The sequence below is a fragment of the Spirosoma profusum genome, assembly GCF_014699005.1.
GTDB classification, from domain to species: Bacteria; Bacteroidota; Bacteroidia; order Cytophagales; family Spirosomataceae; genus Spirosoma; species Spirosoma profusum.
The window spans coordinates 576,715-634,385 of sequence record NZ_JACWZY010000001.1; the positions used below are offsets into that span (position 1 = coordinate 576,715).

Sequence of the window (57,671 nt, forward strand, 5' to 3'; positions counted from 1 at the left end):
TCCTGGCCGAAGCATTTCCCAATACCATCGTCATTATCCCCAACACCAATCCGGCTGGCAAACGCGAAGACGGCAACCGGAGTTTCTTCACATCAGCGTATATTACCCTATTTTTTGGGAGTAAGAAATAACGTAGCAAAGGGAATAGGGGTAAGAGCATAGAGTGAAAACTCTAGCTTTTGCCCCTTTCTTTTTCACCCTGTGCCCATACCCTATACCCTTTGCCACTACCGTGAACTTTACGGCTGAAAAACGGATTCTGAGAGAAAGTATTGAGGAGTTATGATTGAATTACCAGTAATACCTTCCGAACAACAACGTAGCAGAAAACGCCCCGACTGGCTGCGGGTTAAATTGCCCATCGGTCCAGAATATGCAAAAGTGCGCAAACTGGTCGACGAGCATAAATTACATACCATCTGCGAAAGCGGCAATTGTCCTAATATGGGCGAATGCTGGGGCGCAGGAACGGCAACGTTCATGATTTTGGGCAATGTTTGTACCCGAAGCTGTACGTTCTGTGCAGTAGCGACAGGCCGCCCGAACGAATACGATACTGACGAACCTCGTCGGGTTGCTGAGGCAATCGTTTTGATGAAAGTGAAACACGCCGTCATTACGTCGGTGAATCGCGACGAACTGAAAGACCGTGGCGCCGAAATCTGGTATCAGACCGTGCGCCTTATTAAAGAAGCGTCGCCATCTACAACCATCGAAACCCTGATTCCAGATACCAAAGGCAATTGGGATGCCCTCGAACGAATGATTTCGGCAGGTCAGGAAGTAGTGTCGCATAATATGGAAACCATTGAGCGGCTTTATCGCCGGGTACGTCCGCAGGCACGTTACGAACGCAGTCTGGAGCAAATTCGCCGGACGAAAGAATACGGGAAACGTACCAAATCAGGCATCATGCTCGGGTTGGGCGAAACCCACGATGAAGTATTTAAAGCTATGGATGATCTGGCGGTTAATGGCCTGGACGTATTGACGTTGGGGCAATATCTGCAACCCACTAAAATGCACCACGAAGTCATTGAGTGGATTCATCCTGATACGTTTGCCATGTACCGGGAAGAAGGTCTGAAACGCGGTCTGAAATACGTTGAATCAGGGCCATTGGTCCGTTCCAGCTACCATGCCGAGAAACACGTAAACGTTTAATACGTTTTATAGGCAGTTAGTTAATACGTAGTGAATACCAATTATTATAAACAATTGAGCAAATTCAAGGCTTAATAAGAAGAGTCTGGACTTCGGTTCAGACTTTTTCTTTGCTCCATGAAAAAATACGACTTCATCATCGCGGGGGGAGGAATGGCCGGACTTAGTCTGGCGTATTACCTAACGCAGTCTCCACTTCGCGACCGAAGTATTCTGATTATTGACCGGGAACAAAAAGACCGGAACGACCGAACCTGGTGTTTCTGGGAGCGTGATCCTGGTCCGTTTGAATCTATTTTATTTCGTACGTGGAAAACAGTTTGTTTTCACGGTACTACGTATACCGGTCCCGTCGATATGGGCGACTATACGTATAAGATGCTACGTGGTATCGATTTTTACGAGTTTGTGCAGAACGAACTAGCCAAACATCCGACTATAGAATTTAAGCAGGCAATCATCAATCGAATCAAGGAAACACCGCAGGGTGGCTTTCTGATTGCTGACGATGAGCCTTTCATCGCTGATTATATTTTCGACAGTACGTTCGCGCTAAAGCTAAATCAGCCTGAAAATCACAATCTCCTTCAGCACTTTAAAGGTTGGGTCATTACGGCTGAAAAGCCCTGTTTTAATCCCGAAAAACCACAAATTATGGATTTTCGGATTGAGCAGCATGGCGATTGCCGGTTCGTTTACGTGTTACCGTTCGATGAAAAAACGGCGCTTGTTGAGTTTACGTTATTTAATGAAAAATTGCTCGAAAAGAGTGAATACGACGATCAGCTACGTCAATACATCGACCGATTTCTTGACACAGGTACGTATCAAATTGCTGACACTGAATACGGCGTCATTCCCATGTCGGACGAACTGACTCAGGAATACCCTTCCGAACACATTGTACGAATTGGTACGTCGGGCGGGTACACAAAAGCATCGACGGGATATACATTCCAGCGAACACAACGCTACCTGAGTGCTATTGTTAAGAATCTGGTAGAGACTGGGAAGCCAATTCGCCCTGAATCGTGGTTTCGTCGACGCTTTAAAGTGTACGATAGTGTATTTCTAAACGTATTGGAAAATAATCGGCACCCTGCTGATGATATTTTTACCAGAGTCTACACGGGTAATCCTCGGCGTGTTTTTACGTTTCTGGACGAGGACACTCACGTTCTGGATGAACTTCGCCTGTTTGCAACCATGCCGTTCTGGCCATTTCTGACTGCCTTTTTCGCGGTGATCCGTCGAAAAATCGCAGGTTAGATTTTTACTTCATCCTTTAATTATTTGCCGCCTGTTGAGAAACTTGTAGATTTGTGGTTGGAACCAAGCCATATAGATAGCGTAATGCCGTATCTTTTCACATCTGAATCAGTTTCTGAGGGACATCCTGATAAAGTCGCTGACCAAATCTCTGACGCCTTGATAGATAATTTTCTGGCGTATGACCCATCGAGTAAAGTTGCCTGTGAAACCCTGGTAACCACCGGTCAGGTTGTGCTGGCGGGTGAAATAAAAACCGAAACGTATCTGGACGTTCAGAAAATTACGCGTGAGGTTATCCGTAAAATTGGTTATACCAAAAGCGAATATATGTTCGAAGCCAATTCGTGTGGTATATTCTCAGCTCTGCACGAACAGTCGGCTGACATCAACATGGGCGTTGATCGAGAGGTAGCCAACGAAGACTTCGAAACAAAAGCCAATGCACAGGGTGCTGGTGATCAGGGTATGATGTTTGGCTACGCGACCAACGAAACGGATAACTACATGCCGTTGCCGCTCGATTTAGCCCACGCCATCCTGCGCGAAATGTCGCACATTCGTAACAATGAAATCCAACTGATGCCGTATCTGCGCCCGGATGCGAAGTCGCAGGTTACGATTGAGTATTCAGATGACCACCAGCCGATACGTATCGACACGATCGTGGTTTCGACGCAGCACGATGATTTCGCCGATGATGAGATCATGTTGGCGAAAATCAAGGAAGATATCATCAAAATCGTGATTCCTCGTGTTAAGGCTGCTCAGAAAGCAGAACTGCACACGTTGTTCACCGACGATATTAAGTATCACATTAACCCAACCGGCAAATTCGTGATTGGTGGCCCACACGGCGATACGGGTCTGACGGGGCGTAAGATTATTGTTGATACGTATGGCGGTAAAGGTGCTCACGGCGGTGGCGCCTTCTCGGGTAAAGATCCCTCGAAAGTGGACCGTTCGGCGGCTTATGCTACGCGCCACATTGCTAAGAATCTGGTAGCTGCCGGCCTCTGCGATCAGGTATTGGTGCAGGTTTCCTACGCGATCGGTGTAGCTGAACCCTGTGGATTGTACGTAAACACCTACGGTACGTCGAAAGTGGATTTGCCCGATGGTGAAATTGCTAAGAAAGTAGGTCAGATTTTCGATATGCGCCCGTATGCCATCGAACAACGACTAAAACTACGTAATCCGATTTATTCGGAGACAGCCGCTTATGGCCACATGGGACGTAAAAATGAAATTGTAAAGAAAAAGTTTGGCTCGAACGGCCAGACGAAAGAAGTTGAAGTTGAGGTTGAGTTGTTTACATGGGAAAAACTTGATTCCATTGATAAAATCAAAGAATCGTTTTCGCTGTAATTCGGTCTTCGCTCAGCAATTATATAAAAGCCAAAAGCCACTCCGAACGGGTGGCTTTTGGCTTTCTTGGATTAGCAAATTGGTTATAACTCGTCGGTTTCAACGACCTCTTCTTCCTGCATGAATTTGGCCTGGGTTATGGCCGGACTGGAAATGTCATTTCGTTTTTGCTTGCACCGAACGAGTTTGTCTTTCAGGACATCCATCACGCGGTCGGTGGCGCTTTCGAAACTTTTGTCGTGTTCTTTCACGAACAACTCTTTACCCGGAATCAACAATCGAACTTCGACTATTTTTTCCTTAACCTTGTTGGAATCGGCTCCTTCGAGCCTTAAAAATACCTCTCCGCTAACAATCCGGTCGTAAAAGGTATCCAACTTGTCGAGTTTAGCCTGGATGAAATCTAACAGGCTCTGATCGGCTGTGAATCGCACAGCATGAATTTGTAGTCTCATTGTGTCGCCTTTAAGGTGAATAAACTAAGAACATCAATGGACTATCTAAGTTTGAGGATACATACCAGAATGTCAAGTGCTCCTAAGAAAGATGCAAATCTGTTTCACGAGTCTGACACTGGATAAAAGGTAAGGGGTTGATTGATTCACTTTTTACTTAATTCGTGGAACGGCTTAAAACAAAGATTCTTCGAAAAGTATAATTGCAGTATTACGTAAATTGTGCGTAAATAGGCCGATTTGGACGTAACGTTATCAATGGTTTAGGATTTATGACCTGACTGCTTACCTGACTAAACCTGAATTTCCGAACGAGCATTGCCAGCAGAATCTGCATTTCCATAAGCGCAAACTGATTGCCGATGCACAGGCGTGGTCCACCGCCAAACGGTACGTAAGCATAGGCATGAGCCTGGTCTTTTTCACCACCCGGCGCGAATCGATCCGGGTTGAATCGCTCAGGATCAGACCAGGACGCCGGGTTGCGATGGAGAATATACGGGCTGACAAGAGCCGTTGATCCCGCCGGAATAATATATGGACCAATATGGTCATTTTGATGAGCCAATCGACTCATGATCCAGGCAGGTGGATACAAACGTAGTGACTCCTGGATGACTTGTAACGTATAAGGCAGCGCCCGAAAAACATCTGACGGTGGCACACGAGAATCGCCCAGCACCGATTGAACTTCTGTTTGCAGACGTAACAGTATGTCGGGATGCTGTGTCAGTAGGTAAATTGTCCATGCCATCGACACGGCCGTGGTTTCGTGGCCTGCCGAAAACAACGTAACACATTCATCACGCAATTGCTTGTCTGACATGCGCTCGCCGGTTTCTTCGTCTTCAGCGCTGAGCAGCATACCGAGCAGATCGCTACGTTGCTCATTTTCGGTCAACGGATTTTTACGTCGAGCATTTATTACCTCGTAAATGAACATATCGACAAGTTGACCGGCCTGCCGAAAACGATTATTCGAAGGGGTCTTCCAGTGCATTGGCACCCGAATCGGCGACAAGAGACGTCGGTTAGCCATGTAATTCAGCGTATCGAGCGCCTGCGATAAACCAGTCAGTTTCCCGGCTGTATCAGAGCCAAACAGTGTTTTGCAAACAATACGCATCGTAACGTCCATAAACGCCTGAGACATGTTAATGGGTTTATGGGGAGGGAGTTGCTGGAGTTCGTCAATCCAGTCGGCGGTTTCCGAAATCATGGTTTCGGCCAGAGCCGCCAGTTTTTGCCGATGAAAAGCGGGTTGAGCCAATCGCCGTTGGCGACGCCAGAAATCGCCATCACTGGTTAGCAGGCCATTTCCCAGAAAAATTCGGAGCACTTCAAACGCGGGCGACCGGCCGTAGTTCCGATGATTTTCCTGCAAAATATGCTTGGCATCTTCGGGGTTGAACACCAGATATTGATTACGACCGCCAATCTGAAGATGCACGATACGTTCGTATTCCTGCCGAAGTGAACGTAACGCTTTTAACGGATTATATAGAAAAGCGAGCGTGTTACCCAAAATTGGTAAACCTGCCCGTCGGGGAACCGGAAGTGGAGACGTAGCAACAGTTTCCATATAAATTAGCCCAGTGTTTGCTAGAATGGCTGTAAAGTTAGGCTATTTCGATTTTGTAAGTGACTTCCCTAAGCGTAATCAATAGCCATTTGCGCCACTTCAGACAGTACGTCATCGACAGTTTCTTTTAACTCTGAGCCCATCCGCAAGTAATCAGTTGGATATTCATCTTTTAAGAAATGCAACGTAGCGTAATAAAGGGGCTTGAAGCGGTCTTTCAACTGCCATTCTTCCTGCTGGAAATAGTTGTATGCGGTGTGGTATTGTTTTTTAGCGAGGAGGAGCTCTAAAAACTCTTTTGTTAAGCGGTTAAGAGGATCATTGAAAATAGAGTTTTTATTATTTAAGTGTGAAAGGATACCATCTATATATTTATTTAATGTATAGCTAGTTAAGTAGTAATCATTCCATAGGTTAATTATATCATAGACGAAAAAAGCCCTTATATCCTTCACGGTATTTACCGCTTTTTGAATGAATTTTTCAACAATGGAAAAACTGATATTTTTCCTATTTGCTAATTTATTTGTGAAGTATTGAATTGCTATTTCCGCAGCAATTCTTGATTTATCAGTACTGAATAAGTTCTTCTTGACTTCACCATTAATTTCTATGTCAATTTTAACCCCATTTACTAAGCCAATTACAGCTGCTAAACTAACCGATTGATGGTCATTTATATCATTTATTAAATACTCTTTTTTATCTGTAAATGATTTAATTAAGTTCTCTTCAGCTAATAACGTTTCATCATTCATTAAATAGCAAGCTGATAAGTCTAATAAAATTGCTTCGTTTTTATTATTAAAACTCGATAAAAATTTAATTGCTTCTGCGTATTTGCCTGAATGGATTATCTCAGTTACTTGCTCTTGTTTGGAATAGGTTATATTGGCTGCCAGTGAGTTATATCCCTTTGTTATCAAATATATTCTCGTTGTTTTTTTTAATTTATCTTCTATTTCTTCATCTTTAATAATAGTGCTAAATGCTGTCGTTAAATACAGAGCTGCTTCGGGATCCAAAGTACCAACTTCCATTGCTTTTAAATGTCCATCAATACGTTCTTGCATCCATTCTTCATCACCTGCAAACATCGTTTCAAAAAAACGTATCAGCCATAAGACACGCTGGTCTGTTTTCCGGCCGAAACGCATTAAATACCAGATGTTGAAAAAGCGTTCATCGAGTCGATAAAGGTGGTTTTTGGTTTTTGTTTCTACTTTCTCTACTACGTTATTATCAATCAGCTGCTTCAATTGCGCCGATACTACTTTACTTTCCAGACGTACTACTTGGGCTAATTCTTTAGCGCTGGCAGCATCCCATGCCTGAGCGAGTGCGGCTACAATTTTCTGTTGTTGAGCAGGTAAGTCGTCCAGGCGGTGTTTGTAGAGAGGTGTTACACGGTCGAGTAGTATGTTCAGATCGCGGAAAACTGAGCCGGAACCATTTTCAACCAAGATTTCAAATAATAACACCATCGTTCGTATGACTCCACCTGTGAGTCGGCGGATGGCTTCGATACGTCCCGGTTGGCGTTCAATCAATTGCTGGACAGCTTCGGTGTGATACGTCTCACCCAGTTTCAGAAAGAGTTCAATAGCTTCCTGTTTGGCAAGTCCTTCTAAATGAATCATTTTGAAGAACTCATAGAACGGTTTGGTGTAATCATGTACCTGTTCAATGGCTACCGACGTAGCACCAATGAGTCGCAATTCGGACGTAGTAAGTAGTATCTCACGCAATCGTTTCTCTTCCTGCGTATCTAACTTTTTCAGTACGTCTCCTATGTTGTCAATCAGCAACAGCAATTTTTTATTCTGCTTCTGTAATGCGTCAATAATTGCCTGGAAAGCCCTCTGTTCGTAATCATCCTGCCCATACAGCTTTGTTACGTTGTCATACAAATCGGCGAATGCTATGTCGGCTTCTCCAAGATATTGAGCGGTACGTTCCCACACATCGGCCAGCGAGCCAATTCCATATTCTTCTTCGTTGAATACAATTGGAATTAGACGCTGGCGCAGTTCGGGCGTGTTTTCGATTTCGTAAGCGATACGAAGTAACAGCGTCGTTTTGCCCATGCCCCGAATCCCCTGAATTAGATAATGCTGCTCGGGTTTAGTCATTGTCGAGTCGCGTATATCCCGGAAAATTCGCTCGAATTTCTGTTTACGGGCAATGAACCCGGCAATCAGGGCTTCTTTGCTCTGGTTGTGCGGATTATAGATGGTCGCAATGAGCGGTTGTGAATTAGCAGACATATTTTTTCCACCAGTTTTTGAGAATAGACGAATTGAAACGATATGCTGTTCCATCGGCTGTTTGATGCAGATAACCCTCATATTCCAGTGATTCGACGGTAGCCTTATAATTGTCGGTGATGCCGTACTTAACTGCCAAGTCATGGACGACGGATTTTTCCAATGGTGATTCCTCAGTAGCCCGATTCAATACGTCATGCACAAATTGATATTCAGCTCCGGGTTCAAGTCGCTTTTTCAGCCGTTCGTAATACTGTTCGAAATAGATTTTGTTTCGCTGATGAAAAATCTGCTGGTATGCCTGTTCTGCTTTGGCTTGATCAATTGGATTACCACTACTTTCAAATACGTCGATAATCTCCTGTACTAATAATTGAACATGAAAAGGCATTAACCAGTCAATTTTCTGTAGAGTGAAACGAATCGTATCCTCATCAATTTGAATATCCTCCGGCCCAATAAGTTGACGGAAAAGTGAGCAGGCTTCGTCTTCAGTCAGCGAAGGAACGTCGATGTACTGTAACTGATTGACAAGGTCGCTAACTTCAAGTTTCTTGACTAATGGTTGCAGGCAAATAGAACCCGTCAGCAGAAACTGCACTTTACTAGTCAGTTTGCGATTGTGGGTTAATTCACGGAAAAGCTGTAGAAATCGCCGAGCTTCCTGTTTTCCATGTTTCAGCATAATATTATCAATGGTCTCAGTAAACTCATCGACCATAATAATTAGTTTGCCACCGTCGAGATCCAATTCTTCCAGCATTTTTTCAAAATCGGTCTGAAAGTTTATTGGCTCTCCTTTATCTAGTGAAAGATCCAAGAACGGTACAGAAACTTTCAGGTTTATGCGTTGAAGTAGCGCACTGGCGACCTTCTTTAACGTATCGGTTACTTTCAACATCGTGCGAAAAGCGGGGCTATCAATAACCTGCTTTGCCAGTTCTTTATAGAAGCCATCTACCGAATCAATTGACTGAGTAATAGCATAAACGTACTGTTGGTCAGCTTCAGGGTTTTCCTGAAGGTGGTTCATGATAGACGTTTTACCAACACGTCTTGGGGCAGATAGATATACCCAATTAAATGCTCGCAAAGCCCGACGAATCTTCCGTACGATCTGTGGCCGCTCAAAAAAGTCGTTTCCTGAAACCGCCTGTCCAATAATATTTCTCATTTAGCAATAATTTTATTGTCAAAAGTAATGGCAATAGAATTATTGTCAAATTTTTTAACAAAAAATATATTGTCAAACGGTTTTCTTATATTCACTTTCTAAACCCACTAGTCTACATGAATATCAACGGCGATGCAAAAGCCGCCCTTACCTACGATGCCATTGTAATTGGTTCGGGAATTAGCGGAGGTTGGGCAGCTAAAGAGTTGTGCGAAAAAGGGTTACGAACGCTCGTGCTGGAACGCGGGCGCGATGTTCGGCATATTACAGATTACCCAACGGCGCAGCTGAACCCCTGGGATTTCCCCCACCGAAATCGAATGCCCGACGAATTCGATAAAGCCAACCCGATTGCAACCAAATGTTATGCTTTAGATGAGAGCACACAGCAGTTTTTTGTGAAAGACGCCGAGCATCCTTATGTACAGGAAAAACCTTTTGATTGGATCCGTGGGTATCAGGTAGGCGGGAAGTCGTTGATTTGGGCGCGTCAGACACAGCGGTGGAGCAAATTCGATTTTGAAGCCAACGCTCGTGACGGTGCGGCTATCGACTGGCCGATACGTTATGAAGATTTAGCGCCCTGGTATAGCCACGTTGAAAAATTCGTAGGTATCAGTGGTAATAAAGATGGATTGGAAACGCTGCCTGATGGCGAATTTCTGAAGCCCTGGGAGTTGAACTGCGTCGAGAAACACATCCAGAAGCGCGTTGCCGAACGGTATAAAGATCGCTACGTTATTGTTGGTCGCTGCGCCCACCTGACTGAGCCTAAGCAAATTCACTTCGATCAGGGGCGGGGGCAGTGTCAGGCTCGACATTTGTGCTATAGAGGATGCCCGTATGGAGGCTATTTTAGTTCGAACTCTGCTACGTTGCCCTGGGCTGCCAAAACTGGGAAGTTAACGCTACGTCCTGATTCAGTAGTTCATTCCATTATTTACGATGACACAAAGGGGAAAGCGACGGGCGTTCGGGTGATTGATGCACACTCGAAGACAATGACGGAGTATTTTGCCCGAATTATTTTCGTGAATGCTGCCTGTCTGAACACTAATTTGCTGTTGCTCAATTCAACCTCTCGTCGTTTCCCAAAAGGATTAGGTAATGACAACGGTTTGCTGGGTCACTACGTAGCATTTCACAATTATCGAGGAAGCATTACGGCTGATTATGAGGGTTTCGAGGATGGGTATTATCACGGTCGGCGGCCAACTACGGCGTTTATGCCTAATTTTCGGAATGTTCGCAAGCAGGAAATGGATTTCCAGCGGGGGTATATGGTCGCTTTTAGCGCTTCCCGGACAAACTGGGGTAGGGGAAACGCTCAGGCCGGTTTTGGAGCTGAGTTCAAGGAAAAACTAACCCGACCGGGTGCCTGGAATGTATACATGATGATTCAGGCTGAGACGGTTCCTCGCTACGAAAACCACGTTCGACTGAGTTCTGACCAGAAAGATGCCTGGGGAATACCTCAACTCGTTACGTCCGTTGACTACACTGACAATGACCAGAAAATTTCCAAAGATTTTCTGGAACAGGGAGCCGATATGCTCGAACAATCAGGTTGCGTGCGGATTTCGCCTTATCTCGATAACCGCAATCCCGGCCTTGATATTCATGAAATGGGTGGAGTACGTATGGGTCGCGACCCGAAAACGTCGTTGCTGAATGCTCATAATCAACTTCATGCAGTAAAAAACGTATTCGTTACTGACGGTGCGGCCATGACATCAACCGGTTCTCAGAATCCATCCATTACGTTTATGGCGTTGACAGCGCGGGCTGCTACGTTTGCGGTAAACGAGTTAAAAAAGAAAAATCTATAACGTGACCGATACGTATCAAGAAACGAAAATTGCGCTTTTGGGCTTATGTGAAGCTTATGTCCAGCAACGTATCGATACCGCGCGAATTGCTATGGAAGCAGCTCAGGAAGCCGCTAATTCAGAATCCAAAAGTAGTGCTGGCGACAAATATGAGACGGGACGAGCGATGGCGCAACTCGAACGCGACCGCCACGCCCAACTGCTGGCCGAGGCCTTAAAACTACAGCAGGACGTAAACCGACTCATTGTAGAGAAACATTACGAAACGGTGCAGCCCGGAAGTTTAGTGATAACCAATCGCGGTACGTTTTTTATCAGCATCAGCGCTGGGAAAATGCTGCTGGCGGGAAAGGATTACTTCGCCGTTTCACCCGCATCGCCGATTGCTACGTCGTTATCAGGTAAAAAAATGGGTGATACCGTTACGTTTAACAAACTAACGTATCAGATTCAGGCCGTGAATTAAAACACCCGCTCACCACCAATCCAGGTCTGTTTTACACTGGTCTGACGTAACTGTTCGTTAGGAGCGGTCATAATGTCGCGGTCGAGAACTACAAAATCGGCTTGTTTGCCGGGTGCGATGCAGCCGCGCAGATGGTCTTCGAAACAGGCGTAAGCAGCCCAGCGAGTCATGGCTAGTAGGGCTGATTTACGGTCGATGGAGTTTTCAATCTGGTAGCCGCCAGCCGGATAATTTTTTGCATCCTGCCGGGCTACGGCTGCGTGAAAACCAAAAATAGGGTTAACAGCTTCGACCGGGAAATCGCTGCCGAACGCAATCAGGCCATTTTGTTTCATCAAATCATTAAAGGCGTAAGCTCCTTTCACGCGCTCAGGCCCCAGCCGGTCGCCCGCCCAGTACATATCCGACGTAGCGTGGGTAGGTTGAACTGAAGGAATGATCGAAAATTGACCAAATTTTCTAACGTCTTCAGGCGATACCACTTGCGCGTGTTCAATACGCCACCGACGATCGTTTTTCTCCTTAAGCAGTTTGCCGTATAAATCGAGCATCAGATGATTGGCCGAATCGCCGATGCAGTGCGTATTTGCCTGAAATTTAGATTTAATGAGAAGCGTAGTGATACGTTCCAATTCGGAAGGGCTTAGCAGCAGAAACCCACCCGTTTCGGTACGATCACTGTAGGGCTGGCGTAAGCAGGCTCCACGCGAACCAAGCGCTCCATCGGCATAAAGTTTGAACGAACGTACCGTGAGCCGGTCTGTCTGGAAGGGGCCGCGTTGAAGGAAGTAATTCAAATTTGGTTCGCCCAGGCTAATCATAGCGTAATCCCGAATTTTGAGCTTTCCGGTACGTTGCAGGCTATCAATCAGGTTGATTTCGTCCGGGTTTATTCCTGCGTCAGATACAGTTGTCAAACCCAAAGCAACGCAGGCTTTCTGCGCATTAAGAAACATTCGAGCTTTGTCGGCAACATCGGGGCGGGGAATCACTCGTCTTATGAATTGCATCGCATTATCAACCAAAACTCCCGTTGGCTGGTTGTTTTGTAATACAACTTCGCCACCTGGTGTCTTTGACCCTTCCGTTACGTTGGCCATCTTGAGGGCTTTTGAATTGACAAGCAATGCATGCCCATCAACACGTATCAACGCCACTGGAACATGCGGGAAAGCAGCATCCAGTTTTTCTTTTGTCGGAAAGGCTTTCTCGGGCCAGTCATTCTGGTCCCAACCTCGACCCATGAGCCAGGAAACATTGGGATGAGCCTGATAAAACGTTTTTAGTCGTTCGATGACTTCATCATACGACTCCGCACCCACCAGATCGGCCTGATCAAGCACTTGCCCAAGCCCCAGAAAATGAGAATGAGGGTCATAAAAACCGGGGTAAACAGGCAGGCCACCGAGATCGGCTTGGGTAACCGCTTCATATTCGTCGGCGAGCGCCTTGGCTGTGCCGACCGCCAGAAATTTTCCGTCTTTAACAACGAACGCGTCGGCCATCGAAAAACTCGAATCGGCCGTGTAGATACGGGCGTTCGTGACGAGTAAATCCGCCTTTTTTTTGAAGGAACAACTGGAAATAAGCAGCGAAAGAGTAGAAAGCAGCAGGAAAATACGTTTCATGGTGTTTGGGAACAAAGGCTGCAAGATAAACGAAAGGCCGATAAACTGACGGGCCAATCGCAGATTCCCTTACTTTTGTTGTATTGTTTTTGCTAACATTAATTCAATGAAACTCAGCCACTGGCTTTTTTTTGCTTGCCTCCCTCTTTCGGTCTCTGCTCAACAAACACCAAACGCCATCCAACGTGCTCAGCAACGGAGTTTTACCGTGGCTACGATTCCACAACCGGGCGAAGTACTTACTTTGCAACAGGCTGTACAACAGGCAATTGACAAAGATTATCAGATACGTATCAATCGCTCGCAGGAAGAAATTGCCCGAAACAATTACACAAAAGGCAATGCTGGCTATTTGCCTGTACTGACCGGCAACGCGAACTCGAACGGAAGTCTGCAAAGTTTTCGGCAAACTACGATTGGTAACCTTCAGCCCGAACGTATTGGCTCTGGCGTTTTCAACCGGGCCTCCAACGTGGGTATAAACCTGAATTATACTGTTTTTAATGGCTATGCCCGCCGAACTTTTTATACACAGCTCAAACAGTTGCTTCAGATAAGTACGGTTAATACCCGAGCCAATGTTGAGGCTACCGTTGCCAATATCGCCACCGGTTATTATAACGTAGTACGGCATCTCCAGCGGCTGATTGCCTTTACGCAGGCACTTGATATTTCGCGGGAACGGCTCGAACTGGCCCGGGCCAATTATGAAGTAGGAACACGCTCGAAAGTTGATTTCCTGAGCGCTCAGGTCGATTATAACACCGACAGTGCGGCCTTACTTTCGCAGGAGCAGGCGTTACGTAACGCCAAAATCATTCTGAACACACTGCTGATACGTGACCCGCAAACTGAATTCGCCATTCGTGACACCATTATTGCCCGGACAGATTTGCAGTTAGAGGCTTTGCAACAATCGCTGTCAACCAATAATCCACAATTGGCGGCTGCCATATTGAATCGAAGCGTTTCCGACCTGAACGTTGAAATCGCAAAGGCTCAGCAATTACCACTCGTTACGGCCCAGACGGGATATAACTATCAATTTATTGACAACCAGGGTGGCTTTGGTGTTGCTACCGGACGTACCAGTGCAGTAACCTACAACGTAGTAGCGTCTATACCGATTTTTAACGGGTATAACCTGAAGCGTCAGATTCAGAATGCCCGGGTTAACACCATTATTGCGCAAGATCAGATAGACACCCAGAAATTACAGTTGCAGTCGGCTGTAGCTCAAACATATCATAATTATCAGAATAGCCTGAAACTGCTTAATCTGGAAGTTCAGAATAATCAACTGGCCAACCAGAACGTCGATATTGCATATGACCGGTACCGAATTGGTAACTCTACGTTCGTGGAATTTCGAAACGTACAACGTACCGCTATCGATGGTCAAACGCGTCTGATTGAAGCAGAATACAATGCAAAAGCCGCTGAAATAGAACTACTTCGGCTCAGTAGTACGATCTCCCAGGAATTAGGTTTGTAAAACACTTGGTGGTTGTCTGAGTTATTGATGATACGTATCAATAACTCAACAGCTATGCCCTGGTCGAAAAAAGAATATCCAAACTCATTGAAGAATTTCATGGCTCCCGTTCGAAACAAAGCCATCGAAATCGCGAATGCGCTGCTCACGGAAGGCGCTCCCGAAGATCGGGCGATTGCCATTGCTACGTCAAAAGCCGAGGAATGGGCAGAAAACCGGAGCATGAAGATTCGGAAAGACAGTGCGCCAGAGCGGAAATAAACTGGCTTTTGTCACGCTTTACACTCAAACAAATCATCTCCTTTTGCCGCCAGAAACCTTGCAGCCGTGGAGTACTACGTAAAATCTATCCTGAATTAGTATCATGAAAGAACCGGTCAAACCTTTCGACTGGGAGCGAATGTTGCTCGACGATTTTCCCTGGTTATATCTGGGCGAGGTCGCTCTTCGGACGCTCTGCATGTTTCTGATTCTGTTGATCGCCCTTAAAGTTTCTGGGAAGCGTCAGATTAAGCAACTATCTGTATTTGAGCTTGTTTTGGTAATTGGTTTGGGGTCGGCTGCGGGTGACCCTATGTTTTATCATGACGTACCGATGGCATCTGCCATCGTGGTGTTTGTTGTGATGATGATTTGCTATAAACTAGTTACACTACTATCCGACAAAAATCGCCGAGTGCGGGAAACATTGGAAGGCAAGCCTGTCTACGTCATTGAAAATGGCTGTATTCTGATTAATAATTTCAAAGACGAAGACCTAACGCAGGACGAATTGTTTATCGAGCTGCGTCTGGCTGGAATTCGGCAACTGGGCGAAGTAGAATACGCTATTCGTGAACCTACCGGTGAGGTCAGCATATTTCAATTTGATGGTCCCGGCAAACGATCTGGACTACCCATTTTACCAAATGATCTGAAAAAGGCTGTTGAAACCATTAGTGAACCGGGTGTTTATGGATGTTGCTTGTGCGGTAACGTACAAACGTTCGGCCTCGACAGTCATCCCGTATGCGTTAACTGCGAGAATGACCGTTGGGTGAAAGCCACGCAGTAAAGCACTACGTTGCCTGAACCGGTTTTTTTACAACCTTTTTAACGTGATCTTTTAGAAACGTCAGCAGTAATTTCTCCACGCCGTCGAGACCGTGCGGGCTGGTTTTGCGGAACCGGCTGCTACGTTGGATATACGGATTCAAATCCTGACATTCGTAAGCTTCCAGAATCTGTGGGTGAACGTAGTGTTTTCGGCAAACGGTACGTGTATTTCCTAATTTGCTGGCTACTTCATCGAGCACGGTATTCACGTTTTTCTTCAGTTCTTTTTCACTTTCGCAGGGTTCCAACTCAACCAGGAGACGTAGCGCGTTGACTGTGCCGGCCCAGGTGCGAAAATCTTTAGCCGAAAAATCGTCGCCCATTGTTTCCCGCAAATAATCATTGACCATGCCCGAATCGATTGGATGACGGTTTCCAGCCTCGTCGATGTATTGAAACAATTCTTTACCGGGAATATCGCGGCAGGCTTTAACCAGTTTGGCCAGTCTGCGGTCTTGGAGCGCGATGTCGTGGTAAATTCCTTTCTTACCCTTAAAACTAAACCGAAGCTCTGTGCCGTTCAGGTGCACATGGCGGTTTTTCAGCGTTGTTAAACCATATGAACCATAATCTTTTTCGTAGGCCGCATTACCAATTCGAATCAGCGTCTGCTCCATCACACTTAGCGCAATGGCAATGACCTTCTCGCGTGATAAAGATTTCTGGTTTAGGTCTTTATGAATTCGCTCTCGAAGTTGTGGTAGCGCTTTTCCAAAAGCAGCCATCCGAAAGAATTTAGTTTCGCTTCGAATGGCGTTCCATTTGGGATGATAGCGATACTGCTTTCGGTGGCGGTCGTCAATCCCCGTTGCCTGTAAATGGCTATTATGCTTAGGACTTATCCATACATTTTGCCAGGCAGGAGGGAGGGCAAGGCTACGAATCCGGGCTAATATTTCGTCGTCGTGAACTTTGTTTCCCTTGGTGTCGAGGTATGAAAACGTATCGCCGTTACGTTGCCGACGAATACCAGGCATGGTATCATTGCTGTAGACCAGTCGGGCGGCCCGCGCCGTCTCAACCGGGTCGTGTGCTAATTCCAGTAAATTCACAGTCGTTGAGTCTCAAAAAATTAATGCAGGAGGATAACCACCTGAGCAGGGAATTGGTTAGGCGTTACGTGAAATTTCTAGTGAAGGTATTGCTACGTATTGGCAAGCTACCGAATTCCGGCCCGCCATTGGGCCGCTTTGCCAAAGAACCACAGCGTTAACGTAGTGGCATAATGATAAAAATCGGTGGGGTGGATTACACTTCTGAAAGCGTCAGCTTTAGTGGCCAGGCCCATTGCCATAGCCGCCATAACAACCCATAAACCTCGTTTGTTACGTTGCAGCAGCGCAAACACAGCCAGCAGCATCAGTACCAGAATTCCCATCGATGGCACAATTGGTGTAAAAACGCGTGCGTCGGGCAGCAAAAGACTGATAAATAGGAAAAGACCAAACAGGATCGTTGCAATAAACGTCAGCAATGATAGCGTGCGCTGATTGAGCAGCGCGTACACTGCCGTTACTACACAAACTACTCCCAACGTATCAGATAATACAATCATGGAGTGATGAAGTGTTTCAAGCGACTCATTCCCCGCAAAAAGTAGCACACTAATGATAGCGGCCAGAGAGGTTGTCAGCAAAAAAAAGCCCCACAGCAACCGGTTAAATAGGGAAATGCGACCGAAAAAGTGCCAAAACACGCCAAAGCCTGCTCCAGCCAAAATGGAGCCGGAAAGGATGTGTGAAAAAATCATCACGTAATTTACGAAGTTTCGGCTACTTTTGCCCAACTTTTTACAAGACGTAAATCGGTTCGGTAAACGAAAAGACAGTAGCTTTTCAGAAAGGCTAATTTTGTTTACCGTTTAGTTTTTTCTCATTAAAAAACCGTATCGCCAACGATTTCAAAAACCGTCATGAGTGTTTTAGTAAACAAAGACTCCAAAGTTATCGTCCAGGGCTTTACCGGCTCGGAAGGCAGTTTTCATGCCAATCAGATGATTGAATATGGCACCAACGTAGTTGGAGGTGTTACACCTGGCAAGGGAGGGCAAACGCACCTGGGTCGGCCCGTGTTTAACACGGTTCAGCAAGCTGTAGACCAGGCCGGTGCTAACGTATCGATCATTTTTGTGCCGCCCGCTTTTGCTGCCGATGCCATTATGGAAGCCGCTGAGGCCGGTATCAAGGTCATTATTTGCATCACTGAAGGAATTCCGACGGAAGATATGGTCAGTGTGAAAAAATACATTTCCGACAAAGATGTGCGCCTGATTGGACCTAACTGCCCCGGCGTTATGACGGCCGGTGAATGTAAAGTAGGTATCATGCCTGCTTTTATTTTCAAGCCAGGTAAGATTGGTATCGTTTCAAAATCAGGTACATTGACCTACGAAGCGGTTGACCAGTTGACCAAAGCTGGACTGGGTCAGTCGACGGCTATCGGTATTGGGGGCGATCCAATTATTGGGACGACCACCAAACAGGCCGTTGAGTTACTGATGAATGACCCCGATACTGAAGCCATCGTCATGATTGGGGAAATTGGTGGTGGCATGGAAGCCGAAGCAGCCCGTTGGATCAAGGCCGACGGAAATCGGAAGCCAGTAGTCGGCTTCATTGCTGGTCAAACCGCTCCTAAAGGTCGTCGGATGGGCCATGCTGGAGCTATTGTGGGTGGTGCCGACGATACGGCTGCCGCTAAAATGGCCATCATGCGCGAATGCGGTATCCACGTAGTAGAATCGCCAGCACTGATCGGCGATACGATGCTGAAAGCTTTAGGAAAATAAAAGAGCGAAAGAGTGCCGCAACGGATGTTGAAAGAGCGAAAGAGCGAAAGTGTGCAGATGGACGGTGGTATTACCGTTTCACACTTCCGCTCTTTCGCTCTTTCGCTCTTTCAACATCCGTTGCGGCACTCTTTGTCACCGCTCTTTCTCTCTTTCACACTTTCGCTCTTTCTTTTTTCTATCTCCACGGCCCAAACTCGAAACTCGGGTATTGGGCCGGAAGGACGCTATTATCCCGTTCATGACTTTCGAGATGATTTTCAGGTTTATGATGAAGGAGCCAAGGCTTACATTCCGTATATCGTTGAACAGCACGCCAATCAGATTGCATTGAGTGCTTACGTTGATCTCGAAAGCAATCGGCATTATAGTTTACTGATTTCGACAAAGGAGGACGGCTATCTGTTCATCAATGCGGCTCTTAAACGAAAACTCCGCGCTAACCAATGGCAGGTACTACGTATCGATAGTCTGTTTCGCGTGTATCGCCAGCCGGAGATTTTCCTGACTATTTATGGACCGCCGGGTATCGAAGGCAAGCAGGTATTCATCGGTTACCCAAAATCAGCCACGCAGAAACAGGTTGTGCTACGTGACGATAACCTGAGCGTTCGTCCCCGTCCGCAGAAGTATTACACTAACTTTTTAGGTCTGGGTTTATTATTTCTGCTGGCTACACACGCCTTCCTTTTTTCGTTCTACCACCGTGCGTTTCTACGGTTTTATAGTTTGCGCGATTTAGTATCGCTACGTGCTCAAGAGGAATCCTTCCTGATCAATCGCCCACTTAGTGGCACCAATACGTTGTTTGTGCTCAATTTAAGTTTTATCCTCGCCTACCTGATCATTTTCGTACAAAGCCATAACCTGGACGTATTTGCGTCGCGACGGTTATTGTTGGGCGAACAACATCTTGGATGGGTCGCGGGTGAGTTTTTCCTGCTAAGTGCCGCTGCTTTCTTAAGCCTGATAGGTAAATACGTAAGCCTGGAAATTATTGGCGGATTATATAAATTACAGGGGATCGTCAATGTTCACTTTTTTAAGGTAATCCAGTCATCATTACTTTTTTTCGCCTACTTCACGATTCTACTAACTATTATTGCTTACAACTTACCAACCGTTGAATGGTCGCCGAGTGTATTGATTCCAATACTCACTATTTTCTACACAGCACGTCTGGCGCTGCTCTACGTGGTCATACGTAGCCAGGAGGCTATCAAGAATCTCTATTTATTTTCGTACCTTTGTATTGTCGAATTGATCCCACTCATCATCGGTTTACGTTTTGCACTGTGATGAGAAGTTGATGGTTTGCAACAGACCTTGCACGGTAACAAACTAACTGTATTGTAAGTTTTGCTGTACAGGTCAACGCAAAAAACCACAAACTAACGAATGACCCGAGTAGAGATTCAATGAACGAGACCAGCATCCATCCTTCCGAAAATCGGCTCAGTAGTGTGAGCCGGTTGTTAGTGACCCAATCCAGACCCGCCGACGAAAAATCTCCGTACTTTGACTTAGCTAATAAGTATAAACTCCAGATCGATTTCCGGCCCTTTATCCAGATCCAAGGTGTATCGTTTAAAGACTTTCGTCGCCAGAAAATAAACATTCTGGGGCATACGGCTATTATTTTCACCAGTCGGAATGCTATCGACCACTTCTTCCGGATTTGCCAGGAAGGACGTGTCGAGGTGCCTGCCGACATGAAGTATTTCTGTATATCTGAACAGACGGCTAATTACCTCCAGAAATACATCGTTATTCGGAAGCGGAAAATCTTCAGCGGTACGAAAACGGCTACTGAACTTTTTGATCTGATCAAAAAACACAAGACCGAGAAGTTTCTCTTTCCCTGCTCAAACATCCGTCGCAATGATATTCCGGAGTTTATGGATACGAGCGGACTGCACTTCACAGAAGCAGTCATGTATGAAACTGTACCGACCGATTTGTCAGATCTGGATATTCACAGCTACGATATTATTGCTTTTTTTAGCCCATCGGGGGTTAGTTCATTACTGAGCAATTTTCCGGAATTTAATCAGAATGGTACACGTCTGGCCGCTTTCGGTCCGACAACCGCCAAGGCCATTATTGATGCCGGATTGACACTTGATATTGAGGCTCCTTTACCGAATGCTCCGTCAATGACGGGCGCGCTGGAGCTTTATATTAAAAAAGCGAATAACTGATACGTAGTGAATAATACGTATAGGCTGAATGCCAGCTATGAGTGTTCAAACTCATTTCTGGCATTCAGTCTTTATTTATACACCAATAATTTGGCCTTATCAGCGTTAACTTGTAAACTGTGACCCTAAAGTAAAAAGCGTTGTCTAATTGATAACCAGCGACTCCGAATCCTGTTTTAGTAGTATGATTCGCACACTCTACGTTTACGCTTTCCTGCTTATTGTAGTTGTTCCGACAGCTATAGCTCAGCAGGATCCACAATTTAGTTTATACATGTATAACCCACTCTATTATAATCCGGCCGCTGCCGGATCGGAGGGGGTTTCACGAATACAGCTTACCCACCGAACGCAGTATCTGGGTTATCAGGCTATTGGGAGCAATGATAATGGGGCACAAAGCACCCAGCTTATATCCTACAATATGCCGCTGGATAACATCAAGTCAGGTATAGGTATATATGCGCTTAATGATAAGCTGGGTGCGGTCAGGAATCAGGCTGTACAGCTTTCGTATGCCTATCGGATGACACTCAAAAACGGTACGTTGGCCATTGGTGTGCAGGCTGGTTTATTTAGTAAAGGATATAATTATGGCGAGTTGCGGCCCGGTGAAGTAGGTGATCCTTTAATTCCAACCGGTACGATCAGTCAGGCCCGTCCCGATTTTGGCGCTGGTATCTACTACAATACAACTGATTATTGGGTTGGCGTGAGTATGAATCACATCAACGAAGCCACATATAACGTCGGTACTGATCGATCAACTAATCCGTTGAATCGAAATATGTATCTGACAGCGGGATACCGACTTGGTCTGGGATACAATATTGATGTACAGCCGTCTATATTGGTTCAATATACGACCCCTAGTCAGGGTAACGTAACGTTTAATCTGACTGGTACGTATGATAATCGAATCTGGGCGGGCGTTGGCTATCGTTATCAGGACGCTATTATGGCCACAGTAGGCATAAACCTCATGCGGAACAATGCGTTACGTGTAGGGTATTGCCTGGATATTGTGACGGGCCGAGTCAAAAGCCCTACGTCACATGAACTCCTGGTGTCTTATGCCTTACCAACTATAGATGCTCGTAAGAAACCGCTTATACGTACCCCCCGTTTTCGGTATTAAAAGAATAAAAAATTGCATAGTTCTGCGAAGCAGTAGCTACCGTTAGATATTTTGGCAATATTGTTGTTAGAGTGTTTAATGCGCGACTGTTAATTTTGTCAGATGGCCTATTGCTAAGGCTGTTTATCAAGTCCGATCAGTTTAAAAAAGGACGTAAAAAGAATATCGGACAGAAAATAAATTGGTACGGGTAAATACATACAATAACCAAACAGATTTTCGTTTTTAGTCTGATCTCGCACAAGAAGTAGGTAAAAGTTCTCACAATGATGAAGTATAACTGGTTAATAGTCAACGCAACCCGGGTAGTGATGGTCGCTGCAGTGGTGCTGCTTATGCAAGGTTGCGGCTTTCTAAAGTCAAAGTTTGGCGGTAATGGAGGCAAAAATGGCGAAGTTGGCGTTACGAATGGTGAAATCACCGCCACCAAACGTAAAGGATACTCGCAAACAACGCCATACGGTATGGTGCTGATTCCGTCGGGTTCATTTATCATGGGGCAGGCTGATGAAGACGTAGCAGCTACCCAGATCAACATGAACCGACAGGTAACGATCAGCTCGTTCTATATGGACGATGCCGAAATCTCGAACCACGAATACCGCCAATACGTCAATGCTCTGTTGGCCGACTCTGTTTCGACGCTTGGTGAAGAAGAAATCATGTCGAAATACTACCCCGACACAACCGTCTGGAAAAACGACTTTACCTATCACAATGGCGACCCAATGCTGGAGTATTATTTCTCACACCCGGCGTTCGATACGTACCCGGTTGTGGGTGTGAGTTGGAAAGGGGCACAACACTTCAGCCAGTGGCGTACAAACCTTTATAACGATTATCGCTCCAAAGAAGGCCAGTTTAATTCGCCCCGCTTCCGATTACCTTCGGAAGCTGAGTGGGAATGGGCAGCTCGTGGTGGCAAAAACGGAGCTAAATACCCTTGGGGTAACCCATACGTAGCGAATGGCAAAGGTTGCTATCTGGCTAACTTTAAACCACAACGTGGCAATTTTGACGCCGATGGTTATCCATATACAGCTCCAGCAACAGCCTATAGCCCAAATGATTACGGCTTATATAATATGGCTGGTAACGCAGCTGAGTGGTGCCGCGACGCCTACGCCGATAACTCCAACGCCATTGTTTGGGATATGAATCCCGACAACCAGAATGCCGACGAGCCTCGTAAAGTAGTACGTGGTGGTTCCTGGAAAGATATTGCTTACTACCTCGAAACAGGTACGCGCTATTACGAATATGAAGATCAGAAGCGTTCGTACATTGGGTTCCGTTGTGTAATGGATAATCTTGATGGACGTACTGCCACAGCACGTGGCGGTAAGGTTGGTGGTAGCAGCAAGAGCAAAAGCAGCAAAAAATCAGCTAAGAAAGTATAATAAATAGGCACAGATAAATCGTTTCTTCTGGAAAGGGTCTGTGCCTATTTTCAAATATTAACCTATACAAAAGTTCCCTATTCCAACCAACAATCGCTTATCATGGCAGCAAAACAGTCAGAAAGTTTCTTTTGGGATCGTCTGGTTCCAACCATTTATAGTGCTGGTGCGGCCGTCGTTATCTTCGGCGCATGGGCAAAAATTACGCACAACGAACAATTTGGTTTTATGTTGACGGTAGGTCTGCTGACCGAGGTAGTTATTTTCGCCTTATATGCTGTTCAGAGTTTTACGAACCCAACAACAGCTGCTACAGATTACGCCTGGGAACGGGTTTATCCAGAATTAGCCGATGAGTTTAAAGGTGAAGCACGCAAACCAGCTCCTCAAGCCAACGGCCTGACCGCTAATATGGATCAGATGCTGGCACAGGCCAAAGTGACCCCTGATGTATTTGAAAAACTGGGATCTGGTTTCCGTAATTTGAATGATACTGTATCAAGACTCGGCGACCTAACCGACGCTACAGTAGCTACCAACGATTATGCTCGTAACGTAAAAGCCGCATCGAGTTCACTGACCGAAATGAACAAGTCGTACAACACGGCCATTACGGCGGTTAGTTCAATGGCTGATGCTACGGCCGATACGAAAGAACTTCGTGATCAGACGCAGAAAGTAACCAAAAATATGGGTGCTTTGAATGCCGTTTATGAGCTGGAGCTGCAGGACACGAATAAGCACCTCAAAGCAATGAACGCATTCTATGGTAGTCTGACGGCTGCTATGGAAAACATGAGCGACGCCAGTCGCGATACACAACAGTTCAAAAATGAGCTGGCTAAACTGACAGGTAATCTGGCTTCGCTTAACACCGTTTATGGCAGCATGCTTACTGCCATGCGTGGAAACTAAAATCAGTTAAAGAGTTACAAAGTTGTAAAGTTCCTAGTTGGGAACTCTAACTATATACACAACTTTATAACTCTTTAACCCTACAACTTCATAACTCCTTTTATTCATACTACCATAATTTATGGCAGGTTCAAAAGAGTCACCCCGTCAGAAGATGATCGGGATGATGTATCTGGTATTAACCGCAATGTTGGCTCTCCAAGTCACATCGGCCATTCTGGAAAAGTTTGTACTTATTAACAATAGCTTAGAGCAGTCAACTGGGGCGGTTAGTAAAGTCAATCAGGCAACGGTTGATAATATCCGCGCTACGGTAGAGAAATCGGGTAACCGAGCTACTGACTTAGCTATTGTTAAACAGGCAGACGAAGTGCGGAAAATAACGTCCGATATTGTTGCTGAGGTCGATAAACTAAAAGAACAGGTTGTTGAGGCTGGTGGTGGCCGTGATGAGTCTGGTAATATCAAAAACTTGAGTGAAGAAGAAAAAGTAGCTCAATTAATGATAGGAACCTCTCGTAATGGGGCTGCTTTTAAGTTGAAGGACCAGTTGAACGGATATATTGATAATGTATCTAAATACTCAAGTAATAAATACGCACCACTGGCGCTAGACGGCAAGGATGATCCTATCGCAAACCGGTCCCCGGATCAACGTCGGAAAGATTTTGCTGAATTGAATTTTGCTCAGACACCAGTACCCGCTGCCTTGGCAGTATTGAGCCAAAAACAAGCGGATATTCGTCGGATTGAAGGTGAAGTTCTTGACCTGTTAGCTAGCAAAGTTGGCGCACAGGATGTTAAGTTCGACAAAATTATTGCCATGCTTAGCATGGATTCGAAAGTCGTTGTAGCGGGCACGAAGTTTAAAGGTCAGATGTTCCTTGCTGCTTCTTCATCGGGTATTCAGCCACGTATGAGTCTGAATGGTGGTTCTGTACGTATGCAGGATGGACAAGGTATTGTTGAATTTACGGCTCAGGGTGGTACCTACGATAAAAGTGGGCTGTCTCGCCGGGTTCTCACGGGTTCAATCGCCTATCAGACACCAGCTGGTTTGAAAACAGTACCTCTTTCAGCTGAGTATTTTGTAGCGAAACCATCTTATCAGATTGAAACCGGAACCATGCCACCTTTATATTTGGGTTGTGCTAATAAGTTAAGCATTCAGAGTCCTCAATTAGGTGCACTCTGGAATCCAAACTTTTCAGCTGATGGTGCGTCTGTTGTTTCATCTGGCGAAAAGGGGAAAATTACTGTAGTGCCAAGCGCCGCTAGCGTAGCATTAAATATTAGTAATGCGGGTAGTCTGTTAGGAACAGAACGTTTTAAAGTTAATAAAGTACCTCGCCCAACCTTGCAAATTTCGGTAGGTGGAACGCCAGCGAACGATCCTCGTGGTGTACCCGTGTCATCGGCACGTAGCGTGAAAATTCAGGCTGTAGCTGATCCTAGTTTTGCCGCTTATTCACCAGACGATGCGAACTTCCGTACAACAGGTGCCACTGTTTCGCTGGTACGTGGCGTAAAGCGTGTTACGTTCGTAACTGTACCGGCTGGTGGTGGTTCTATAGCCGCTATTGCTCAGGAAGCTCAACCAGGAGACCGTATTGTCATTCAAGTTGAGGGTGTACAACGCCGGAATTTCCGTGGTGAAATTAGCGACGTACCGATGGGGGCTCCACTTGCACAAGTTTCGCTCTATTAACGTACTAAAGCGGTTTATTTACCGTTAACAACTAAGAATTGACAACAAATAGCAGCCATGAAACAAAAGAGAATGGTGGGATACGCTGGTGGTTTGGCTGTTGCCATCCTGGCACTGGCAGGTAGTGACGTACTGGCTCAGGAAAAAGCTACCAACGGTACTAATCCGAATTCAGTTCGCGGCATCAACGAGAACGACATCATGATGAAGAAAACTCTTTGGCGTCGGGTCGACCTCAAGGAGAAACAGAATCAGTCGATGTTCTCTAAAAATAATGAGATTTCAAAATATCTCATGGAGGCCGTGAAAGCAGGCTTGATCGAAGCGTATACATCTGATTCGTGCACGACGAAACTTACCCCTGATAAATTTCATGAAAACCTGTTAGTTCCTAACACAGGTGGTGGTCTGTCTAAAGAAGAGATTGCTGCTGGTTTTACTGAAGATAATAAGAACGGTGCAGCCGATGATGGTTGGGGCGCCAAAAAAGACGATAAAAAGAAAACGGCTGACGATGGCTGGGGAGCACCTAAAAAAGCCGCTACCGCAGCGGCTGAGCCCGCTGATGATGGCTGGGGAACGCCTAAGAAAAAAACAGCCAAAAATGCGAAAGGTAAAAAAGGGAAAGCTCCCGTAGCTGCCCCTGTTGAAGAACCGAAAAAAGATTCGGTTGCTGTTGCTAAGGCTGCTCCCGCTTTCTCTGGTGATGAGTATTTCGCGAAAGAGTTGAATATTCTTGAAATCAAAGAAGACTGGATTTTCGACCGGAAGCGTTCTCGTTTGTACTATGACATTCAGACAGTGACGATTCTATTACCTGCTGACAAAAACACGGCTGGTTACGAAAAACCAATCGCGTCGTTCAAATACAAGGACTTGGACAAGCTCTTCCGTAGTGATCCAAAGAAATTTATCTGGTACAACCCGCAAAATCAGGCCCAGCACAAAAATCTGGCCGACGCTTTCGACTTACGTTTGTTCTATGGTCGGATTACGAAAGTAGCTAACCCGAACGATTCTGATCTGGTTGGTATGTATGGCGACCGTGAAGGTCTGCTTAAATCCTATCAGACCGAATATGAACTGATGGAAACTGAACACGGTCTTTGGGAATACTAATAAAAAAGCGGCTTTCGAGCCGCTTTTTTTATACTTTAAGATTTCTTGAATCGACTCACAAACTGGGTCGATTTTTTTATTGCTCAAGCATAGAAAAATACGATTTTAGCTTACTTGCCCGATCCTGACCGACTACTTCAGCAATTTCCTCGAACGTAGCATCGCGTATTTTTTTCACACCTTTAAAATGTTTCAGGAGTTTAGCTGCTGTCTTTTTACCAATCCCCTCCACATTTTCCAGTTCACTGATGAGGCTGTTTCTGCTACGTTTATCGCGGTGATACGTAATGGCGAAATGGTGCGCTTCATCACGAATACGCTGAATAAGTTTGAGTGATTCAGACTTTTTATCAATATAAAGTGGCAGATTATCCTCTGGAAAATAGATTTCCTCCAGCCGTTTGGCTATACCAATAATGGGAACTTTTCCGTATAAATCTAAAGCTTTCAATGCGTCGCAGGCCGCACTAAGCTGTCCTTTACCACCGTCGATGACGATTAAATCGGGCATGTCGGTTCCTTCGGTGAGCACGCGTGAATATCGGCGCGTAACGACTTCATACATACTAGCGAAATCGTTTGGCCCAACAACCGTTTTAATAGAAAAATGTCGATACTCGCGATTTGCGGGCTTGCCACCAATAAAGCAAACCATAGCTGATACTGGATTCGTACCCTGAATGTTCGAGTTATCGAAACATTCAATCCGTACGGGCAGATTTTTCAACTGTAAATCCTGCTTAAGTCGAATCAGCACTCGGTCTTTTTTGCTGGCATTAGCCGTTGCTTCGGCGGCTGCTCGTTCCTGACGTTCGCGCCGGAAGTACAGGACGTTTTTCAGCGACATATCCAGCAATTTTTTCTTATCGCCAATTTGCGGAACAGTAATTTCTGCCTTTAAATCAATGTCCAACGGAATGTTGGTTATAATCTCTTTCGCCTGGCTACCATACTGTTCACGAATTTCAACGATAATCATGGCCAGCAAATCAGCATCTGTTTCGTCAAGTTTTTTCTTGATCTCTATAGTATGCGTCTGAACAATGGTACCATTCACAACCCGCATAAAATTGATATAGGCTGCTGATTCGTCAGAAGCGATCGAGAAAACATCTGCGTCCGCAATTTTCGGATTAACTACCGTCGATTTGCTCTGAAACCGCTGTAGTACGTCTAACTTCTCTTTATAACCTTGTGCCTGTTCAAAAGCCAGTTCACCTGCGGCCTCAATCATCCGGCCTTTAAAATATTCTTGAGCCGGTTTCAGATTACCTTTCAGAATATGATGAATCTGCTCAATGTCTTTATTATAATCAGGCTCTGACTGCTTTGCTTCACACGGTCCTTTGCAGTTTCCAATATGGTATTCAAGGCAAACTTTATATTTTCCAGCAGCGATATTATCAGGAGCCAGATTATAATTGCAGGTACGTATCGTAAACAGTTGACTGAACATATCCAGCACTGTATACATGGGCTTTAGATTGGCAAATGGCCCGTAGAACGTACCGAGTTTACGATCGACTTGACGAGTCGTCAATACGCGGGGAAAATGTTCATTCGTGACGCAGACAAACGGGTAGGTTTTGTCATCACGTAGCAGAATGTTGTACTTAGGCTGGTATCGCTTAATTAACTGATTTTCCAACAGGAGTGCATCAAACTCAGTATGAACGATAGTGAATTCAATCTTACGAATTTGACTGACAAGACGTAACGTTTTTCGGTCATGATTTTTCGTATTCGTGAAATAACTGCTAACACGGTTCCTGAGGTCTTTGGCTTTGCCAACGTAAATCACTTCTCCCGTAAGATCGAAATACCGATAAACGCCGGGTTCATGCGGCACTTTGGATAACTCATGTTTGTAGTCAAACTCAGCCATAGAAGCCCGATTTGAAGAGGGTGAGGGCTTATTAGTAACAAGATATTTGCCCCAAAGGTTGCTGATAAATAGTTTGTAACACAGAGATACGCGGAGAGTAAAAGAGATTCACAAAGAGTAATCCTCAGTGAATCTCTTTTACTCTCCGCGTATCTCTGTGTTACAAACTATTATTGCAAAATTTCGTCCTCGTCCTCTGGTACCACCTTCGGCGGAATGTAGCGCTGTGAAGAATCAATGTGATAACCGCCACAATCAATCTTGAAATCATTTGGCTTCCGGAAAGGCTCCGGACGATAATTAGTTAACGTTTTATCGGCGTAGATTTTCTGCATATATGTGGCCCAGGCAGGCATAGCGATACGTCCTCCCTGACCATATTCAATAGAACGGAAGTGGATAGAGCGGTCGTCGCCACCCACCCAGAGTCCCGAAACCAAATGCTGTGTCATTCCCATGAACCAGCCATCCGAATAGTTGGACGTAGTACCCGTTTTAGCAGCAATTTCGTTACCACCTTCCAGTAACTTATACTGGGTACGCAGTCGCTGGGCTGTACCGCTTGGTTCTTCTACAGCACCACGCATTAAATGCAGCATTTCGTAAGCTCGATTCGCGCTAATCACCTGATTGCCATTCGGGCTAAATTGGGCTAAAACATTCCCGTTTTTGTCGGTAATTCGCCAGATCATGACTGGTTTAACCCGGATACCTCCGTTGGCAAACGCGCAATAAGCCGCTACCATTTCAAAAACCGATACGTCGCTTGTTCCCAGGCAAAGGGTTGGATCTTCTCGCAAATCTTTACTTTCGATGCCCATTTCGTGCGCGTATTTGATCACCTCGGCGGCACGTGTTTTCTTAATCAACTGGGCGCTAACAGTGTTAATCGATTGACCTAGCGCTTCACGTAACGATAAACTTTGGTAACTGTATCGACCCGTTGAATTTTTAGGTGTCCAGGCCGGGCCGTTATTGTTATCCTCGCCGTGGGCAAACGTAGTGGGTTGGTCAACGAGGTGGCTGCACGGCGTTACAAAGCCCTGATCCATAGCTGTCAGGTACACAAATGGTTTGAACGTAGAACCTGGCTGCCGGCGTCCTTGCCGCACGTGGTCGAATTTCATGTGCTTGAAATTAATACCGCCCACCCATGCTTTTACGTAACCATTACGTGGATCTATCGACGCGAAACCTGTGTTTAGCAGGCGTTTATAGTAACGGATGGAATCCAGCGAACTTAAGGTTGTATCTTTTTCATTACGTTTCCCACCATAGACAAACACTTTCATCTTGATTGGCTTTCGCATTTCGCGCCAAATGGCTTGTTCATCGGCCCCAAACTCGGCTTTCAGTTGTTTATAGCGTGTGGTCCGACGGGCTACGTTTTCAATGAAGCCCGGAATCTCTACGTATCGTTCGTTACGCTTGCCTTTACCTCTGACTTTGTCCCGCTGTACCCAAGGATTTCGACCGCGCCAGTGTTCGTAAAACTTCCGTTGCTGATCACGCATGTTGGCCATCACCGCTTCTTCTGCGTAGGTCTGCATCCGCGAGTCGATGGTCGTATAAATCTTCAGGCCGCTGGTATAGAGATCGAGGTCGGCGTCGGGGTTTTCCTCGTTATATTTCTTTATCCATTGCCGAAGGTCAGCGCTAATCACCGACCGGAAATAAGCCCCCATTCCGGTGTTCGAGTTTTCGACACTGAAATCGAGTTTTAAGGGCTTACGCTTATAGGTAAAAAACTGTTCCTGGCTCAGAAACTTGTATTTTTTCATCTGCGACAGCACTACGTTCCGGCGTTCTTTAGTACGTTGCTCAAACAGACGCGGGTTATAGAGCGTCGGATTTTTGAGCATACCGACCAGCATCGCAGCTTCTTCTACGTTTAACTGCCAAGGTTCTTTCGCGAAATACGTTTTGGCGGCTGTTTTGATCCCATACGTATTGTTACCGAACGAAACCGTGTTCAGGTACATCATCATGATTTCCTGCTTGGTGTAGTTTCGTTCCAGACGTACCGCCAGAATCCATTCTTTGGTTTTGGCAATGACAAGGCCAATAATCGGGATACTGCCCAAAGCCCCACGAAGTTCTTCCTGGCGCGTATCGAACAGGTTTTTGGCCGTTTGCTGGGTTAACGTACTGCCGCCACCCGAACTCGACGCATTACGGAAGGTCAGAAAACCACCCACCGCCCGGAAAAGCGAGCGCGGATCAATACCAGAGTGTTTAATAAATCGGGCATCTTCGGTAGCCAGCAGTGCCGACGTAACGTTTGGCGACACCTGCGAAATTTCGATAGGTGTGCGGTTTTCAATGTAGTATTTTCCCAGCAGTTGCTGGTCATAGGTATAAATTTCTGACGCTTCTTCGCTTTTCGGGTTCTCCAGCGCTTTCAGACTGGGCATACCGCCAAAGAGCCACAGGAAATTGTAACTGACTGCAATAACGTATAATATCAATAACGCAATGCCAATCAGGGAATATCGCCAGAGATTTCGGATAATTGTCCGATAGGGGCCGGACGCAAATTCAACCATTCTAGAGTTTGGGTTTCAAGTTCTGGTTTGTTGTTCCAGTTTATAAATTCGTCAGCTAATCCGGAACAACAAACCTGGAACAGCAGGAGTTTACTTTCGTTTTGCGGTTGCCTGTTCAGCGGCCGTCTGCATTTCCTTCACGCGGGGAAGGAGCTGGCTCGCCGGGTAGTCGCGTACAAATTCGTTGAGAGCCTGCCGGTAAGCGTCTACAGTTTGCATTTTACCGACCAGCATAACACGTAGCAGGGCCAATTTATCTTCTAATTGTGTACCGGCAAACGTACGTAGTGCATTTTCGGCCTGCGCCAATGCTTCGGTATTATTGTTGGCTTTATAAAGTTCATAAATAGCCGTATACTTTTTCAAGGCCTGCGCTTCGGCATCCGTTGTTTGCCCGGCGCTACGTCCGCTTAAACGGGCGTAGGACGTATTCGGAAATTCGGCCAGTAATTTATCTTTCCAGGGGGATGCTTTACCCAACTGCTCGTTCGATAGATGCAACAAGTAATATACTTCGGGTTTTTGCAGCGTATTGGGGTATCGGGTTAGTAGCTGTTCGAACGTAGTGATCGCATCCGTCGGTTGATTAAGTTGAAGTTTATAGAGCTTCCCTAATCGATAAAGCGCATTTTCGATACGTTGGTTAGACGCTGCCTGAGCTTCTTTCGTAAACGGGATCTGACTCTTCATAACAGTTTTCTGCGCCATTCTCGCTTGCGCTGGACTCGTTGGGCCAGCACCCGCAACTGGTGGAGTGTCAGACAATTGTACTGGCAAGTTTGGATTAATCGAGTTAGCGGGCGAATTCCCTGAAACAGGGCTATTCAATCCGGCAACCGATGCAGAAGCTTCCTTATTACTACGTCGCCAGTTGTCTTCAAGGGTGCGATTTCCCCAGCGAGTCGTAAATTCCTGTCGCCCCTGACTCAGTGTCACCGGATTATAAAGTGCCCAGCGTTCGGCGGGCTGGAGGTTTGAGTTGGTGGCTCCGGGCACTACGCTCGTATTACCATTTGTAGCACGATCAACAATCTGTTTGGCTAAATCGGCCTGCGCTTTATCTTCTTTTTCGCGCTGATCAATTACTTTGTCGAGTAGTTTATTGAGCGCAGCCGAATCGAGCTGCGCCAGGTGGAGCAGACTGTCTTCAGTACGTATCGTTGATTTATACTGCACGAATTCGTCAAGCGTTTTTTTGCGGGCAGCCAACGTAGCGTAATCGAGCGATTGTTTAGGCATCAAGGCCAAAGCGCTGTCATAGTATACTTTAGCCCGGTCGTAATTGCCTTTCTTTTCGTAATACAACTTTCCAATTTCCAGATACGTATACGGAACCTGCGTGGTGTTTGAACCCGCTGCCTGAATTGACTGCGTATATAACTGAATGGCCTTATCGACCCGGCCGCTACGTGCTTCGAGCAACCCCATCGTAAAATAAATCTTGTCTTTCAAATCCTCATTTTTACGATCCTTGAGCATCCGCTCAAACGTTTCGTTCGATTGGGCGAGCCGCTTCTGATCGCCAGTCAGGCCGTTACTTTGGATGGCATAGAGGTTGGCGTAGAAAGATTGGTCGTAAGTTGGTCGCGATTGTAGTACCTGCCGATACTGGTCGACCGCTTTGGCTGGCTGACCAATAACGTCGTAAAGCTGACCGGCAATCAGGTGAAGGCGAGCTGTTGCTTCTCCTTTCTTCAGAACTGGAAACGTAGCTTCCAGAATGCCTACCGACGTAGCATATTCGCCTTGTCGCTCATGGAGATAGGCTTTAGTCAGGTAAAAATCGCGCGTGTTGACTTTGTTCAGTGGCTGATTGCGGAGGTATTCTGCTACGTTCAGCGCGTTGGTATAATCGCTGGCTTCGATATACGCCCGCATAAGGCCAACCAACGCCGTATGTTTATCATTTTCGTTGGTGCCTTTGGTGTTGACGTACTTGAACACTTCAATGGCATTGGGCAAATCCTGTTTCAGCAATCGCGCCCGACCAATGAGATTATAGGCATCGTCGAGCCATTTGCTGTTCTGATGGCGTTCGGGGATGAGCGAGGCTTTTTTTATGGCATCGTCAATCTGTGGTTTCACCGCCGAAATAGAATTGGAATCGACGGGAAGCAGAATAGGCAGTACCTGGTTGTAATTCTCCTGGCGTGCTTTAAACAGAATCTGCTCAGCCTCGTTTATCTGATCGCGGGCAATAACATAAGCGTTGTAATGCGCCGTCAGGTTATGATAGCCTTTGCTGATCGGTTTGGTACTGTACTGAGAACACGACACCAGTCCGTCGGCCAGTAGAACAAAGACCGCAAGGAATAAAAATGGATGATTAAAAAAACAGCGGGACATTCGGAGATAACGCGTGGTCGCTCGTATTAAAACGTCTCAGGCCGCTCTGGCAATATGGAACGTCAGCCCAAATTAACGAATTTTATAAGCCAACTAGTACTTAATGCCTGATTTCTATGGAAAATAGCCCAGAAACCCCTAAACCTGACGATAATAAAAAAGACGTAATGAAGACAACTACCGAACGTACTACGTCGATTGTGCAATATAGCGGCATCGCTTTTCAGATGCTGGGCACGATTGGGTTAGGGGTATGGGCGGGTCACAAACTCGATGAATGGCAACAAAACAAAACACCCGTCTGGACAATTGTGCTGTCGCTCACGGCCATTGGGGCATCGTTATACCTATTTATTCGGCAGCTTACCAAGAATAGCTGAGTGTTACGTTGAATAAGTTGCTTCGTAATTTTTGTCATGCTGAGGTACGAAGCATCTTACAATGTCTTCTTCCCCAAGTTAGGGTACTTTAAGATGTTTCGTACCTCAGCATGACAAAACCGCTACCTACTTAAACAGTTTTACGAATGCTATTACTTGGAGTAATGGCATTCGTTGATCACCACTTCAGCAGCGCCGACGCCCAGGTGAAGCCGCTGCCGAAAGCGGCCAGACAAATTAAATCACCCGGCTGTACGCGGCCCTTTTCATAGGCTTCAGTTAGCGCAATCGGAATAGAGGCCGCAGTTGTGTTGCCGTAGTTCTGAATATTGTTATAAACTTTTTCTTCAGGCAGATTCATCTGCTGGCGAACATACTCCGAAATGCGAATATTGGCCTGATGGGGTACAAGTAATGATAAGTCTTCAGGCTTATAGCCGTTCGCTTGCAGGCTCTCGTTGATCACTTCCATGAACCGAACAACGGCGTGTTTAAAAACCGTGTTGCCGTTCATCGTTACGTTGTAATTACCTTCGGCTAACGTAGCGTCGGAAAGCCAACGACCTTCGCGGCTACTTCCCGGATCGCGCACATACAGCTCTTCGGCAAAACGACCATCGGCATGAAGGTGAGTCGATAAAATACGGTGTTCAGGATCGGTGGTCGCCTGTACAACCGCTGCACCAGCTCCATCGCCGAAAATAACGGCCACTCCACGCCCCTCGTTGCTTTTGTTTAGGAACGTCGACTGAATTTCAGACCCCACCACCAGAATGGTTTTATACATTCCTGTCTTGATGAACTGGTCGGCAATCGACAGGGCGTATACAAAACCCGAGCACTGATTTCGGATGTCAATGACGCCAATATTTTCCATACCCAGTTCGCGCTGCATCAGAAACGCGGAACCGGGGAAAAAATAATCGGGTGTGATCGTGGCGTAAACAATTAAATCTACCTCAGCAGGTGCTACGTTGGCCCGATCGAGAGCCATCCAGGAAGCTGCCGTAGCCATGCTGGCATTGGTATCTTTTCCATAGGTGAAATAACGCCGTTGTTTAATACCCGTTCGCTCCTGAATCCAGGCATCGGAGGTATCCATATATTGGGTCAGGTCGTCATTTGTCACTACGTTATCAGGAACGTAGAAGCCCAACCCTTTTATGCTTGAGTAAACCGTGCTCATTCGTTATAGGAAAAAAGTAAGCAAAAATAGGAAACTTCCGTAGTTGATACGTAAAATAGATGTTTCAGTTTTCGCCTATTACGTAACCTTGTTTAGGCTGCGTGCAACTCAAACGAATATTCTTCCATGATAAGATTCGCCAGCAGTTGCGTGCAAGCTGAATCGACCGTCGACCGGGCTTGTTCCTCACTGTCGGCATCAACTTCAAGTCGGATGTGCTTGCCAATGCGAACGTTATCGATGTTGTCCATCTGAAGGTTATGCAATCCAAGCTTAACGGCTTTGCCCTGCGGGTCCAGAATTTCCGAACGGGTCATAATGTTGATCTCAGCGATGTATTTCATTGTAAATGAGTGAAAGAGCAATTTCAAAGAGCGAAAGAGCGAAAGCGTGAAAGAGCGAAAATTCAGCGCTCTCACTCTTTCACGCTTTCGCTCTTTCGCTCTTTAGAAAATAGTGAAACAAGAATATATAGCAGGATGATGATTGGGATGGCTGCGAACTGCAAAAATAACAGGAGCAGCACAGAAGCCAGCAGAAAACTGTATTTAATACGATTTTCGGCCCAACCGAACGATTTGAATTTGAGCGCAAATAAGGGAATCTCAGCAACCAGCATAAACGAAAAGGCGATGAGCATGCCCAGTACCGTATCGTTTTTCCAGAGTGCGTCAAATTGAGGCTGGTAGCGTTCCATAAGCGGAAAAGCAGCAATCAATAGCGTATTGGCCGGCGTGGGTACACCTATAAACTGATCACTTTGCCGTGTATCAATATTGAATTTTGCCAGACGTAACGCCGATAAAACGGCAATCAGAAACGCGCCGTACGAAATGGCTTCTAATCCCTGGAACCAGCAAAGCTGGAAGACAATCATGGCGGGCAACACACCGAACGTAACAACGTCGGCCAGCGAATCGAGTTCTTTCCCGAAAGGCCCCGAAACTTTTACTAAACGAGCTACAAAGCCATCGCCAAAATCAAGAATTGCGGCTACGAAAATCAGCCAGGCAGCCGTATCCAGGTGGCCGCGTAGCGTCATAACTATACCAATGCACCCGCATAGCAAATTGCCGCAGGTCATGGCATTCGGAATGTGTTTTAACATATAAGTAATGCGGACAACATGTCCGCAGTGAAATTAACTGTGCGGATATCTTGCCCGCGTTACCCCCTCACAAACGGATTGGTTCGTTTTTCGTGCCCGATTGTTGTAGAGTCCATGTGGCCTGGGTATACAACGTAATCGTCGGGCAAGGTATACATTTTTGTTCGAATGCTGTTGAGTAGGTCGGCATGGTTACAGTATGGAAAATCCGTGCGGCCAACGCTTCCCCGAAACAGTACATCGCCACCTACTACGTATCGTTCGGCATGATTCACAAACGCTACGTGTCCGGGAGCATGGCCCGGTACAAACAGTACGTCCAGTACCGTATCCCCAAACTTAAATTGATCGCCTTCCTGCAGATAAGCATCAATTTCGGATGGCTCGTACCCTCGCAAGCCATAAACCATGCAGCGTGTTGGTACGTCGTTAAAGATAACCATATCGCGCTCGTGCAGATAAGCCTTAACCCCAAACTTGCGCTTCACGTAGGCAACGCCAAACACATGGTCCAGATGAGAATGTGTCAATAATAAATACTTTACCGTAAGATTCTTCGATTCAATAAACTGGCCTAGAGCCTCTTTCTCCGCTTGATCGTAACAACCCGGATCAATGATAACCGATTCATTTGTCGCTTCATCGACAATCACATAGGTATTTTCCTGAAACGGCGAAAACTCAAAAGAGTGAACCATAGATTAGTTGTCAGTCGCTAGTCGTCAGTGACTATAGACTGACAACTAGCGACTATCGACTTTTATTTACAAAAGTAGAAAGACCGTTGGCTTTTTGCGTAAATCAGGCACCTGCGTTTTCCATTCCCGGATAGTCAGCGTTCGCACAAATGCATCGGGAGCCGTCAGGTTACAGGCGACGCACAGGCGCGTGTTGGCCTGACAGCTTGCGAGTATGTCTGTAAAAAGGGCGTCGTTACGGTAGGGCGTTTCCATGAAAATCTGCGTTTGCTGCCGTTGCTGGGCTTCTTTTTCCAGATAACGTAGCGTTCTGATACGTTCCTGTTTGTCGATAGGTAGGTAACCGTGAAACACGAACGACTGGCCACTCAAGCCCGATGCCATTAGTGCCAGTAAAATAGCCGATGGTCCCACCAGCGGCTCGACTCGCCAGCCCAAGGTATGCGCCATACCTACCAACGTAGCACCGGGGTCGGCTACACCAGGGCAACCCGCTTCGGAAAGAACACCCGCGTTACGTTTGCGTTCGGTCAACTCCTGAATCTGTCGGCGCGTATCGGCGGGTGGCGTGTCTTTGTCGAGGTCGAAAAAAGTGGTTTCGTCGATTACTCGACTGGTTTTCAGGCCACTAATAAACCGCCTTGCCGACCGGGTATTTTCGACAAAATACGTATCAGTATCCTCAATTACGTCCCGGATGCGGGGCGGCAAAACCTGATGAAACGTATCGTCGGCAAGCAACGTAGGAATAAGAAAGAGCGTTGGCATAGGCTGGCCTTTACATCAGGCAATAAATTTCATCAGGACTTCAACAAATTCTGCCGGTTTTTCAGCCTGTACCCAATGGCCAGCTCCCTCAATTGTTTCGATCTGAACATTGGGGAAAATACTTTTGATAGTGGGAATATCCTTGTCGAGAACGTAGTGCGATTCGCTGCCCCGGATAAACAATGTAGGATCGGTAACGATACGTTGATTAGTCAATTCCTGGCCAACAACATCCAGTTCTCGTTCAATAACCGGAAGATTCAGTCGCCAGGCAAATTCGCCCTGTTCAGTTCTGTACAGATTTTTGAGCAGAAATTGACGTACCGTCAGAATAGGCTCGTATTGGCTCAAAACAGCATCGGCTTCACTACGACTTTTGATACGCATCAGGTCGATAGCCTTCATTCCCCGGACAAGGTCGGCATGATGAACCGGATAATATTTGGGCGCTATATCAACAATCACTAACTTTTGGTACGTATCAGGCTGAAGCATAGCGTATTGCATCACAACCTTACCGCCCATTGAGTGACCAACGAGAATAGGTTTATCTAACTGATGATCGGTGAGAAACTCACGTAAATCGGCGGCCATCGACGGATAATTGTGTTCATCGGCGCGTGGCGATTGCCCGTGGTTACGTTGATCGACTAAAAAGACCCGATATCCTCGACTTGCAATCACTTTACTAATGGTCAGCCAATTGTCGGAAGATCCGAAAATGCCATGCAGAATAACAATGGCTGGTCCGGAATCACCAACCTGACGAAAGAAGAGTGTCATGGTAAAAAACGTAATACTAGCCAGCGCCTGTAACTGGTTGTCTTAAAATTCAAGTTAACCGCGTGACCAATTTGAACAACCTGGAAAAGTTTTTTTATGAAAAGTTGACGCGACAAAACTAAGTCAGAAAATAAGGATTAAAGTGCCTGTGCGGTGACTAAATATTCAGTTAAACAAGGAAAACTGATTGTTAGGCCGCAAAATCACTGATTGACTCAAATTGAGTTAATAATATAGTAATGTCACTTTATAGAACCTAAACATTCTAAAATAGGGTTATTTATAGAATTTTGTCTGTGTATGTGCATATAGTGGTACTTTTTTAAGATGAAGCGTTTTTGTAGATCAAAAAAATAAAGCATATTTGTTCTTGATATTCTTTGAGAATCAAACGATAGTCCGTAAGACTACTAACCAAATCAAACACTTCTATGTCTAGAAAACTACTGCAATTTCGAGTGGCTTTTTTGCTGATCGGCAGTATGCTATTGACTCCGTTTCTTGGAAGCGTAGCGGTAGCGCAGGTAACAACCTCGGTTATTGTAGGGCAGGTTACCGATGACAAAGGTGGCCCATTACCGGGAGCTACCGTCATCGCTATCCACGAACCATCTGGAAGCCGCTATGGTACCACTACAAACGCATCGGGGCGGTACACGCTTCCTGGAGTCCGGGTCGGTGGACCGTTCAAAATCACTGCTACGTATGTCGGCTTTAAAGATCAGGTCGTTGATGGCATATCTACCAACTTAGGTACGTCTTCCGACGTAAATTTTAAGATGGTAGATAATAGCACCGCTCTATCGGAGGTTATTGTTACCAGCAACCGTAACGGTATCATCAGTTCGAACCGCACGGGGGCTGCTACGTCTTACGGTCGTGAAACGATTAATACGGTTCCAACACTGGGCCGTACAATTTCTGATATCACCAAGTATAACGCCTACGGTAACGGGCAGTCGTTTGGTGGGCAGGATGCCCGTTTTAATAACATTACTATTGACGGTGCCGTATTTAATAACGGATTTGGATTAGGCTCGTCGGCTATCGCTGGTGGACGTACCGGTACGACAGCGGTTTCGCTGGACGCTCTGGACGAAATCCAGTTGAACGTAGCACCGTTCGATGTTCGTCAGACAGGTTTTACGGGAGCCGGTATCAACGCGGTAACTCGGTCTGGAACGAACGATTTCTCGGGTTCGGTTTACTACCTTTTCAGAAACAATAGTCTGGCCGGTAAAACAGCCGATGGCAGAAGCTTGCCACCGGTTACTATCGATCAAAAAACACAGGGTGTTCGGATTGGTGGTCCGATCATTAAAAACAAGCTGTTCTTCTTTGCAAACGTAGAACAGTATCAGAGCAGCGTTCCGGCATTGGATTATTCGGCCGACCGGGTATCTGGAAATACGGGTAACGTATCGCGTGTATTGGCCGCCGATCTGGAAGATATAAGCTCGTTCATGAAAACGAACTTTAACCGGGATCTGGGCGCTATCGATAACTATAACAACCAGATTAAGAGCATAAAAGGATTGCTGCGACTCGACTGGAATATCAACGACAACCATAAACTGTCTCTTCGGTATTCGCACCACGATTCTCAGTCCGATCAGTCAATCAGCAATAGTAATAGTAGTGGTACTGCTGGGTTTGGTAACCGCGCTGGTTATTCTTCGGCGGGTTATGCCGGTAACCTGGCTTTGTCGCCACGTAACACGGGTTATATCATTGCCGACAACACCCGTTCGTTTGCGGCTGAATTGAACTCGACCTTTGGCGGGAAATTCGCTAATAAACTGGTTGTTACGTATAACAAACAGATTGAAGACAGAACGTACCTGACCGACGTATTCCCGACGATCGATATTCTGAAGGACAATACGACGTATATGTCGGTTGGTTTTGATCCGTTTACGCCGAATAACAAGTTGAATTATTCGACGCTGAATCTTACGAACAACTTTAGCGTATTTGCCGGAAATCATACCCTGACATTTGGTGTATCGTATGAGAAATATACGTCGAACAACGTTTTCTTCCCTGCGTCGAACGGTGTATATGTATACAACTCAATCGCTGATTTTAAAACAGCAGCTCTAGCTTCTATCAGCAACCCAACCGCTACTACGTCGCCAGTTACGGTACGTCAGTACAACTTGCGTTACTCGCTGTTGCCCGGTGGAATTGAGCCATTACAGACCCTGAACAGAAGTACCTATAGCGCTTATGCTCAGGACGAATTTCAGGCTAGCCCGAATTTCAAGTTGACGATGGGCTTACGGGCTGAGATTTTTGCTTATGACAATTCAACGGCTAAAGATTTTAACAACCCTGTTGTAGCCCGTCAGACGTATAAAGATGAGAATAACGCCGACTATAAACTGAATACAGGTGCTTTCCCTAAGGCTCGTTTGCTGATTTCGCCCCGTGTTGGTTTCAACTGGGATGTGAAAGGGGATAAGATGACTCAGGTGCGTGGTGGTAGTGGTATTTTCGTATCTCGTATTCCTGAAGTATTAGTGTCTAACCAGTTAGGAAATAACGGTGTTAATACGGCTCTTCTGAGCTTCCAGAACACAACAGCTTACCCATTTGTGACCGATCCAAGCAAACTGCCAGCAGCTGTAAGACCTGTTGTTTCTAATGTGGAAAGCATCACGGGTTATGCCGTTAATGCTACGGATCAGGAACTACGGTATCCAATGGTTTGGAAAACTAACGTGGCTATAGATCAACGGTTACCATGGGGCTTAATTGGAACAGTTGAAGTTATCTATAACAAAACGCTCCAGAATCTTCGTTACATCGACGCCAACCTGAAAGCGCCAACTCGCCAGCTGACAGCTACTGGCGACAACCGTAATCTGTTCCCTGCCGCAGGTGTAACAGGAACCGCAGCGATCAACACCGCTCGATTTATCAATTATCCATTCAATACGAACGCATTTGTGCTGAAAAACACAAATGAAGGTAACTCGTATACGTTCACTGGAAAACTTGAAAAACCAGCCGCCAATGGCTTCGGTGGTATGCTGGCTTATACATACGGTCTGGCAAGAGATCTTCAGTCGGTAGGTAGCACAGTTGTTGGTAATGCTCCAACGGTGAACGGACAAAACTATTTGACCCTGTCTTACGGTGACAATGACCTGCGCCACCGGATTATCGGTTATGTGAACTACCGCCTGAATTACGGTGGTAAGTTCGGCGGCTCAACTACCTTTACGTTGGGTATGCAATCGACCAGTGGATACAAAGTGTCGTATACGGTTGGTGGTGATTTGAACGCCGACGGTCAGACTACCAATGATCTGTTATACGTACCAGCCAATGCTTCACAAACAACATTCGCTTCGTTGACGGTTGGTTCGGGTGCATCGGCAGTTGTTTACACGCCAGAACAGCAACAGGCTGCCTTCAATGCCTATATTGAAAATAACGAATACCTGAAAACCCGTCGTGGACAGTATGCAGAACGTAATGGTGGTTTTGCACCATGGCTTACTCGCTTTGACCTTACGGCCATTCAAGAGTTCTATATACGAGTGGGTGCTAAAGGAACCAGACACACGCTTCAATTCCGGGCAGATATCCTAAACGTAGGGAACTTTCTCAATGATAAATGGGGTGTAGGTTGGGCAAGTACGGCTGCTAGTCCGCTGGCTTTAGTAAGTGTTAATGCGGCAGGCTCACCAACGTATCGTCTGGGCACTCAGTCAGTTATTGAAAATGGTGCCAGCCGAACCATTCTCTTAAGAGATTCTTTTGTGAAGAGTGTCACGATCGATAACGTTTGGCAGGCTCAGCTTGGCGTTCGTTATTCGTTCTAAACAGAATTGTAAGTTTTGCACAAAAATCCCCGCATCATCTGTGTGGGGATTCTTGTTTTATAGGCTTGTAGCATGAAAAAGTCGGTTTTTGTTTGTCTTTTATGCTTAGTTGTGCAGCAAAGTTTAGCACAGCAAATAGATCGTTTTCGTGATATACAGGCACTGGATGAGCATTTTCAGCCTAAGCCAGACCGGAAGCATCCACTTATTCTCGCCCATCGGGGTGGACCGGGGCAGGGTGACACAGAAAACTCGATCACTACGTTCGATAAGACGGCCATAGCGTTGCCAGACGCTATTATTGAAATGGATGTACGAATGACCCAGGACAGTACGCTCGTTCTGCTCCACGACGCTACGTTAAATCGAGAATCAGATGCGAAAGGGAACGTAGCAGAATGGACATTCAACAACCTGAAGAAGATTCGGCTTAAAACGCTGGCCGGAGAACTAACTAACGAACGCATTCCTACGTTCGCCGACGTATTAAACTGGAATCAGAATCGCTACGTACTGGCATTGGACGTAAAACCTGGAACCGATCTGCTACGTACCATGAAGGAAGTTCAGAAATATGGTGCCGAACATTCAGTTTTCGTGATTTGCTATTCTCCAGCCGACGCCCAGCGAATGCGCAAACTCTACCCGAATCTTTGGCTGGCTTTAGGTGTAAGTGGCATGTCTGACGTAGAAAAATGGGAAATTAATCTGCCCGTTTCAGGCCGATTAATTGCGTTAACACCCCAAAAATTACAAGAATCCGCCTTTTATGAACGATTGCATAAACTGGGTATCCTTTGCTCAGTGGGTACGTATGGCGCGGGCCAGCTCGATGAAATGCCCATCAAAGACGCTGCTTCTGGTTATCGTAATACGTTTCGGCAAGGCGGTGATATTTTGACAACGGACCGTCCAAAAGAAGTGGCTGATTTATTTTAATAACTATGCTACGTCACTATCTGCTCGTTTTTTCGCTACTCATTTATTCGGTTGGGAGCAACGCCCAGCAGACCGGACAGCCGTTACCTGACTGGCAACAGGGTCAGCTTGATATTCACCATATCAACACCGGTCAGGGAAATGCTACGTTCGCCATTCTTCCCGACGGTACTACGTTGTTAATCGACGCCGGAGCCATCAACTCCCTCGACTGGCGGACTAATAAACCGCGAAATATTCCAACAAAGCCTGATAACTCTCGTCAGGCTGGTGAATGGATTGCCCGTTACGTCCGCAAAGTGCTGAATTTTCAGCCAAAGCCAGTCATTGATTATGCCATCATTACCCATTTTCACGACGATCACATGGGAATGTCGCTGAACGTAACGAAACGCTCAGCCGGTGGCTACGTAGCAACCGGAATTACAGAAGTCAATGACTTTATTCCAATACACAAAATTATAGATCGCGGCTGGCCCGATTATTCGTATCCTCGCTCGTTTGTCAGCGATTCTATGGTGAGCAATTACCGACAATACCTGAACTGGCAGGTGAAGCACAATAAACTGGCTGTTGAACGATTTCAGGCCGGACGTAGCGATCAGATTAAGCTGTTATATAAACCAGCAACGTATCGGGACAACTTTGAGATTAAAAATCTGATGGTAAATGGCGAAATGTGGACAGGGCAGGGGAGTACTACCCGGTCGCTATTTCCTGACCTGAGTACACTGAAACCGGCAAATTATCCCAATGAAAATATGTGTAGCGTTGTCTTTCTGCTACGTTACGGCAACTTCGACTATTTTTCCGGGGGCGACATTCAGGGCGTACTTCAGTTTGGCGCGCCGGCCTGGCACGATGTAGAAACACCGTTAGCTAACGTAGCGGGGCCGGTTGATGTACACTTACTTAATCACCACGGCTATCCTGATTCCGAAAACGGTACGTTGCTGGCCAGTTTGCGACCACGCGTTCTGGTGATTCCTGCCTGGGCGTCTTCACATCCGGGACACGACGTATTGGAACGTATTTATTCAGAGCAAACGTACCAGGAACCTCGCGATGTGTTTGCAACAAATTTGCTCAGTGAGGCTAAAACTGCCATTCAGGATTTTCTACCCCGACTCAAAAGCGAATCCGGGCACGTAGTGATACGTGTGGCTAAAGGCGGTAATACGTATCAGGTGCTAGTGCTGGATGATACAAGTGAGTCGTTCAGAATTAAGGCCGTACATGGGCCCTACCAGGCGCAGTAATCGAAATCAGGCAGACTTAGGTACTTCTTTTCGCTTTGTCTTCAGCAAGTCGGTACCGGCTTGATAACCCATCACAATAAGGCGGCCAATATCGTCCGAATTAAACTTCATCAGATTAAGGAACAAAGGTTCTGTAGGCCGGACGACAGTCAGATTCAGATTGCGACCGTGTAATTTTTCGCGTTCAGCGAAACGTTCCGCCCAGGCAATGTCATTGTTTACCAATTGGTTAACCGTAATGTCTTTCACCCGATCCATCAAATTCAACAGGTTGCGGTAGTTGAATTTTTCGTTGTAAATTTTTCGGGCATGGCAAGCCACACAGGCAATGTCGGTCGCTCCATCCTCGATTGCGACACGTAGCGGAGCCACTTCCCGCAATCCACCGTCCAGAAACGCCCGGCGGTGATCGCCACCAATCTGTACGGCAGGCATCAGAAAAGGCAGCGAACTGCTCGCAAATACGTAATCCAGAAAATTAGGGTCGTGGACATCGGCGTAACACATATCACCCTCGATGATATCGACGGCCCCGACTTTTAGTTTCAAAGGTCCGTTTTTGATAGCTTCCAGATCAACATTGTTACGTATCAGATTCTGAATCGGTGAATTATCGAGCAGGCCATCGAACCGGCTCATAATGGTATTAAATCCCATCCGGAACCGCGACCGAATTACCGCTACGTCATCGGGTTTGGTGATGTTACGTATCCAGAATTCAATTAACTGTTTGCCTACTTTTACCCAATCAATCTGCCCGGCTTCGGCCTGCTGACGGGCGGCTTCATGCGCAATGAACGTAGCGTTGAGGCTACCGACCGAAATACCATAAAGCTGTTCAGGTACAAAACCAGACTCAAACAGGGCCACAACGGCACCTACCTGAAAAGCTCCTTTCAATGAACCTCCGCCCAGAACAAGTGCTTTTTGAGAAGGTATTGTGGCAGGCGGAACAACGGCAGGTTGCGGAACGGGAGGAATCGGATTATCAATCATTGCAAACGAGAGTATAGGACGAAAGCAGACTTTCAGGCGCGGTAAGTTGCGGTTTTTCAGTTAATAAACAAAACGTAGCATTTTACCGATAGTTGTGAAAGAGTTGCTGTAATTACCAAAGGCTTTTCGGCGTCTGCACTTTCCTTGCTAATATTGTCGCTGAATTAGTCGTCAGTCGATAGTTGTCGTCAGTCGATGGGTGAGATTTAATTACTGCTTGACTATAGACTATCGACTAAAAAAATGCCCCTCTCCGTCGCTGACATACAGGCCCCGATTGCTGCTGAAATGGAATTATTTGAGCAAAAATTTAAGGGTCAGATGAAAAGCGAGGTCATGCTACTCGACCAAATCATGAATTACATCGTGAAGCGGAAAGGCAAGCAACTTCGACCAATGTTTGTATTCCTGATGGCCGGTATTTGCGGACAAATCAAAGAAGCAACGTATCGGGGTGCATCCCTTATTGAATTGCTCCACACCGCTACGTTGGTTCATGACGACGTAGTAGATGATTCCAATTATCGACGCGGGTTTTTCTCCATCAATGCACTCTGGAAAAACAAAGTAGCCGTTCTGGTAGGCGATTATCTGCTGTCGCGCGGTTTGTTGTTGTCGGTCGACAATGGCGATTTTGATTTACTTCAGATCGTTTCGCGGGCGGTACGCGAGCTGAGCGAAGGAGAACTGCTTCAGATTGAAAAAGCGCGTCGGCTGGACATTACCGAAACTGTTTATTACGATATAATTCGGCAAAAAACGGCCTCGCTCATTGCGGCCTGTTGCGCTGTGGGTGCTCGCTCGGCGGGTGTCGATGAGGTCACCGTTGAGCAGGCGCGGGCATTTGGTGAGCAAGTCGGTATTGCGTTCCAGATAAAAGACGATCTGTTCGATTATGGAACCGCCGAAGTCGGAAAACCGCTGGGCATCGACATCAAAGAAAAAAAGATGACCCTTCCGCTGATTTACGCGTTGAACAAAGCCGGTTTTCTGGAAAAACGACGTATTATCAATACCATCAAAAACGAGAGTGATAATCCGAAAAAGGTAAACGAAGTAATTGAATTCGTGAAGAAATCGGGTGGTATCGAATACGCTACTGAAGCCATGAATCGCTACGTTGCGAATGCGCAGTCACTGCTCAATTCATTTGCTGATTCTGCGTACCGCCAGTCCATGCACCAACTGGTGCAGTACACAATTGATCGTAGTAAATAGTCAGCAACGTAGCAGGGAATAATCCTGAGGACGTAGTAAACCAGTAGGGCTGATTGTTTTATACATTTGCGAAAAGTTCTCCCAATCTAACAAGCCACAGCATGCGCCTGATTGTCTCCATTCTGCTGTTAACGTTCCATACGATACTCTCGCTTGCTCAACCGAAAAAAACAGCTGCAACGCCATCAACAATAGCTCGGCCAAAACTGGTCGTTGGCATTGTGGTCGACCAGATGCGGTACGATTACCTCTATCGCTACTATTCAAAATTCAGTACAGGCGGATTTCGACGCATGATGGATGGCGGTTTTAATGCCCGTAACAACCATTATCACTACGCTGCTACGTATACGGGTCCTGGTCATGCTGCCATCTACACCGGTTCTGCTCCGGCGCTGAACGGTATTGTTGGAAACGATTTTTACGAACGTAACATCGGGCGGCTTATGTATTGTGCCGAAGATACAACCGTTACGACGGTAGGAAACACCGGAACGGCGGGTAAAATGTCGCCCCGAAATCTGCTCGTAACGACCATTGGCGATCAGCTTAAACTGGCTACTGATGGTCGGGCGAAAGTGATTGGTATTGCATTGAAAGATCGGGGCGCGATTTTGCCGGCGGGCCATGCTGCCAATGCCGCCTACTGGTATGATTCGAAAGATGGCAACTTCATTAGTAGTACGTTCTATATGAAGGAGTTACCTCAGTGGGTGCAGGAATTTAACGGTCGTAAATTATCAGATCAGTTTCTGAGCCAGAAGTGGGAAATGTCGCTTCCGGCCGAGCAGTATACCGAAAGTACCGTCGATGATGAGCCTTATGAATCCGTGCTAGCGGGCGAGACAAAATCTGTTTTTCCGCACACGTTTGCCATTCAGGCGGGCGGCAGCAAATATGAACCACTACGTACCAGCCCTTTCGGTGACCAGATTACAAAGGATTTTGCGCTGGCAGCACTCAAGGCAGAAAAACTAGGTCAACGCGACGTAACGGATATGCTTTGTGTTAGCTTCTCTTCACCCGACTACATTGGCCACGCGTTTGGTACGCATGCCATTGAAACAGAAGACAATTACATCAGACTGGATAAGCAGTTGGCCGATATTTTTAACCAACTCGATGCTACCGTCGGCAAAGGACAGTGGACGGCGTTTTTGTCGGCGGATCACGGCGTTGTTGATGCTCCCGGTTTTTTGCAGGAATATCGGATTCCGGCAGGTGTGCGCAGTTATGGTGAAATCGGCGAAAAAGTAAAGGCGACACTCGAAAAAGCGTACGGCCCCGGTCAATGGATGTTGTCTTATATAAACCAGCAGATTTACCTGAATCATGCGTTGCTGGTTGAGAAAAAAATTGCCATGCAGGAGGTTTACGAGTTGCTACGTAGTGTTTTACTGAAACAGAAGTCAGTCGTTAACGTAGTGAATCTACATAATCTCGGCGCTGAAGCGCTGCCAGAATTGCAGGCTAACCTATTCCGAAATGTCAATCACCCAAACCGCAGTGGTGATATCTACGTAATGCAGCCTCCAGGCTGGATTGAGGGACGTAACAAAGGGACTACGCACGGCACTACGTATGCGTATGATACGCACGTACCTTTTTTAATCTACGGCTGGGGCATACGGCCAGGGCAAACGCTACGTCGAACACACATTCACGACATTGCTCCAACCGTTACCGCCCTGCTCGGCCTGCTCGAACCCAGTGGTTGCATCGGCAACCCAGTTGAAGAAGCGATAAAGTGAAGTATGATATAGGGTGTATGAAATTTGAACTACATACAGCATACACCCTATATCGTACTTCATATATCTAGAATGAAGCTTACTTCTTTAAAGCCAAAATAGCGCACGTCCCCGTTTTCAACCACAGCTAATCGACCGGCGTCATCTACACCGATGATGGTGCCTCGAAAATGGCGGCCCTGGCTCTCAAATAGCTGCTCTTCCTGATACCGATAAAGGATTTGTAAGTAATTGTTTTTCAATTCTTCTCGCTGCCCGGAACGTAGCTGGAGATAGCGTTGTTCTATTGTTGTGCAGAGCATACGTAGCAACCCGGAGAGATCATAGCCATTGGGTAGGGGAGATTCTAATTGGAGTGAGGTCGCTGTTACGTAGCTAAGTTCGGTTTGATTGATATTCAGCCCCATACCGACTACCGACCACGCGATGTTGGACCCATGAAGTGTATTTTCGATTAAAATTCCTCCCAATTTCTTCGAACCCACGTAAATATCGTTAGGCCATTTTACGCGAAGCAAATCGCCTGTCAAGGGTTGCAGAGCGTCGTATATGCCCAGCGAGATAGCCATATTAAGCCAGAATTGCTCGGTTGCCCGAAGAAAAGATGGCTTGAGAATCAGTGAAAATGTTAGATTTTGACCTGATGCTGCCAGCCATAAGTTGCCTCGCTGACCGCGTCCTGCTGTCTGGTAATCGGTTATGACAAGAGTACCTTCTGCGGCATCCGTTCGGGCAATCAAAGCAGACGCTTCGTCGTTAGTAGACTGACAGGTTGGCAGATATTGGATTATTTGCCCAAGAAAAAGTGTTTTGGGATAGATTTTGTACAAAATATTGTATAGTTTAGTAGTAGAGCTAATATATGGTGCTGAGAACGCTGGCCGTTCTGAAGACAAAGTACCCGCTGAGTAGCTATCGTGCAATGTTAAACCGAAAGCATGAGAATTAACAAAAATGTTGAATTTACTGCCGAGCAAGTACGTGATATGGTTGTTCGGGGAATGCAGGAGAAAAAAGCGCAGGATATAGTTGTGATGGACCTGCGTCATGTTAAAAATGCCATCTGCGATTACTTTGTCATTTGTTCGGGTAATTCCGACACGCAGATTGACGCCATTTCGTCATCCATTGAAGAGGAAGTTTATAAAGCCAGTAAGCAGGACCCCTGGCATCGGGAAGGTAAAACGAACCGGGAATGGATACTGCTGGATTACGTCGATGTAGTAGCGCACGTCTTTAAAAAAGACCGACGGGCTTTCTACGATCTCGAGCAATTGTGGGGCGACGCTGAAATTCATTTAATCGAAGAGGGCGACCTGACAGTAGCTTCCTGAGAAAGAACTGATTATTTTTGGCTGATAGATACCACACTCAGCGTTAATGGGCCGTTTATGGGGGTAAGTAACCGCCTGTCCCAAGCGTTTCGTAAGAGAAACATTCATCTTCGAAACGATGTTGTTTTTGAATAAGTCAGTATAACCTGAAAAAATGGCAGATAATAATAGAAATCCGTTAGTACCCCGTGGTGGGCCACGAAAGCCCAACTTTCAGGGCTGGATTGTTGCATTGCTGATTGCCGCCATTCTTGGCATTACGTTCTTTAACCGAAGCTCTGCCACGCGTGATACTACGCAGCGAAACTTTGAGCGGATGGTGAGGAATCATGAAGTTGCTGAAGTGGTCGTAGTCAACGATAAGATAGCCGAAATAACACTCACTTCGCAAGCCGCTCAAAGTCCTAAATACCGTGCTCTGTTTGCTGACAAACCATATTTTGGGTCGAACAGTGGGCCGCATTACCAATTTCAGATTGCTTCTGGCGAAACCTTTAAAAAGGATCTGGATGCTATCCAGCAGGGCATGCCTGATAACGAGAAAATCGATTACCGGTTCGAGCAACGTAGCGACCTGGGTAGTATTATCAGTACATGGGGCTTCCTGATTGTCATGATTCTGGCCATGTACTTTCTGCTCGGACGTATGTCGGGAGCAGGTGGTCCGGGAGGTCAGATTTTCAACATTGGTAAGTCGAAAGCCGCTTTGTTCGATGCGGACAATAAAGTAAAAATTACGTTCAATGACGTAGCAGGTCTGGACGAAGCCAAAGAAGAGATCAAAGAGATTGTCGATTACCTGAAGAATCCGACCAAGTTTACAAAACTTGGTGCGAAAATTCCGAAAGGTGCTCTCCTGATTGGCCCTCCGGGAACAGGTAAAACCTTGTTAGCCAAGGCTGTGGCTGGTGAAGCGGGTGTGCCGTTTTTCTCTCTATCAGGTTCCGATTTTGTGGAAATGTTCGTGGGTGTTGGTGCTGCTCGGGTACGTGACCTCTTCAAACAGGCGAAAGAAAAAGCCCCTTGCATAATCTTTATTGATGAGATTGACGCTGTTGGTCGTTCGCGGGGACGGGGTTCAATGCCTGGTGCTAATGATGAACGCGAAAACACACTGAACTCACTGCTGGTTGAAATGGACGGTTTTGCGACCGATTCAGGTATCATTATTCTGGCTGCTACCAACCGCCCTGACGTACTGGACTCTGCTTTGTCACGGCCAGGTCGTTTTGATCGTCAGATTAGCATCGACAAACCCGATATTGTCGGTCGGGAAGCTATTTTCCGGGTCCATTTGAAACCAATTAAATTGGCACCTGACGTTGATCCCAAAGAATTAGCAGCTCAGACGCCTGGTTTTGCTGGCGCCGAAATCGCAAACGTATGTAACGAAGCGGCTCTGATTGCGGCACGTAGCGACAAGGATGCAGTCGATATGAAAGACTTCCAAGATGCAATGGACCGCGTGATTGGAGGTCTTGAGAAGAAAAATAAAATTATTTCGCCTGAAGAAAAAGAGATTGTGGCCTATCACGAAGCTGGTCACGCCGTAGCAGGCTGGTTCTTGGAACATGCCGACCCACTCGTTAAGGTAACGATTGTGCCCCGTGGCGTAGCTGCATTGGGGTACGCGCAGTACCTCCCACGCGAGCAGTATCTATACCGCACTGAGCAACTCATGGACGAGATGTGCATGGCGTTAGGTGGCCGGGCAGCCGAGGATCTTATTTTCGGTAAAGTATCGACGGGTGCACTGAGTGATTTGGAACGTATTACTAAGCTGGCTTACAGCATGGTAACCATGTACGGCATGAACGATAAAATTGGTAATGTATCGTTCTACGATTCGAAACAATCGGATTATACGTTCAACAAACCCTACTCCGAGGAAACGGCCAAGCATATTGACGAAGAAGTTCGCAAGATTGTTGACATTGCTTATACACGCACGAAGGAGATGCTGACCGATAAGCGTGAAGCGCTGGAAGTGATTGCCAAGGAATTGCTCGAGAAAGAGATTCTATATCAAAACGACCTGGTTCGCTTGATTGGTAAACGGCCGTTCGAACGCGAAACGGTTTACCAAGCCTACAAAAATAAAGGCGTAGCCGAAGAGGTTAAAGAAGAGATTGGGAAAGAAGCCAAACCGGCTGAAACCGAACCCGAATCACTTCCACTCTAGACTAGCTCTCTAATTCATAAAAAAAGCTTCCCCATTATGGGGAAGCTTTTTTTATGAATTAGAGATTACTTTTTACCTAATTCAATCACCTGCATATCCAAAATTTTGCCGGCATCGAGTGAGAAACGGATGACGGTTCGCATGGTGTGAAATCCGGTTTTACCTGCCGCACCTGGATTTATAAAAAGCATATTATTTAACGCCGAATCACGTACTACTTTCAGAATGTGCGAATGACCGCATACAAAAATGTCGGGAGGATTGGCTTGTAAGATTGGCCTTACCATCGGATTGTATTTGGGCGGACTGCCGCCAATGTGTGTCATCCATATGATTAGTCCTTCGCAAGTAAAATGCTGGTTAGCCGGAAGCTCGGGCGATTCACGATCAATGTTACCCGACACGATACGTAGTGGGTGAAAGTCTCGCAACTCCTCTGCCACTGTTAACAAGCCTACATCGCCAGCGTGCCATATTTCATCACAGCTTTTGAAATGGCTGAAAATCTGCGGGTCGAGATAACTGTGCGTGTCAGACAGTAGGCCAATACGTGTCATTTGGATGGTTCGGAAACAAGAATATAATACGCGTTTTTATCGTGTTGACGAAGGAAGCATCTTTACATTTCCTTGCAGACCCGTTTGGATACTTTAAGATGCTTCGTGCCTGCTCCGGCGGCCCGGTCAGTATGACAAAAAACTATAAATACAGGGCTCACGAAGCCAAAATTTGGTCTTTCATCTCGCTACGTATCCGTTTTTTGTCAATTTTCCCCACGCTGGTTTTCGGAATTTCAGATACGAACAGAATGTGATCGGGAACGTACCATTTGTGTAATTCTCCACGATCTACTTTGGCTTGAAGCCCAGCTTTGATACGTTCAGCGGTCAAATCGTAACCTGGTTTTAGGACAATAAGTGCATGCGGCCGCTCACCCCAACGGTCATCGGGTAAGCCTACTACGGCCGATTCTGCAACACCCTCAACCTGAGATAGCGTATCTTCCATGTCAAGCGATGAGACCCATTCTCCGCCGGTTTTAATAACATCTTTCGTACGGTCAGCAATGATAATCCAATTGTCGGGCGTAATACTTGCTACATCGCCAGTGTGCAGCCAGCCGCCTTTCCAGAGGGCAGCCCCGCGTTCAGGGTCGTTGTAATAACCTTGCGTAAGCCACGGACCGCGCGCTACAATCTCGCCAAGAGAGTGACCATCATGCGGCACGAAATTACCTTCGTCATCCATCAACCGCATGTCGATAAATGGGCTGATACGTCCTGCTCGTGTCCGCAACTCTAGCTGCTCAGACATGGGTAATTGTCTCTCGGCTTCATTCAGGTAGCCAACTGCCATGACTGGTGCTGTTTCGGACATACCGTAGCCAGCTAATACTGTAATACCCAGATCAATAGCCGCTTTAGCAAGCCCTTTTGTTAGGGCTGAGCCACCAATCATTACTTTCCAGCGACTAAGTGGCTCTCGGAATTTCTGCGCTGCTGGGTTGCTGACCAGCATATTGAGAATTGTTGGTACGCAATGCGACAACGTAACACCTTCTTTAATAAGCAGTTTTAGAAGTAGCTCCGGCTCGTAACGCCCCGGATAAACCTGCTTGGCCGACATCATAGTTGCCAGGAATGGGAAACCCCAGGCGTGTACGTGAAACATGGGTGTAATGGGCATATACACATCAGTTGACCCCTTGAAAGGCATCGCTTCGTACCCAATAATGTAGGTTAGCAAGCCCATGGTATGCATAAATAACTCCCGATGCGAGAAATAAACCCCTTTCGGATTACCCGTGGTGCCGGTGGTATAGAACGTAGTGGCCCAAGTATTTTCGTCAAAATCCGGGAAGTCGTAGTCGGCAGAAGCAGGTTTGAGCAGGGCTTCATATTCACCCACAAATCCAGCCGGAATCTCACTCAACGTAGTGATTTCTTCTGTACCTGTGTAGACCTTATCGCTCAACACTACGTACGTATCGACGGTTGTCAACTGACTTTTTATGGCCGTCAGTATGGGTAAAAAATCTTCGTGAATCAGTACCACTTTATCCTCGGCATGATTCATGGTAAATAAAATCTGCGTGGGCGAAAGCCTTACGTTGATGGTGTGCAGAATCGCCCCCAAGCTTGTCACTCCAAAAAAACATTCCAGATAGCGGTGGCTATCCCAGTCCAGAACGGCCACCGTATCGCCGGGTTTTACGCCTAACTCGGTCAATACGTTCGCTAGTTTGCGGACGCGCTCGTTGAATTGAACGTAGTTGATTCGGAATAAATCGCGGTAAACAATTTCGCGTTGGGGTTCATACCGCAACGACTGCGCCAGCATAGATTTGATGATCAAAGGTGGCTCATTAGCCTCGGCTGTACGAGGAATTAATTTCGTCTGAATCATGAACGGTTAATGAGTTTAGTAGGAAAACGATGAAGTCGAAGGTAGTCGTGAACGATGGAAAGAAAAAATTGAATTCATAAAAAAGCCCGACCTTAGATAGACCAAAGTCGGGCGACGTAGTATGGTTAACGGTGTTACGTTATAAAAGTAAACCCGCCAGTGTGGCTGACATATAACTAGCTAACGTACCACAAATCAGCGCTTTAAAGCCAAGCCTTGCTAAGTCGCTACGTCGATTTGGAGCTAATTCGCCAATGCCACCTACCTGAATAGCGATGGAACTGAAATTAGCGAAACCACATAGTGCGAAGCTGACGATGGCAATCGTCTTAGGGTCAAGCGTTGGTTTAACTTTGACGAGTTCGAGGTAAGCCACAAATTCGTTGACAACCATTTTGGTCCCCATGAGTGAACCCGCCGTCTGAATGTCCTTACCAGGAACGCCCATGGCCCATGCAAATAGTGAAAATACTTTACCCAACAGGAAGTTCAGACTCAGGTAATCTATACCAATAATGTAGAAGCCAACCCGAAATAAAATGCTGTCTATCAGGGCTATTAAGGCAATAAAGCCGATCAACATGGCAATTACATTGAAACCGACTTTGAGTCCTTCGCTGGCTCCAGAGGCAATGGCATCGAGTAGATTAGCGTGAGCTTTCTTGATTTCTACTTTCACCGTTCCCTGCGTTTCCGAAGATTTCGTTTCTGGCATTACAATCTTGCTGATAACCAGGGCACCTGGTGCCGCCATAATACTAGCTGCGAGCAAATAAGGTGCAGGTACACCCAGCGAGATATAGACAGCCAGCACACCTCCAGCAATACAGGCAAAGGAACCCGTCATGCTAGCAAGTAGCTCTGAGTTGGTCATGCCGTTCAGGTAAGGCTTAATCATGATTTGCGCTTCTACCTGCCCCACAAACGTACTCGCTACGTTCGACAGTGCTTCTGCACCACTGACCCCCATAAGCCACTTCATGGCACGGGCCATCACAGCAACCACCCGTTGCATAATGCCCAAATGGTAGAAGATGTTTACCAGAACGGCGACAAAAATGATGGTTGGAATAACTTTGAAGAAGAAAATAAAATCGTTGCCGGGACCAAAGGCCTTCACCAGTATGTCGGTCCGAACTAAAGGAGAAAACACAAATTCAGCTCCTTTATTCGCTTTCTGCAACAGCCGGTCAACGTAGTAACCTAGCCCTTGAAAAAGTTGTTGACCAATGTCCGTTTTTAAAACAAATAAGGCTAGGCCAAATTGGAGGGCTAATCCGACACCAACCGTGCGGTAATTGATGGCTTTTCGATTATCAGAGAGGGCATAGGCGATACCCAGAATTAAAACAATGCCAATCAATCCAGTAAATCGTTCCATTCAGTACAAGTAGAAGAGACAGTTAGATTGGCTAAGATACAAAAAGAGCCTATAGTAAATGCAAACAGGATAATCTGGCAAATAATGTTCGCCAAATTATCCTGTTTATGTAAGTATATGTTATGCGATAAGCAGTGCTACGTCTAGCGAAAAACCAGGTAATACGTCTTCACCATCTAAGACTCCCAAACCAGTAATCTCCTCTCTGGGCTGGTTGGATCGGTAAACGTAGGTTGTCTGGTTGGCTAAATCAATTAACCAGCCTAATCGACAGCCGTTGTTTATCCAGTCGTCCATTTTCTCGAAACAGTCTTTAGGTCGGTCTGACGGCGAACGCAGCTCAAGTACAAAATCAGGGCATAAGTGTAAAATTTTTCGGCGCTCATCACTTGTCAGCGCATCCCAACGGCTCTGGGAAATGGCAGCCACATCGGGCGACATAATAGACGTATCGGCCAGCCGAAATGCCGTTGAAGAATCAAAAAACTTACCAAACTTGGCTTGACGATTCCAGAAACCAAATCTGGCTGCAATCTCAAAGTTGTAATTCCCTGTTTCGCCATCTGAGTTTGCCATAAATATTACGTCGCCATTCTTCCGACGCTCGAACTTGAGGTCTGAGTTACTCTGGCAAAAGCGCATGAACTTGTCATCGTTCATTCGTAAATCTGCTGGCAAACGTACCCGTATTGATTCCATATGACTAATGGTAATTACTAAATATCAGCGATGGCCCGCTCGGCTCCTTCCTGATATTCCTCTTCAAGTTTAGCTACTTCGGCTGGTTTTATTTCGGTATCAAATAAACGGGTTGCTAAAGCTTCTTTTTCAGTCACCTCAAAAAATTGCTTATGTATGTTGAACGGATGTCCACCTTCTGGTACGTCGCATTTCTTGAAATTGCCGTCTTCCTCCAGTTCATAAGCGTTCACATTGTCGCGGAGGTTATAACTCAGAATCAACGTCGCTAATTGCTTCACCCGCGCATCAGCGAAGTAAAACAGCGATTCGATACGTCGGTCGAAACTACGTACCATTACGTCGGCGCTGCCTCCATATACTTTGGGATCTCCGTTATTGTGAAAATAATAAATTCGGGTGTGCTCCAGAAAATCACCGACAATGGAACGTACCGTAATATTTTCGCTTAAACCCGCCCGATGCGGACGTAGACAGCAGATGCTACGTACTATCAGTCGAATAGGAACGCCCGCCTGCGAAGCTTTGTATAGCTCGTCAATTACCTGCTTGTCTTCCAGCGAGTTAACTTTGAAACATATTCCACTGGGCAAACCTCGCCGGGCGTTATCAGCTTCGCAACGTATCAGGCGGAGAAGCTGCTCACGCATGTCGCGTGGAGCCGTAATCAGGTATTGGTATTCGTTGGGGACAGAATGGCCGGTTATTACGTTGAAAAACTCAGAAATGTCGTGGGTATACGTCTCGTTGGTGGTCAGTAAGCCAACATCTGTATATAATTTCGACGTGTCTTCGTTATAGTTACCCGTTGCCATGTGGGCGTAACGTACTACGCGATTACCTTCCGTTCTGACAACGAGCAGGAGCTTGGTATGGGTTTTAAACCGGCTAATGCCGTAAATAACAAAGCAA

The 57,671-nt window shown here is 46.3% G+C and carries 48 protein-coding genes (2 of these 48 only partly in view); 25 read left to right on the top strand and 23 right to left on the bottom strand.

Translation table 11 applies throughout. The annotated features are described in order from the left end of the window. The 4 genes from IC229_RS02090 to metK all read left to right on the top strand — a co-directional run. Positions 1 to 131 carry the 3' end of a hypothetical protein gene (locus tag IC229_RS02090; RefSeq protein ID WP_190885250.1) on the top strand. It extends 655 nt beyond the left edge of the window, so only the last 131 of its 786 coding nucleotides appear in the window; its start codon lies off the left edge, out of view; the stop codon is at positions 129 to 131. 151 nt (positions 132 to 282) lie between these two features. Continuing rightward, the gene (gene lipA, locus IC229_RS02095) at positions 283 to 1,164 is read left to right on the top strand and encodes a lipoyl synthase (RefSeq protein WP_190885251.1); all 882 of its coding nucleotides are present in this window, start codon (positions 283 to 285) and stop codon (positions 1,162 to 1,164) included. A gap of 117 nt (positions 1,165 to 1,281) precedes the next feature. Then, a complete protein-coding gene (locus IC229_RS02100; RefSeq protein WP_190885252.1) occupies positions 1,282 to 2,433 on the top strand; it encodes a lycopene cyclase family protein in 1,152 nt (383 codons plus the stop codon). 84 nt (positions 2,434 to 2,517) lie between these two features. After that, positions 2,518 to 3,801 (top strand): methionine adenosyltransferase, encoded by a 1,284-nt coding sequence (metK, locus tag IC229_RS02105; protein WP_190885253.1) that lies wholly within the window; start codon positions 2,518 to 2,520, stop codon positions 3,799 to 3,801. 83 nt (positions 3,802 to 3,884) lie between these two features. Here metK and IC229_RS02110 read toward each other — a convergent pair whose 3' ends face one another. The 4 genes from IC229_RS02110 to IC229_RS02125 form a co-directional block, all read right to left on the bottom strand. Continuing rightward, complete coding sequence (locus IC229_RS02110; protein ID WP_190885254.1) at positions 3,885 to 4,256, bottom strand: HPF/RaiA family ribosome-associated protein; 372 nt, start codon at positions 4,254 to 4,256, stop codon at positions 3,885 to 3,887. Positions 4,257 to 4,467: 211 nt separating this feature from the next. Then, entirely contained in the window at positions 4,468 to 5,838 is a 1,371-nt protein-coding gene (locus tag IC229_RS02115) for a cytochrome P450 (RefSeq protein WP_190885255.1), read from the bottom strand. Positions 5,839 to 5,906: 68 nt separating this feature from the next. After that, on the bottom strand, positions 5,907 to 8,159 hold the full coding sequence (locus IC229_RS02120; protein WP_190885256.1) for an ATP-binding protein: 2,253 nt from the start codon (positions 8,157 to 8,159) through the stop codon (positions 5,907 to 5,909). Then, complete coding sequence (locus IC229_RS02125) at positions 8,095 to 9,138, bottom strand: hypothetical protein (protein WP_394355913.1); 1,044 nt, start codon at positions 9,136 to 9,138, stop codon at positions 8,095 to 8,097. The genes IC229_RS02120 and IC229_RS02125 overlap by 65 nt, the downstream gene beginning before the upstream one ends. A 257-nt stretch (positions 9,139 to 9,395) precedes the next feature. Here IC229_RS02125 and IC229_RS02130 point away from each other — a divergent pair, with 257 nt between their 5' ends. Both IC229_RS02130 and IC229_RS02135 read left to right on the top strand, forming a co-directional pair. Next, positions 9,396 to 11,108: a GMC oxidoreductase gene (locus tag IC229_RS02130; RefSeq protein WP_190885258.1), complete on the top strand. Its 1,713-nt coding sequence runs from the start codon at positions 9,396 to 9,398 to the stop codon at positions 11,106 to 11,108. Between the two features lies 1 nt (position 11,109). Continuing rightward, on the top strand, positions 11,110 to 11,574 hold the full coding sequence (locus IC229_RS02135; protein WP_190885259.1) for a 3-oxoacyl-ACP synthase: 465 nt from the start codon (positions 11,110 to 11,112) through the stop codon (positions 11,572 to 11,574). Here IC229_RS02135 and IC229_RS02140 read toward each other — a convergent pair. Continuing rightward, positions 11,571 to 13,202, bottom strand: a complete 1,632-nt coding sequence (locus IC229_RS02140; RefSeq protein ID WP_190885260.1) for an amidohydrolase — start codon at positions 13,200 to 13,202, stop codon at positions 11,571 to 11,573. The two genes, IC229_RS02135 and IC229_RS02140, sit on opposite strands and share 4 nt — an antisense overlap. Positions 13,203 to 13,308: 106 nt before the next feature. Here IC229_RS02140 and IC229_RS02145 point away from each other — a divergent pair, with 106 nt between their 5' ends. From IC229_RS02145 to IC229_RS02155, 3 genes are all read left to right on the top strand, one after another. After that, positions 13,309 to 14,697, top strand: coding sequence for a TolC family protein (locus IC229_RS02145; protein WP_190885261.1), 1,389 nt, complete (start codon positions 13,309 to 13,311; stop codon positions 14,695 to 14,697). A 54-nt stretch (positions 14,698 to 14,751) separates the two neighbouring features. Beyond that, positions 14,752 to 14,958 (top strand): DUF2188 domain-containing protein, encoded by a 207-nt coding sequence (locus tag IC229_RS02150; RefSeq protein WP_190885262.1) that lies wholly within the window; start codon positions 14,752 to 14,754, stop codon positions 14,956 to 14,958. Between the two features lie 103 nt (positions 14,959 to 15,061). Further along, positions 15,062 to 15,751: a DUF421 domain-containing protein gene (locus IC229_RS02155; protein ID WP_190885263.1), complete on the top strand. Its 690-nt coding sequence runs from the start codon at positions 15,062 to 15,064 to the stop codon at positions 15,749 to 15,751. Positions 15,752 to 15,755: 4 nt separating this feature from the next. On the opposite strand, the gene IC229_RS02160 is transcribed toward IC229_RS02155, so the two are convergent. After that, a complete protein-coding gene (locus IC229_RS02160) occupies positions 15,756 to 16,844 on the bottom strand; it encodes a DNA topoisomerase IB (protein WP_190885264.1) in 1,089 nt (362 codons plus the stop codon). A gap of 107 nt (positions 16,845 to 16,951) precedes the next feature. After that, a complete protein-coding gene (locus IC229_RS02165) occupies positions 16,952 to 17,542 on the bottom strand; it encodes a hypothetical protein (protein ID WP_190885265.1) in 591 nt (196 codons plus the stop codon). Between the two features lie 162 nt (positions 17,543 to 17,704). Here IC229_RS02165 and sucD point away from each other — a divergent pair, with 162 nt between their 5' ends. From sucD to porN, 8 genes are all read left to right on the top strand, one after another. Beyond that, positions 17,705 to 18,580, top strand: a complete 876-nt coding sequence (gene sucD, locus IC229_RS02170) for a succinate--CoA ligase subunit alpha (RefSeq protein WP_190885266.1) — start codon at positions 17,705 to 17,707, stop codon at positions 18,578 to 18,580. 12 nt (positions 18,581 to 18,592) lie between these two features. Further along, positions 18,593 to 19,879 carry a DUF4271 domain-containing protein gene (locus IC229_RS02175; protein ID WP_317171502.1) on the top strand — a complete coding sequence of 429 codons (1,287 nt, stop codon included), beginning with the start codon at positions 18,593 to 18,595 and terminating at the stop codon, positions 19,877 to 19,879. Positions 19,880 to 19,998: 119 nt separating this feature from the next. Continuing rightward, entirely contained in the window at positions 19,999 to 20,781 is a 783-nt protein-coding gene (locus IC229_RS02180) for a uroporphyrinogen-III synthase (protein ID WP_190885267.1), read from the top strand. Positions 20,782 to 20,965: 184 nt separating this feature from the next. Then, a complete protein-coding gene (locus IC229_RS02185) occupies positions 20,966 to 21,919 on the top strand; it encodes a PorP/SprF family type IX secretion system membrane protein (RefSeq protein WP_190885268.1) in 954 nt (317 codons plus the stop codon). 266 nt (positions 21,920 to 22,185) lie between these two features. Continuing rightward, entirely contained in the window at positions 22,186 to 23,319 is a 1,134-nt protein-coding gene (gene porK, locus IC229_RS02190) for a T9SS ring complex lipoprotein PorK/GldK (protein WP_190885269.1), read from the top strand. A 102-nt stretch (positions 23,320 to 23,421) separates the two neighbouring features. Further along, a complete protein-coding gene (gene porL, locus IC229_RS02195; protein ID WP_190885270.1) occupies positions 23,422 to 24,234 on the top strand; it encodes a type IX secretion system motor protein PorL/GldL in 813 nt (270 codons plus the stop codon). Between the two features lie 121 nt (positions 24,235 to 24,355). Continuing rightward, complete coding sequence (gene porM / locus IC229_RS02200; RefSeq protein ID WP_190885271.1) at positions 24,356 to 25,942, top strand: type IX secretion system motor protein PorM/GldM; 1,587 nt, start codon at positions 24,356 to 24,358, stop codon at positions 25,940 to 25,942. 57 nt (positions 25,943 to 25,999) lie between these two features. Further along, entirely contained in the window at positions 26,000 to 27,061 is a 1,062-nt protein-coding gene (porN, locus tag IC229_RS02205; protein WP_190885272.1) for a type IX secretion system ring subunit PorN/GldN, read from the top strand. A 76-nt stretch (positions 27,062 to 27,137) separates the two neighbouring features. Here the strand turns inward: porN and uvrC are convergent, their stop codons facing one another. The 3 genes from uvrC to porW all read right to left on the bottom strand — a co-directional run bounded on the left by uvrC (position 27,138) and on the right by porW (position 33,838). Then, positions 27,138 to 28,946, bottom strand: coding sequence for an excinuclease ABC subunit UvrC (uvrC, locus tag IC229_RS02210; protein ID WP_190885273.1), 1,809 nt, complete (start codon positions 28,944 to 28,946; stop codon positions 27,138 to 27,140). Positions 28,947 to 29,116: 170 nt separating this feature from the next. Next, positions 29,117 to 31,492 (bottom strand): penicillin-binding protein 1A, encoded by a 2,376-nt coding sequence (locus IC229_RS02215; RefSeq protein ID WP_190885274.1) that lies wholly within the window; start codon positions 31,490 to 31,492, stop codon positions 29,117 to 29,119. A gap of 90 nt (positions 31,493 to 31,582) precedes the next feature. After that, the gene (porW, locus tag IC229_RS02220) at positions 31,583 to 33,838 is read right to left on the bottom strand and encodes a type IX secretion system periplasmic lipoprotein PorW/SprE (protein ID WP_190885275.1); all 2,256 of its coding nucleotides are present in this window, start codon (positions 33,836 to 33,838) and stop codon (positions 31,583 to 31,585) included. A gap of 116 nt (positions 33,839 to 33,954) precedes the next feature. Here porW and IC229_RS02225 point away from each other — a divergent pair, with 116 nt between their 5' ends. Then, positions 33,955 to 34,218, top strand: a complete 264-nt coding sequence (locus tag IC229_RS02225) for an AtpZ/AtpI family protein (protein WP_190885276.1) — start codon at positions 33,955 to 33,957, stop codon at positions 34,216 to 34,218. Between the two features lie 178 nt (positions 34,219 to 34,396). On the opposite strand, the gene IC229_RS02230 is transcribed toward IC229_RS02225, so the two are convergent. The 6 genes from IC229_RS02230 to IC229_RS02255 all read right to left on the bottom strand — a co-directional run bounded on the left by IC229_RS02230 (position 34,397) and on the right by IC229_RS02255 (position 38,761). Next, positions 34,397 to 35,404: a 3-oxoacyl-ACP synthase III family protein gene (locus tag IC229_RS02230; RefSeq protein WP_190885277.1), complete on the bottom strand. Its 1,008-nt coding sequence runs from the start codon at positions 35,402 to 35,404 to the stop codon at positions 34,397 to 34,399. 92 nt (positions 35,405 to 35,496) lie between these two features. After that, entirely contained in the window at positions 35,497 to 35,748 is a 252-nt protein-coding gene (gene purS / locus IC229_RS02235) for a phosphoribosylformylglycinamidine synthase subunit PurS (RefSeq protein WP_190885278.1), read from the bottom strand. Positions 35,749 to 35,819: 71 nt separating this feature from the next. Continuing rightward, entirely contained in the window at positions 35,820 to 36,512 is a 693-nt protein-coding gene (gene pssA, locus IC229_RS02240) for a CDP-diacylglycerol--serine O-phosphatidyltransferase (protein WP_223833808.1), read from the bottom strand. Between the two features lie 59 nt (positions 36,513 to 36,571). Then, a complete protein-coding gene (locus tag IC229_RS02245; protein WP_190885279.1) occupies positions 36,572 to 37,210 on the bottom strand; it encodes an MBL fold metallo-hydrolase in 639 nt (212 codons plus the stop codon). A 66-nt stretch (positions 37,211 to 37,276) separates the two neighbouring features. Next, entirely contained in the window at positions 37,277 to 37,978 is a 702-nt protein-coding gene (locus tag IC229_RS02250) for an SAM-dependent methyltransferase (RefSeq protein ID WP_190885280.1), read from the bottom strand. 15 nt (positions 37,979 to 37,993) lie between these two features. Further along, the gene (locus IC229_RS02255; protein WP_190885281.1) at positions 37,994 to 38,761 is read right to left on the bottom strand and encodes an alpha/beta fold hydrolase; all 768 of its coding nucleotides are present in this window, start codon (positions 38,759 to 38,761) and stop codon (positions 37,994 to 37,996) included. Between the two features lie 431 nt (positions 38,762 to 39,192). Here IC229_RS02255 and IC229_RS02260 point away from each other — a divergent pair, with 431 nt between their 5' ends. From IC229_RS02260 to IC229_RS02270, 3 genes are all read left to right on the top strand, one after another. Next, on the top strand, positions 39,193 to 42,594 hold the full coding sequence (locus IC229_RS02260; protein WP_190885282.1) for a TonB-dependent receptor: 3,402 nt from the start codon (positions 39,193 to 39,195) through the stop codon (positions 42,592 to 42,594). A gap of 72 nt (positions 42,595 to 42,666) precedes the next feature. Beyond that, positions 42,667 to 43,533, top strand: coding sequence for a glycerophosphodiester phosphodiesterase family protein (locus IC229_RS02265; protein WP_190885283.1), 867 nt, complete (start codon positions 42,667 to 42,669; stop codon positions 43,531 to 43,533). A 5-nt stretch (positions 43,534 to 43,538) separates the two neighbouring features. Further along, positions 43,539 to 44,792, top strand: a complete 1,254-nt coding sequence (locus IC229_RS02270; RefSeq protein WP_190885284.1) for a ComEC/Rec2 family competence protein — start codon at positions 43,539 to 43,541, stop codon at positions 44,790 to 44,792. Positions 44,793 to 44,798: 6 nt separating this feature from the next. On the opposite strand, the gene IC229_RS02275 is transcribed toward IC229_RS02270, so the two are convergent. Next, positions 44,799 to 45,788 (bottom strand): patatin-like phospholipase family protein, encoded by a 990-nt coding sequence (locus IC229_RS02275; protein WP_190885285.1) that lies wholly within the window; start codon positions 45,786 to 45,788, stop codon positions 44,799 to 44,801. A 243-nt stretch (positions 45,789 to 46,031) separates the two neighbouring features. Here IC229_RS02275 and IC229_RS02280 point away from each other — a divergent pair, with 243 nt between their 5' ends. Both IC229_RS02280 and pafA read left to right on the top strand, forming a co-directional pair. Continuing rightward, positions 46,032 to 47,006 (top strand): polyprenyl synthetase family protein, encoded by a 975-nt coding sequence (locus IC229_RS02280; protein ID WP_190885286.1) that lies wholly within the window; start codon positions 46,032 to 46,034, stop codon positions 47,004 to 47,006. Positions 47,007 to 47,107: 101 nt separating this feature from the next. Further along, complete coding sequence (pafA, locus tag IC229_RS02285; RefSeq protein ID WP_190885287.1) at positions 47,108 to 48,757, top strand: alkaline phosphatase PafA; 1,650 nt, start codon at positions 47,108 to 47,110, stop codon at positions 48,755 to 48,757. Positions 48,758 to 48,816: 59 nt separating this feature from the next. On the opposite strand, the gene IC229_RS02290 is transcribed toward pafA, so the two are convergent. Then, a complete protein-coding gene (locus IC229_RS02290) occupies positions 48,817 to 49,587 on the bottom strand; it encodes a biotin--[acetyl-CoA-carboxylase] ligase (protein ID WP_190885288.1) in 771 nt (256 codons plus the stop codon). A gap of 108 nt (positions 49,588 to 49,695) precedes the next feature. On the opposite strand from IC229_RS02290, the gene rsfS reads away from it, so the two are divergent. After that, positions 49,696 to 50,091, top strand: coding sequence for a ribosome silencing factor (rsfS, locus tag IC229_RS02295; protein WP_190885289.1), 396 nt, complete (start codon positions 49,696 to 49,698; stop codon positions 50,089 to 50,091). A gap of 154 nt (positions 50,092 to 50,245) precedes the next feature. After that, positions 50,246 to 52,273 carry an ATP-dependent zinc metalloprotease FtsH gene (gene ftsH, locus IC229_RS02300; RefSeq protein ID WP_190885290.1) on the top strand — a complete coding sequence of 676 codons (2,028 nt, stop codon included), beginning with the start codon at positions 50,246 to 50,248 and terminating at the stop codon, positions 52,271 to 52,273. Positions 52,274 to 52,338: 65 nt separating this feature from the next. Here ftsH and IC229_RS02305 read toward each other — a convergent pair whose 3' ends face one another. The 5 genes from IC229_RS02305 to ppk1 all read right to left on the bottom strand — a co-directional run. Next, complete coding sequence (locus tag IC229_RS02305; RefSeq protein WP_190885291.1) at positions 52,339 to 52,830, bottom strand: metallophosphoesterase family protein; 492 nt, start codon at positions 52,828 to 52,830, stop codon at positions 52,339 to 52,341. A gap of 157 nt (positions 52,831 to 52,987) precedes the next feature. Continuing rightward, positions 52,988 to 54,679, bottom strand: a complete 1,692-nt coding sequence (locus tag IC229_RS02310) for a fatty acid--CoA ligase (RefSeq protein ID WP_190885292.1) — start codon at positions 54,677 to 54,679, stop codon at positions 52,988 to 52,990. 139 nt (positions 54,680 to 54,818) lie between these two features. Beyond that, the gene (locus tag IC229_RS02315) at positions 54,819 to 56,060 is read right to left on the bottom strand and encodes a NupC/NupG family nucleoside CNT transporter (protein WP_190885293.1); all 1,242 of its coding nucleotides are present in this window, start codon (positions 56,058 to 56,060) and stop codon (positions 54,819 to 54,821) included. A 120-nt stretch (positions 56,061 to 56,180) separates the two neighbouring features. After that, positions 56,181 to 56,759, bottom strand: coding sequence for a Uma2 family endonuclease (locus IC229_RS02320; protein WP_190885294.1), 579 nt, complete (start codon positions 56,757 to 56,759; stop codon positions 56,181 to 56,183). 17 nt (positions 56,760 to 56,776) lie between these two features. Beyond that, a protein-coding gene (gene ppk1 / locus IC229_RS02325; protein WP_190885295.1) for a polyphosphate kinase 1 crosses the window boundary here: on the bottom strand, positions 56,777 to 57,671 show its 3' end. It continues 1,442 nt past the right edge of the window; the window shows 895 of its 2,337 coding nt (coding positions 1,443-2,337); its start codon lies off the right edge, out of view — the gene reads right to left on this strand; it ends in the stop codon at positions 56,777 to 56,779.

Bases quoted from the DNA above. Each gene is read 5' to 3' on its own strand.
- rsfS (WP_190885289.1), top strand. From the start codon at position 49,696: ATGAGAATTAACAAAAATGTTGAATTTACTGCCGAGCAAGTACGTGAT.
- IC229_RS02245 (WP_190885279.1), bottom strand. From the start codon at position 37,210: ATGGTTCACTCTTTTGAGTTTTCGCCGTTTCAGGAAAATACCTATGTG.
- uvrC (WP_190885273.1), bottom strand. From the start codon at position 28,946: ATGGCTGAGTTTGACTACAAACATGAGTTATCCAAAGTGCCGCATGAA.
- IC229_RS02145 (WP_190885261.1), top strand. From the start codon at position 13,309: ATGAAACTCAGCCACTGGCTTTTTTTTGCTTGCCTCCCTCTTTCGGTC.
- ftsH (WP_190885290.1), top strand. From the start codon at position 50,246: ATGGCAGATAATAATAGAAATCCGTTAGTACCCCGTGGTGGGCCACGA.
- IC229_RS02265 (WP_190885283.1), top strand. From the start codon at position 42,667: ATGAAAAAGTCGGTTTTTGTTTGTCTTTTATGCTTAGTTGTGCAGCAA.
- IC229_RS02260 (WP_190885282.1), top strand. From the start codon at position 39,193: ATGTCTAGAAAACTACTGCAATTTCGAGTGGCTTTTTTGCTGATCGGC.
- IC229_RS02275 (WP_190885285.1), bottom strand. From the start codon at position 45,788: ATGATTGATAATCCGATTCCTCCCGTTCCGCAACCTGCCGTTGTTCCG.
- pssA (WP_223833808.1), bottom strand. From the start codon at position 36,512: ATGTTAAAACACATTCCGAATGCCATGACCTGCGGCAATTTGCTATGC.
- lipA (WP_190885251.1), top strand. From the start codon at position 283: ATGATTGAATTACCAGTAATACCTTCCGAACAACAACGTAGCAGAAAA.
- IC229_RS02180 (WP_190885267.1), top strand. From the start codon at position 19,999: ATGAACGAGACCAGCATCCATCCTTCCGAAAATCGGCTCAGTAGTGTG.
- IC229_RS02305 (WP_190885291.1), bottom strand. From the start codon at position 52,830: ATGACACGTATTGGCCTACTGTCTGACACGCACAGTTATCTCGACCCG.
- porW (WP_190885275.1), bottom strand. From the start codon at position 33,838: ATGTCCCGCTGTTTTTTTAATCATCCATTTTTATTCCTTGCGGTCTTT.
- IC229_RS02150 (WP_190885262.1), top strand. From the start codon at position 14,752: ATGCCCTGGTCGAAAAAAGAATATCCAAACTCATTGAAGAATTTCATG.
- IC229_RS02165 (WP_190885265.1), bottom strand. From the start codon at position 17,542: ATGATTTTTTCACACATCCTTTCCGGCTCCATTTTGGCTGGAGCAGGC.
- IC229_RS02140 (WP_190885260.1), bottom strand. From the start codon at position 13,202: ATGAAACGTATTTTCCTGCTGCTTTCTACTCTTTCGCTGCTTATTTCC.
- IC229_RS02315 (WP_190885293.1), bottom strand. From the start codon at position 56,060: ATGGAACGATTTACTGGATTGATTGGCATTGTTTTAATTCTGGGTATC.
- porM (WP_190885271.1), top strand. From the start codon at position 24,356: ATGGCAGGTTCAAAAGAGTCACCCCGTCAGAAGATGATCGGGATGATG.
- IC229_RS02110 (WP_190885254.1), bottom strand. From the start codon at position 4,256: ATGAGACTACAAATTCATGCTGTGCGATTCACAGCCGATCAGAGCCTG.
- IC229_RS02100 (WP_190885252.1), top strand. From the start codon at position 1,282: ATGAAAAAATACGACTTCATCATCGCGGGGGGAGGAATGGCCGGACTT.
- metK (WP_190885253.1), top strand. From the start codon at position 2,518: ATGCCGTATCTTTTCACATCTGAATCAGTTTCTGAGGGACATCCTGAT.
- IC229_RS02125 (WP_394355913.1), bottom strand. From the start codon at position 9,138: ATGAACCACCTTCAGGAAAACCCTGAAGCTGACCAACAGTACGTTTAT.
- IC229_RS02270 (WP_190885284.1), top strand. From the start codon at position 43,539: ATGCTACGTCACTATCTGCTCGTTTTTTCGCTACTCATTTATTCGGTT.
- IC229_RS02185 (WP_190885268.1), top strand. From the start codon at position 20,966: ATGATTCGCACACTCTACGTTTACGCTTTCCTGCTTATTGTAGTTGTT.
- IC229_RS02115 (WP_190885255.1), bottom strand. From the start codon at position 5,838: ATGGAAACTGTTGCTACGTCTCCACTTCCGGTTCCCCGACGGGCAGGT.
- IC229_RS02255 (WP_190885281.1), bottom strand. From the start codon at position 38,761: ATGACACTCTTCTTTCGTCAGGTTGGTGATTCCGGACCAGCCATTGTT.
- porK (WP_190885269.1), top strand. From the start codon at position 22,186: ATGATGAAGTATAACTGGTTAATAGTCAACGCAACCCGGGTAGTGATG.
- porL (WP_190885270.1), top strand. From the start codon at position 23,422: ATGGCAGCAAAACAGTCAGAAAGTTTCTTTTGGGATCGTCTGGTTCCA.
- IC229_RS02250 (WP_190885280.1), bottom strand. From the start codon at position 37,978: ATGCCAACGCTCTTTCTTATTCCTACGTTGCTTGCCGACGATACGTTT.
- sucD (WP_190885266.1), top strand. From the start codon at position 17,705: ATGAGTGTTTTAGTAAACAAAGACTCCAAAGTTATCGTCCAGGGCTTT.
- IC229_RS02320 (WP_190885294.1), bottom strand. From the start codon at position 56,759: ATGGAATCAATACGGGTACGTTTGCCAGCAGATTTACGAATGAACGAT.
- purS (WP_190885278.1), bottom strand. From the start codon at position 35,748: ATGAAATACATCGCTGAGATCAACATTATGACCCGTTCGGAAATTCTG.
- pafA (WP_190885287.1), top strand. From the start codon at position 47,108: ATGCGCCTGATTGTCTCCATTCTGCTGTTAACGTTCCATACGATACTC.
- IC229_RS02130 (WP_190885258.1), top strand. From the start codon at position 9,396: ATGAATATCAACGGCGATGCAAAAGCCGCCCTTACCTACGATGCCATT.
- IC229_RS02225 (WP_190885276.1), top strand. From the start codon at position 33,955: ATGGAAAATAGCCCAGAAACCCCTAAACCTGACGATAATAAAAAAGAC.
- IC229_RS02120 (WP_190885256.1), bottom strand. From the start codon at position 8,159: ATGGAACAGCATATCGTTTCAATTCGTCTATTCTCAAAAACTGGTGGA.
- IC229_RS02215 (WP_190885274.1), bottom strand. From the start codon at position 31,492: ATGGTTGAATTTGCGTCCGGCCCCTATCGGACAATTATCCGAAATCTC.
- IC229_RS02230 (WP_190885277.1), bottom strand. From the start codon at position 35,404: ATGAGCACGGTTTACTCAAGCATAAAAGGGTTGGGCTTCTACGTTCCT.
- IC229_RS02310 (WP_190885292.1), bottom strand. From the start codon at position 54,679: ATGATTCAGACGAAATTAATTCCTCGTACAGCCGAGGCTAATGAGCCA.
- IC229_RS02155 (WP_190885263.1), top strand. From the start codon at position 15,062: ATGAAAGAACCGGTCAAACCTTTCGACTGGGAGCGAATGTTGCTCGAC.
- IC229_RS02280 (WP_190885286.1), top strand. From the start codon at position 46,032: ATGCCCCTCTCCGTCGCTGACATACAGGCCCCGATTGCTGCTGAAATG.
- porN (WP_190885272.1), top strand. From the start codon at position 26,000: ATGAAACAAAAGAGAATGGTGGGATACGCTGGTGGTTTGGCTGTTGCC.